This window comes from Nocardia sp. NPDC050697 (genome assembly GCF_040654395.1).
Classification (GTDB): Bacteria; Actinomycetota; Actinomycetes; order Mycobacteriales; family Mycobacteriaceae; genus Nocardia.
The window spans coordinates 724,118-779,536 of the sequence record NZ_JBFAHY010000001.1 but is presented as its reverse complement, the minus strand read 5'-3'; the positions used below and the strand labels follow the sequence as shown (position 1 = coordinate 779,536).

Here is a 55,419-nt window from a genome sequence, read left to right as displayed (position 1 = left end):
GGACTACGCCCGCGCGGTGATCGAGCTGGGCAACTCCGACGAGACCGACCGCCGGGTGGACATGCGCATGCGCAGGCAGCGCATCCTGACCAGGCCGGCCCCGCCGACGCTCTGGTCGGTGCTGGACGAGAACGCGCTGCGCCGCCCGGTCGGCGGCGCCGAGGTGCTGCGCGAGCAGGTGGCGCACCTGGTGGCGATGGCCGAGCACGCGCACGTGCGGATCCAGGTGCTGCCCTACGCCGCGGGCGGGCACTCGGCGGCGGGCGGGCCGTTCAGCATCCTGCGCTTCCCGGAGCCGGAGCTGCCCGACATCGTCTACACCGAGCAGCTCACCAGCTCCATCTACCTGGACAAGCAGCGCGACGTGGAGCTGTACCTCGCGGTCATGAACCGGCTCGCGGTGCAGGCGCTCTCGCCCGCGGAGAGCACCGGCTTCCTGGAGGACCTGCTGCGCGAGATGCGGGTGGGTTAGCGCTCGCGCAGCAGGTCGCCCTCCTCGATGGCGGGCAGCGAGAGGCTGCGGTACCCGGCCTCGGTGAAGAGCACCGTCACCGTCTCCGGTTCGCGCCGCACCACCTCGCCGTCGCCGAACTCCGGGTGCCGCACCGCCGCGCCGGCCGGGAAGGGGCCCTCCACCGGTTCGATCTGCGGTGCGGTGCCGGCCGCGCAGGTGTCGCAGTTGCCGCACGGCTCCTCGCGCACCTCGCCGAAGTAGCCGAGCAGGAACTGCCTGCGGCACAGCGGGGTCTCGGCGTAGGCGCGCATGGTCTCCAGCCGGGAGCGGTCGAACCGCCTGCGGCGCTCGGCGATCTCGGCGGCGCGCTCCGGCGCGGTCTCCGGGTCGGCGCCGGTGCCGCGGAACCGGCCGTCCGCGGTGCCCTCGACGCAGCCGGCGGCCTCGAGCAGGTTCAGGTTGTTGAGCGTGCGCCGGCGCGAGCCACCGGACGCCGCGGTGAGCTCGGTGAGGGTCGCGGTTTTCGTGCCGCGCAGCGCGGTGGCCAGTGCCCGCAACCCCTCCTCGTCCACCCGGCGCCCGGTGAGGAAGCGCTGCAACCCGAGATCCTCGGGGCGGAAGCACAGGATCGCCTCGGCCGGCTCGCCGTCCCGGCCCGCGCGGCCCACCTGCTGGTAGTAGGAGTCCAGCGAGTCCGGGACGGCGGCGTGCACCACCGCCCGGACCCCGGGCTTGTCGATCCCCATGCCGAAGGCCGAGGTCGCGACGACCACCGCCACTTCGTCGGCGCGGAAGCGCTCGTGCACCGCGTTGCGCTCGGCGGCCTTCATGCCCGCGTGGTAGGCGGCGGCGTCGACGCCGCGCTCGCGGAAGGCGGCGGCGAGCCGCTCGGTGTCGCGGCGGGTGGCGGTGTAGACCAGGGCCGGGCCGGTGGTGACCAGGTCGAGCACGGCGGTGTCGCGGTCGTCGGCGGTGCGGGTGGTGCGCACGGTGAGCGCGAGGTTGGGGCGGTCGAAGCCGGCCACGATGGTCGCGGGGTCGCGCAGCTCGAGCACCCGGGCGATGTCCTCGCGCACCGGGCCGTTGGCGGTGGCGGTGAGCGCGAGCACCGGCGGCCTGCCGACCCGCTCGGCGGCGTGCGCGAGGCGCAGGTAGTCCGGGCGGAAGTCGTGGCCCCAGGCGGATACGCAGTGCGCCTCGTCCACCACGAACAGCCCGGGCCGCAGCGCCGCCACTCGGTCGAGCACCTCGGCCTTGGCGAGCTGCTCGGGGGCGAGGAACAGGTACTTCGCGGTGCCGTCTTCCAGTGCGGCCCATGCCTTCTCGGTGGCTCCGGCGGACTGGGTGGCGTTGATCGCGACGGCGCCCGGCGCGTCGGTCGACGCCAGCTGCTGCACCTGGTCGCGGTGCAGCGCGGTGAGCGGGGAGACGATCAGCGCCGGGCCGTCCAGCAGCAGCGTCGGCACCTGGTAGATCGCGGATTTCCCGGCCCCGGTCGGCATGACCGCGAGCACGTCGCGGCCGGCGGTGAGCGGGAGCATGGCGTCGAGCTGGGCGGTGCGCAGCTCCGGCCAGCCGAAGGTGCGCTGCGCGACGCGGCAGAGTTCACGCCGCCGGGCGGCCGGACCGGTCTTGCCGCGCCGAACGGCGGCCTTTCCCGCGCGCCAGAGCGCGGCGACGCCTCTTTCGCGCCGCTGCGCGGCGGTGTCTTTTCGGGGCACCGCCGGGCAGTTCCCGCCTGCGCGGGCGCGAAACTCAGGTGAGCAGGACGGGCAGCGCGGAGAGGTCGTTCTGGGTGAGCACCGGCATGTTCGGCAGCGCCGCGAGGTCGCCCGCCGCGCGCAGGTTCGGGAAGCGGGCGAAGAGCGCGGGCAGCGCGATCGCCGCCTCCAGCCGGGCCAGGGTGGCGCCGGGGCAGATGTGCGGGCCGTAGCCGAAGGAGATATTGCGGTGCGCGGTCGGGCGGGCGCTGTCGTAGACGTCGGCGTCCTCGCCGTGCACGCCGGTGTCGCGGCCGATGGCCCGGTAGGAGATCATCACGCCGTCGCCGGCCGGGATGGTGCCCTCGTCGAGCACGATGTCCTCGGTGGCGAAGCGCATGAGCAGGTGGATGACCGGGCCGTCGAAGCGCAGCGTCTCCTCGACGGCGTCGGCCCAGGAGACCTCCTCGGCGCGGATGCGCTCCAGCTGCTCGGGGTTGCTCAGCAGCGCGCGCACGGTCGCCAGGATGAGGTTGACGGTGGTCTCGTGGCCCGCGGCGACCAGCGCCTCCAGGTTGCCGATCACCTCCTCCTCGGTGAGCGGCTGCTCGCCGTCGCCGTTCTCGTGGATCAGCGCGGAGGTGAGGTCGTCGGCCGGGGTCGCGGTCTTCTTGCGGACCAGCGCGGTGTAGTAGGTGGTGAGCTCGTCGATGGTGGCGAGCCGCTCGTCCTGCGGGGTGAGCAGCGAGAAGAACGCCTTGTACCAGGTGAGCAGCTGCTCGTGGTCGGTGTGCGGGACGCCCATGAGCTCGCTCACCACCCGCATGGGCAGCGGGTAGGCGAAGACCTGCTTGAGGTCGACCGGCTCACCACCGGCGCCCGCCGCCTCCAGGTCGTCCAGCAGCTCGGCGACCTGGCGCTCGACGATCGGGCGCAGCGCGTCCAGCCGGCGCCGGGAGAGCGCCTGGGTGGTCTTGATCCGGAGCCGGCGGTGCTCGGCGCCGTCCACGGTGAACATCGAGCGCTTGACATCGATCATGCCGATCAGCGGCCACTCCCTGGTGACCACGCCGTCGCTGAACAGTTTCCAGGCGCCGATGTCCTTGACCAGCCTGGGGTCGGTCAGCAGCTGCCTGGCCAGGTTGTGCTGGGTGACCGTCCAGGCGGGCACGCCGAGCAGCTCGATCCGGGTCAGCGCGCCCGCCGCGCGCAGCCGATCGGTCTCACCCGCGAGATCGCCGACCATCGGATCGATGGGCATGGCATGCGGGCACGATGAAGTCACAGAATACCTCCGACAGCAGGAACTGGCGTGAAATGTACCGGGAGAGAGGTCATTCCGCGCAGGAACGCCGACTGCCTGCGGACCAGGCTGCCCGTCGGAACGGCGAGATCGAGGTCGGGCAGCCGGTCGAGCAGCACCTCGAGCCCGGTCCGCGCGATGATCTCGGCGATCTGCTGGGCCGGGTACGGGCAGCGGTACTCGCCGTGGCTGAAGGCGAAGTGCGCGTTGTTGCCGGAGTAGGTCGGGTCGGCGCTGCCGCCGGCGCCGTCGGCGTGCTGGCGCACGTGCGGGTCGGCATTGGCGGCGGCCAACCCGAGCAGCAGCATGTCACCGGCTCTGATGGTCTCGTCGCCGAGCCTGGTGTCGCGGGCGGCCCAGCGCCCGGCCAGGATCTGGGTGGGGGTGTCCTCCCAGAGCACCTCGTTCATGGCCTGGCCGATGCTGTGCCGCCCGGCGCCGAGCGCGGCGGCGAAGCGGTCGTCGGTGAGCATGAGCCGCACCGAGTTGCCGATCCAGTCCGCGGTGGGCAGGTGCCCGGCGGCGGTGATCGCCATCAGGTCGAGCACGTACTCCTCGTCGGAGAAGCGCTCGTGGTGCTGGAGCAGCCGGGCCACCAGGTCGTCGCCGCGCCGGGATTTGGCCAGTGCCAGCAGGTTCTGCATCTGCTCGCCGAAGGCGCCGTGGGCGGCCTGCGCGTCGGCGCCGCCGTCGGCGAGGGTCTTCATGGTCCAGGCCAGCTGGGCGCCGTCCTCGTCCGGGAAGCCGAGGATCCAGGCGAGCGCGAGCACCGGAAGCGGCTCGGCGTACTCGGCGACCAGGTCGGCCTCGCCGCGGCCGCAGAAGCCGTCGATGAGCCGGTCGGCGAGCAGCTCGCAGGTGCGGCGCAGCCCGAACGGGTCGACCGCCTCCAGCGCGGGCTCCACCATGGCCAGGTGCCTGCGGTGCTCGGCGCCGGCGCTGAAGTAGATCGAGGGCATGGGCCGCCCGACCATGGGCAGCAGCGGCCAGTCCTCGGGGATGTGCGGCCACTGGTTCCACAGCCCGACATCGCGCGGGAAGAGCTCCGGGTCGCTGGTCACCTGGTGCAGCTCGCGGTAGCCGATCACCAGCCAGGCCGGGACCCCGCCGGGCAGCTCGACCGCGACCACCGGGCCGTGGTCGCGGCGCATCTCGGTGTAGAGGCGGTGCGGGTCGGTGTGGAAGCGGGGACCGCTGAGCGGCACCGCGGCCCGCGGGTTCACCGGGCAGCCCGCGGTGCGCGCGGCGTTGTCGGGGCGCATCACGGGCGCGCTCCGCGCGCCGGTGGGGCCAGGGCTGGGACGAGGTCGGGCACCATGGTTCTCCGGCGGGTCCGGCGGCCGGGCGGCCGCAGCTGACGGGGTGGGGCAGGGCTGTCGCTCACCGGACGCCGCCGAGCGCGGGCACCGGGGTGAAGCGGACGGGGAGCGCGGTGGTGCCGCGCAGGAACGGGGACGGCCGCCGGGTCAGGGCGGCGGCCGGGACGGCGAGGTCGAGGTCGGGCAGCCGGTCGAGCAGTACCTCGATCGAGGTGCGCGCGATGATCTCGGCGAGCTGCTGGGCCGGGTCGGGGCAGCGGTGCGGGCCGTAGCCGAAGGAGAAATGCGCCTGGTTGCCGGAGTACACCGGGTCCTCCCCGACGGTGCCGTCGATGTGCTGGCGGATGTGCGGGTCGGCATTGGCGGCGGCGAGCCCGAGCATGAGCAGGTCACCGCGGCGGATCACCCGGTCGGCGAGCCGGGTGTCCTGCGCGGCCCAGCGCCCGCACACGATCTGGCTCGGGGTGTCGTCCCACAGCACCTCGTTCATGGCCTGCCCGACGCTGTGCCGCCCGGCGCCGAGCGCGGCGGCGAAGCGGTCGTCGGTGAGCATCAGCCGCACCGTGTTGCTCAGCCAGTCCGCGGTGGTCAGGTGCCCGGCGAGCATGACCGCCATGAGCACGAGGACGTACTCCTCGTCGTCGGTGAAGGCCTCCGGGTGGGCGAGCAGCAGCGAGGCGAAGTCGGTGCCGGGGTGCGCGCGGGCCCGGCCGAGCAGGTGGCCGACGTGCTCGGCGAAGCCGACGTGCGCGGACTGCGCGTCGGCGCCGCCGTCGGCCATGGCCTTCATGATCCGGGCCAGTTCGTCGCCGGTGTCCGGCGGGAAGCCGAGCATCCAGGCCAGCACGAGCGCGGGGACGAGCTCGGCGAAGTCGGCGACCAGGTCGGCGCGGCCGTGCGCGCAGAAGCCGTCGATCAGCCGGTCGGTGAGCTCCTCGGCGGAGCCGCGCAGCGCGATGGCGTCCACCGACTCCAGCGCGAGCTGGACGACGGCGCTGTGCCGCAGCGACTGCTCGGGCGAGGTGAAGTGCCTGCCGACCATGGGCAGCAGCGGCCAGTCCTCGGGGATGTTCGGCCACTGGTTCCAGAGCGAGACGTCGCGCGGGAACAGGGTGGTGTCGGTGATCACCCGGTGCAGCTCGCGATAGCCGATCACCAACCACGCCGGGATGTCGCCGGGCAGCTCCACCGGGACCACCGGGCCGTGCGCCCGCCGCAGCTCGGCGTAGTGCCGCTGCGGATCGGTGTGGAAGCGCGGGCCGACCAGCGGCACCGCGCCGGGGCGCGCCCGGTGCTCGGAGTGGGTCAAAACCGCGCCCCCGGAGCGACGATGCCGCGCCCGGGCGGCGCCGCGCCGGTGGCGGTGTTGTACAGGTGCTCGACCAGCGCGATGAGCACGTGTTTGGCCGAATCCCGGGAGCGGGCGTCGCAGTCGAGCAGCGGGACGTGCGGGTCCAGGTCGAGCGCGTCGCGCACCTCCTCGAGCCGGGCGGCGCCGCCGAAGTTGTTGCAGGCCACCACGAATCGGGTGCGCTGCGCCTCCAGCCGGTCGATGGCGTACCAGGAGTCGGCGATCCGGCGGCGGTCGACGAGCACGATGGCGCCGAGCGCGCCGGCGAAGAGCCGGTCCCAGAGGAACCAGAACCGCTCCTGGCCGGGCGCGCCGAACAGGTAGAGCACGTGCTCGGCGTCGATGGTGATGCGGCCGAAGTCGAAGGCGACGGTGGTGGTGGTCTTGCCCGGCGCGCCGGTGGGGTCGTCGATGCCGAGCCCGGCATCGGTCATGGTGGCCTCGGTGTCGAGCGGGCGGATCTCGCTCACCGCGCGCACCAGCGTGGTCTTGCCGACGCCGAATCCGCCGACCACCACGATCTTCAGCCCCTGGTTGGTGCTGGCCGATAGCGGGGCATCGGCGCGGCTGGGCCGATGATCAGAGATTGCGGAGTCCAACGAGCACCTTCTCCAGAGTGGTCGAGTCTGCGGGCGGCATCCGGTAGGCGCCGTCCGCCCCGTGCGGATGGCGCACCGTGATCTTCCCGGCGTGCAACAGATCCGACAGCAGAATCGTGGTGATTCCGACCGGGAGCCGCAACTCGGCCGCGATCTCGACCACCGCGATCGGCGCCCGGCACAGCTCGAGGATGGCGATGTGCTCGGACTGCATGCCCGGCGCCGGTTCGCACTCGCCGACCACCAGGGTCACCAGATCGAAGGCGTCGGAGTCCGGGCGGGTGCGGCCGCCGGTGAGCGTATAGAGCCGATCGGGGTCGTCGTCGCGACCTGGCCTGGTCACGACAGGCTCGCTCCCGTGACCCGCGGTGGCATCGCGAGGTGCTCGCCGAGCTGCTCGACGATCTCGCGCATATTGTGCCCGACCAGCCCGGCGTCGGCCTCCTCGTCGCCGAGCACCGCGATGTGCGAGCCGCGCCCGGCCTCGACGATGAAGAGGATGCCGCCGTAGAACTCGGTCATCGACTGCCTGACCCCGCTGCGGCCGTCGCCGAACTCGGCGGAGGCGCCGTGCGAGAGGCTCTGGATGCCCGCCGCGATGGCGGCGAGCTGGTCGGCCTTGTCGATCGAGAGCTCGGGGGTGTGGCAGATCTTCAGCCCGTCACCGGAGAGCAGTAGCGCGTGCCTGGCGTGCGGCGTGCGGGCGAGCAGCTGTTCGAGCAGCCAGCCCAGTTGCGCGGGGGTGGAGGTAGTCATCGATCGTTCTCCAGGGCGGGGGAGGGGGCGGAGTGCGGCGGCGCGACGGCATCGTCGCGGCCGGTCACCGCACGCTGAAAGGCGCCGAGCGCGGAGGGCTCGACCGTGTGCGTCGCGCTCGCGGCCGGTGCCGGGGCGGCATCGGCGCCGATCCCGGCGGGGTGCACGGCCGCGAGCGTGCTGCCGCGGCGGCGCTTGGGCAGCGGCGCGTCGCCGTCGGGCAGCGGGGCCGGTTCGGCCTCGACGCGCTCGACGGCCAGTGCTGCCTCCGCCGGTCCGGCGGGGGCGAGCTGGGGGCGGCGGGTGCGGTCGACCCGCGCGGTGAGGTCACGCGGCACCACGATCACCACGGCGGTGCCGCCGATGGCCGACGGCCGGTAGGAGACGGTGAGGCCGTGCTTGCGGGCCAGGTGCCCGACCACGGCGAGGCCGAGCCGGGTCCCGGTCAGCGAGGCCAGGTCGGCCGAGGAGATGCCGCGGCCGTCGGCGCCGGCGCCGGAGACCGCGAATTCGGCCCGGCGCAGCGCGGATTCGCTCATCACCAGGCCGCTGTCCTCGATGGTGACGACCACGCCCGCGGGCACCTCGGCGGCGTAGACGTGCACCTCGGTGGTGGGCGGGGAGAAGTTGCAGGCATTGTCGAGCAGCTCGGCGAGCGCGTGCATGACGCCCTCGGCGGCGTGCCCGGCGATCCCGACGTCGGCGACGGCGCGCAGCCGCACCCGCTGGTACCCGGCGACCCGTCCCATCGCGCCGCGCAGGATGGATTCCATCGCGATCGGCTTGGCCCAGCGCCGCCCGGAGCGCGCGCCGGAGAGCACCGCGATGCTGTCGGCGAGCCGCCCGGCCTGCGCGGTGCGGTGGTCCAGGTGCAGCAGGTCGGCCAGCACCTTGGGGTCGGCGTGCCGGTGCTCCATCTCGCGCAGCTCGGCCAGCATGCTGGTGGTCATGGCCTGCATGCGCCCGGCGGCGCCGGCGAAGGCGGCCATGGCGGCGGCCCTGCGGTGCTCGCTCTGCCTGGCCCGGCCGAGCGCGTCGTCGGTGGTGGCGCCGTCCTGCGCGCGCTCGGCCTCGGCACCGGCCGCCCGGTGCTCGGCCTCGGCGATCCGCTCCTGCGCGACCGCGGCCCCGGCCTCGGCGGCGGCCTGGGTGGCCGCGGCCGCGGCGGCGGACTCGGCGGCCTTGCGGTGGAACCGCAGCCCGATGAGCACCGCGACGGTGAACAGCAGCCCGCCCGCCGCACCGACCACGGAGAGGATGACCCGGGTGTCCCCGGAGGTCAGCACCCCGGGCGGGACCACGAGCCCCACGATGACCACCACGATCGACAGCAGCGCCACCACGAGGGGGCGCGACCCGGGACTCGCGGGCTCGCTCGCCCGCGGTTTCGAAGAATCCGACACGTCCTGCACTTTCGCGCTCGCCGGAGGGCGTCGTGTCGGCGCCTCCGACCCTTGCTGCGGCGATCTGGATAACCGAAGTCGCAGCCCGGCAAGCAGATCCGAAAATTTCGCGGTTGAGAATAGCGGCCAGTGGGTAAAGCCGCCACTCCAGATTCACCGACCGGCGCGGAGGCCGCCCACAGGGCGGGAAAGGTGAATCAACCTTGTCGGACGCCCAGGTTCGGGACGGTCAGCAGCGCGCGCACGGCGGCCGCGAGATCCGCGGCCAGCCACTCCGGAGCATCCGGGGCGTGCCTGCGCAGCGCGGCGTAGGGGAGGTCGACGACGGCGCGGGTGACCGCCTCCACCCCGCGCGCGTCGGCGGCGCCGGTCAGGGCGGTGGCGAGGTGGTCCAGGCGGGCGCGCAGCGGGACGTTCAGCTCGGCGCGCCGGGCCCGGAAGCCGTCGTCGGGGCCGGCGTCGAGGAGGTCGGCCGGGCGCACGCCGAGCAGCAGCCGGGCATCGTCGGGCAGGTCGCGGCCGAATTCGAGGGTGGCGAGCGCCATGGCGACACCGGCCTCGACGGGGTCGCCGCTCGTGGCGGCGGCCAGCGCCCGCCGCTGGAAGCGCTCGAGGGCGCGCAGCCAGAGCGCGCCGAGCACGCCGTCCCGGTTCCCGAAGCGGTGGTAGAGCGTGCCGACCGGGGCGCCGCTGGCCGCGGCGATGGCGGCCACGCTCGCGGCGCGCGGGCCGTCGCCGAGGACGAGCGCGCGGGCGGCGTCGAGGATCACATCGGTGTCGTGCTTGCGGGGAGGAGCCACTACTAGTACGTTCCTTCTATATGGAGCGATTGCCCTATATCGATGAGCATGCCAGATCCTTCGACGCCGAGCCCGAGCGGGTGTGGCGCGCGCTGCTGACCGTGGTCTGCCGCGACCCCGGCGACCCCGCGACCGTCCCGCGCGGCTTCCGGCTCGGCGCGGCCGATGCGCCGCGCCGGCTCGCACTGCGCGGCAGGCACTGGTTCTCCCGCTACGAGCTGATCTTCGAGCTCGACGACCTGGGCCCGGACGGCACCCGGGTGCGCGCGCAGAGCTGGGCGGAGTTCCCCGGCGTGCGCGGGAGCATCTACCGGGCGCTGGTCATCGGCTCCGGCGGGCACCGGATCGTCGTGCGCGAGATGCTGCGCCGGGTCGGCGCCGCGCTGCCCGGCGTCCCGGCGGGCCGGGGCTGACGATTCAGCGCGAGTTCGTGACCTCGAGCGCGGCGGCGCCGACCCCGGCGAAGACGTCCTCGGTGTGCTCGCCGGTGTCGCCGATGGTGTTGGCGACCACGACGTAGCCCGCGCCGTACGAGGCCGAGGCCACCTCCGAGATGCCGGTGTCGGACCAGGCCCACTTGGTGCCCTGGACGCCGGGCACCTGGGCGGTGCCCCAGTTCTGCTCGGTGCCGTCGGCGGCGACCGGCGCGGCGTCGGCCATCCAGTCCAGGATCGGCGAGTCCCGGTCGGTGCCGAGTTTGGCGAGCAGGAAGGTGGCCACGTCGGCGGTGCTGGTGGTGGAGGTGCCCCAGTACCCGCCCCCGGTGTGGGTCAGCCCGTACTCGGCGGCGATGGCGGCCACCGCGTCCGGGTAGGCGGCGTCGAGGGTGTCGGCCGCGGCGTCGTCGGAGAAGCGGATGGCGCGCTCGCCCGCCGCCCGGTCCATCTCCCCGTGCGTGCCGTACCGCACGGCGTAGTCGACGAGGTAGAGCTTGGCCAGCGAAAGCGCGGCGCGCGGCTCGTTCTCGTTGGCCGAGCCCCAGTTGTCCCCGCGCAGGGTGCGGGCCGAGAACGCGGTCCGGGCGGGCACCTCGTCGGTGGCGATGGTCACCGGGGCGGGGTCGGCACCGGCGGCCGGCGCGGAAAGGGCACAGCTGAGCCCGACGGCGAGCGCGGTACAGAGCAACCGAGCGGACACGGCAAACCTCCGGCGGGATCGGTGACGCGTGCCGGTGGGTCACCGGGGGTGAGTACAGACCGCATGCCCGGGTTCGCGGCGGCGAAACCTCGGCGCGGCCCCGCGTCGGAGCCGCTGCGCGGAAGTCCGGCCGCGATGGCGAACTCGGAGCAAAGTAGCACGATCCGGCTCGGACGGCGGGCTACCCGCGGTCGCCTCGGCGCACCGGAGTTCAGCCGGGCAGCACCGTGTCCGCCATGGCCGCCGCGATCCCGGCGAAGACGTCGGCGGTGTGCTCGCCGGTGCCGCCGGTGGTGTGCGCGACCACCACGAAGCCGGGGCCGAAGGAGGCGGAGGCGACCTCGGCGGTGCCGGTGTCGGACCAGGCCCACTTGGTGCCGATGACGCCGGGGACATCGGCGGTGCCCCAGTTCTGCGCGGTGCCGTCGGCGGCGGTGGGGGCGGCGGTGGCCATCCAGAGCAGGAGCGGGGAGCCCGGGTCGGTGGTCTCCTTGGCGAGCAGGAAGGTGGCGACGTCGGCGGTGCTCGTGCTCGCGGTTCCCCAGTATCCGCCCGCGGTCCGGGCGAGCCCGTATTCGGCGGCGATCGCCCCGATGGCCTGCGGGTAGCGGGCGCCGAGGGTATCGGCGGCGGCGTCGTCGGAGTAGCGGATCGCGCGTTCGGCGGCGGCGAGGTCGGCGCCGTCGCCGTGCCGCACCGCGTAGTCGGCGAGGTAGAGCTTGGCGAGCGAGAGCGCGGTGCGCGGCTGGTCCTCGTTCCCGGTGCCCCAGCCGCCGAGCGGGGTCCGCAGGGAGAAGGCGGTGCGCGCGGGGACGCTGTCGGCGGCCGGGCCGGCGCCCGCCACCGGCGCCCCGGTGAAGCACACGCCGATGACGAGACCGGTGAGGACGAGACGGCGAGCGAACACGGGAGCCTCCGGATATGCGATTGTTCGCCGGTCGATAACCGGCGTCGATGCACCCCGCTTGCCCCCGCGATGGCCGCGGAAACCTCGTTTGCCGCCGCGGCGCAGGGGTAGCCGCCCCGCGAACGGCGACGGGAGGAGACCGGATGAGCATCGTCGACAAGACCGTCGGCACCGCCGTGCAGAAGGTGAGCGGCCTGGCCGGAACCGTGTTCGGCGGCAAAGGCGAACGCACACAAGCGATCACGATCGAACGGCCGCGCGCCGAGGTGGAGCGGTTCTGGCACGACCCGGAGCAGCTCTCGCGGGTGCTCGGCACGGTCGGCGAGGTCCGCCCGCGCGGCAGCGACGGCTACACCTGGGTGCTGCACGGCGAGCGCGACGTCGAGTGGGAGACCACCCTCGGCACCGATGCCGAGGGGTTGCGCTTCAGCACCGCCGACGACCCCGACGGCCCGCACATCCGGCTGACCTTCGCCGAGGCACCGGGCGGCCGGGGCACCGAGGTGCTGGCGCGGGTGGCCGCCCCCGCCCCCGGAATCCTCACCGACGCCGCCGTTTTCAAGGTGCTGTACCGGGCGCGGGCGCTGCTGCAGACCGGGGAGATCCCGACTTTGCAGCCCCAGCCCGCCGCCCGCGATTCGGCCCGCTGACCTCGAAGGAGAGTTCCCGTATGCGCGCACTCGTCTGGAACGGCGTGAACGACCTCGCGGTCGAGACCGTGGACGACCCCGCCCCGCTGAATCCGCACGACGCGATCGTGAAGGTCACGCTCACCACCACCTGCGGCTCCGACCTGCACTTCATCGACGGCTACCTGCCCGGCATGCGCGAGGGCGATGTCTTCGGCCACGAGTTCACCGGTGAGATCGTCGAGGTGGGCTCGGCGGTGCGGGAGCGCCGGATCGGCGAGCGGGTGACGGTGCCGTCCTTCATCTCCTGCGGCTCGTGCTGGTACTGCCGCCACGACCTGCCCTCGGCCTGCGACACCACCAACCCCAATGCGGAGCTGCAGCAGCCGCTGCTCGGCCACCCGACCGGCGGCATCTACGGCTACACCCACCCGTTCGGCGGCTACCAGGGCTCGCACGCGGAGTACGTGCGGGTGCCCTTCGCCGACGTGAACGCCTTCGTCGTCCCGGACGGCGTCACCGACGAGCAGGCGCTGTTCCTCTCCGACGCGGTGCCGACCGGGCTGATGGGCGCCGATTTCTGCGACATCAGCCCCGGCGATGTGATCGCGGTGTGGGGCGGCGGCGGGGTCGGGCTGATGGCGGCGCGCTCGGCGCTGCTGCTCGGCGCCGAGCGGGTGATCGTGATCGACCGGATCCCGGAGCGGCTGGCGCTGGCCGAGCAGAAGGTGGGCGCCGAGGTGATCGACTACAGCGCCGTGGACAGCGTGCAGGACGCGCTGCGCGAGGCGACCGGCGGGCGCGGCCCGGACGCGGTGATCGAGGCGGTCGGCATGGAGGCGCACGGCACCGGCGTGCAGCAGCTCTACGACCGGGCCAAGCAGGCGCTGCGGCTGGAGACCGACCGGGCGACCCCGCTGCGCGAGGCGATCCTGGCCTGCCGCAAGGGCGGGGTGGTCTCGGTGCTCGGCGTCTACGGCGTCACCGACAAGTTCCCGATGGGCGCGCTCACCAACAAGAGCCTGACCCTGCGCACCGCCCAGCAGCACGGCCAGCGCTACGTCCCGCGCATGTTCGACTACGTCCAGCAGGGCGACCTGGACCCGTCCTGGCTGATCACCCACGACCTGCCGCTGGCCGAGGCGGTGCGCGGCTACGACCTGTTCAAGAACAAGAAGGACGGCTGCGTGCGCGCGGTGTTCCGCCCGTGACCCCCGGCAGGCTGTAGCACCCGCCCCGTCTCGGTCGGGGAGCTCACACCCCGGTCGTCGAGCCGGGGCGCACGATCATCAGCACCGTGACGATCGCCCAGAGCAGGTTGAAGACGCCGGTGAGCATGGCCAGCTGCGCGGTATCGGCGCGCACGAGCACCGGGCCGGTGCCGCGCAGGCGGGCGAGCAGCTCGGCCTGGCCGGGCAGGATCATCAGCCCGAGGACGCCCGCGGCGGCTGCGGTGAGCGCGATCGAGAACACCACCCAGGTGTCGGCGAGCACGCCGAGCGCGACCGCGGTGGCCAGCCCGAACAGCGGCACCGCGATCCCGGCGGCGGCGTAGACGCGGCAGATTCGGTGCAGCAGCGCCACCTGCGCGATCCCGGTTTCGCCGTCGGCGCGCCGCGCGGCGGGCGGATACATGCTCGCGGCGACCGTCACCGGCCCGATCGCCACGATGGCGGCCACGACGTGCAGCGCGAGCAAAACCTTGGTCATCGGCGGATCTTCCCTTCGCAACCTTCAGACAGACTGAAGGTTAGCGTACCGCCGAAACGAGCCCGGGCCGGCCCCGAAGGACCGGCCCGGTGTTCGTGCGCGGGATCAGCGCAGGTCGAAGCGATCGTTGTCGGCGACCTTGGCCCACGCGGCGGCGAAGTCGTTGACGAACTTCGCGGCCCCGTCGTTCTGGGCGTAGACCTCGGCGAGCGCGCGCAGCTGCGAGTGCGAGCCGAAGACCAGGTCGTTGGCGGTGGCGGTGTAGACCGGGGTGCCGCCGCGGGTGCCCTCGTAGACGTTCTCCTCGGACTTCGAGGCCTTCCACTCGATGTCCTGATCGAGCAGGTTGACGAAGAAGTCGGTGGAGAGCACGCCCGGACGGTCGGTGAAGACGCCGTGCTCCTTGCCCGCGTAGTTGGCGCCGAGCACGCGCAGCCCGCCGATCAGCACGGTGAGCTCCGGCGCGGTGACGTCGAGCAGGTAGGCGCGGTCCAGCAGCAGCCGCTCCAGCGGCGCCTTCTCACCCGGGCGGACGTAGTTGCGGAAGCCGTCGGCGCGCGGCTCGAGCACCGCGAACGACTCCACGTCGGTCTGCTCCTGGGAGGCGTCGGTGCGCCCGGGGGAGAACGGAACGGTGACCTCGTGGCCCGCGTCCTTCGCGGCCTTCTCCACGGCCGCGTTGCCCGCGAGCACGATGGTGTCGGCCAGCGAGATCTTCCGGCCGCCCGCGGCGTTGAAGTCCTGCTGGATCTGCTCCAGCACCGGGAGCACCTTCGCCAGCTCGGCCGGCTCGTTGACCTCCCAGTTCTTCTGCGGGTCGAGCCGCAGCCTGGCGCCGTTCGCGCCGCCGCGGTAGTCGGTGCTGCGGAAGCTCGCCGCCGCCGCCCACGCCGTCTTGACCAGCTGCGCGACCGAGAGCCCGGACTCCAGCACCTTGGCCTTGAGCGCGGCCACGTCCTGCTCGTCGACGAGCTCGTGGTCGACGGCGGGCACCGGGTCCTGCCACAGCTGCGGCTCCGGAACCCAGGGGCCGAGGTAGCGGCTGATCGGGCCCATGTCGCGGTGCAGCAGCTTGTACCAGGCCTTGGCGAAGGCCTCGGCGAGCTGCTCGGGGTGGTCCAGCCAGCGGCGGGTGATCTCGCCGTAGATCGGGTCCTCGCGCAGCGCCAGGTCGGTGGTGAGCATGCCGGGGGCGCGGCGCGGGCCGTCGAACGGGTCGGGGACGGTGCCCTCGCCCGCGCCGTCCTTCGGCTTCCACTGCCAGGCGCCGGCCGGGCTCTTGTGCAGCTCCCACTCGTAGCCGTACAGGTTCTGCAGGAAGCCGTTGCTCCACTGGGTCGGGGTGGAGGTCCAGATGACCTCGAGCCCGGAGGTGATGGCGTCGCCGGCCTTGCCGCTGCCGTGCGTGCTCTTCCAGCCCAGGCCCTGCTGCTCGATGGGCGCGCCCTCGGGCTCGGCGCCGACCAGGTCGGGGTTGCCCGCGCCGTGGGTCTTGCCGAAGGAGTGGCCGCCGATGATCAGCGCGGCGGTCTCCTCGTCGTTCATCGCCATCCGGCCGAAGGTCTCGCGGATGTCCTTCGCGGCGGCCAGCGGGTCCGGGCGGCCGTTCGGGCCCTCCGGGTTCACGTAGATGAGCCCCATCTGGACCGCGCCGAGCGGGCCGGAGAGCTCGCGCTCGCCGCTGTAGCGCTCGTCCCCGAGCCAGGTGTCCTCCGGGCCCCAGAAGATCTCCTCCGGCTCCCACACGTCGGCCCGGCCGAAGGCGAAGCCGAAGGTCTGGAAGCCCATGTCCTCCAGCGCCACATTGCCCGCCAGAACGAGCAGGTCGGCCCAGGAGATGCTGTTGCCGTACTTCTGCTTGACCGGCCACAGCAGCCGGCGCGCCTTGTCCAGGTTGCCGTTGTCCGGCCAGCTGTTCAGCGGGGCGAAGCGCTGCGCGCCCTGCCCGCCGCCGCCGCGGCCGTCGGCGATCCGGTAGGTGCCCGCGGCGTGCCAGCTCAGGCGGATGAAGAGCCCGCCGTAGTGGCCGAAGTCGGCGGGCCACCAGTCCTTGGAGTCGGTCAGCACCGCGGTGACGTCGGCCTTGAGCGCCTCGACGTCGAGCTTGGCGAATTCCTTGGCGTAGTCGAAATCCGCGCCGAGCGGATTGGACTTCGTGGAGTGGGCGTGCAGCACCGACAGGTCGATCTGCTCCGGCCACCAGTCCTGATTGGTGTGCGGGCGGCGCTCGGGGTGCGCGGTCGGCGACTTGAGCGCCGGGTTCTCGCTCTCGCTGTTGCTGGCGGTAGCGGTGTCGGGAGCGGGCGGACGGCTGTCGGAGGTCACGACGTTCCTTCCTGAGGGGGGTTGTGGGCTGCGATCAGGACTTGCAAGCGGGGCAGCGGCCCCAGTAGATGACCTCGGCCTCGTCGATGGAGAAGCCGTGGTCGTCGGTCGCGGTCAGGCACGGGGCCGGGCCGGTGGCGCAGTCGACGTCGGCGATGGCGCCGCAGTTGCGGCACACCACGTGGTGGTGGTTGTCGCCGACCCTGGTCTCGTAGCGGGCGACCGATCCGAGGGGCTGGATGCACCGGATCAGCCCCACCGCGGTGAGCGTGTGCAGCGAGTCGTAGACCGCCTGGTGCGAGACGGCTGCGAGCCGGTCGCGCACCGCGCGGATAATGGAATCCGTGTCGGCGTGCGGGTTTTCGTGCACCGCGCTGAGCACCGCCATGCGCGGAGCCGTCACGCGCAGTGACCTTCCCCGCAGCATCTGCTGGAACTCCGTCGCTGTCGGCACAACGGAGAGTCTCGTTCTTTCTTTGGAACGAGTCAAGTGTTTGCGGTGGAATTGATCATGCCGCGCGGAACCCTCGTGCCGCGTCTCAGAACACGATCACCGCGAGCCACCCGGCAGCGACCGCCGCAGCCAGCAGAGTGACGTTCAGCCCGAGCTCCCGGAACTCCCCGCGCGCGACGTGCACCGCGATCCCGCCCACCTGGATCGCCGCCAGCCCGGCGGCGGCGAGCACCGCGAGGGTCGGGGCGATCCCGATGAGCGGCGGCAGCACCAGCCCCGCCGCGCCGAGCACCTCCGCGACCCCGATCAGCTTCACGACCGTGACCGGCGTCCGCTCGACCCAGCCCATCATGGGCCGCAGCCCCTCGCGGTCGCGCACGATCTTCACCCCGCCCGCGTAGAGGTAGAAGAGCGCGAGCAGCGCGGCGACGATCCAGTAGGCGATCTCCATGGGTGACTCCTTGCCCGGGGGTGGCGTAGCTTGCCCATGATGGGCGCCCGGAAAGGGCCGTACAAAAGGCACACGCGTGTGCCCGAGGGGCAGGGAACATGGCCGAGCAGGAGGGCGCGTGCCTGATCCGCGGGGACGGGGGAGCGGCGCTGCGCGCGGTGCTCGACCGGATCGCCGACAAGTGGGCGCTGCTGATCGTGGCCACGCTGGACCGGCGGCGGCTGCGCTTCACCGACCTGCGGCGCGAGCTGCCCGCGGTCTCGCAGCGCATGCTGACCCGCACGCTGCGCAATCTCGAGCGCGACGGCCTGGTCTCGCGGACCGCGCACCGCGAGGTGCCGCCGCGGGTGGAGTACGCGCTCACCGCGACCGGCCGCAGCCTGCTCGCCCCGGCGCTGGTCCTGGCCCGCTGGGCGCGGGAGCACGGTGCCGAGCTGGAACGGTAGGGGGCGAGGCCGCCCCCTACCGGATCACACGGCGACCGGCTGATTCCAGTCGATGCGGTAGCGCTGTTCGGTGCCGAGCATCTTCTCCGGGTCCATCATGCGCATGGCGATCGGCATGAGCAGGTTCATGACGACCCGGGCGACCGGGCCCGGCGCCTTGCTGTGGTTGATCTTCGCGGCGCGCGCCGCGATGCCCTCGACGCGCGGGCGGCGCAGCGCCTCGTAGGCGGCGAAGGCGGCGGCCGGGGTAGGCAGGTCGCGCAGGCAGCGGGCCAGTTCGACGGCGCTCTCGATGGCCAGCGAGGCGCCCTGGCCGGAGCTGTTGGACGGCGCGTGCACGGCGTCGCCGACCAGGACCAGGCGGTCCCGGTGCCAGTGCGGCACCGGCGGCATGATGTGCAGCGCGCCGACCACCTCCAGCGTCTCCGGTGTGGTGGCGCGGGTGAGCGCGGCGCCGGGGGAGTCCTCGGCGTAGGTCTCGCGCAGGGTCCGCAACCACCGCTCGGCGGGGATCGCCCTGGCCGCGGTGGAGCTCAGGTACTCGGCGTGCGGCAGGTTGGCGCCCCACATGACCCGGCCGTCGCCGAGCGGGCAGTACAGGTAGTAGGCCCGTTTGCCGTAGGCGAACTGCATGGTGCCCGCCGGGATGCCGACCTCGCACGGGACGACGGCGCCGAAGCCGAGCATGCCGGTGTAGTCCGGGCCGGGCGCATCCGGGTCGATCAGCCCGCGGACCGCGGAGCGGATGCCGTCGGCGCCGATCAGGATGTCGGCGGTGGCGGTGCGGCCGTCGGCGAACCGTGCGGTCACACCGGCGGCGTGCTCGTCGGCGCCGGTGAGCCGGGCGCCGAACTCGAACGGCACCCCGGCCGCGGCCGCGTGCTCGCGCAGCACCCGGACCAGCCCGGCCCGGTCGACCAGCGAGAGCGGCGGCAGGTCGTCGAGCCCGGGCAGCTCGTGGGTGTGCCGCCCGACCGACATGCGGGTGCGCTGGACCGGGACGTCGATGGCGCGCACGGCGTCACCGGCGCCGATGATGTCGAGCGCGGCCAGCCCATTGGGGGCGAGCGCGAGCCCGGAGCCGGGCCAGGCGCTGTCGGCCGGGTACGCCTCGTACACCCGGGCCTCGATGCCGGCCATGCGCAGGGCGGTCGCGGCGACGGTTCCGGCGATGCCGCCACCGGCGACGATCGCGGTGCGGATTGCGGAAGTGGACATGGGGATTCTCCTGATTCGGGCAGCCCGAACCGTCCCGCGTGCCCACCCGGATATCCTCGTGGTGCCAGCCTCGTGGCCGGGTGCGCTCTGCGGGCGCGGTTCGAGACGGTTGATCCGGGCTCGGCTTCGGTGTTGCCGCACCGTTGCCGGGCCCGGTGTGCGTAGTTCGCGGGCGGCGGCCCGCGCGGTGACTTCCGCTCAGCCTCGCTCCGTCGACCACCCCTCGGCCGCGGGGTCGAACAGGGCGCGGTTGAGCTGCCGCCAGGTGTCGACCTCGGGAAAGGTGCCGTCGGCGAGCTCGGCGCACAGCCCGCGCACCCAGCTCAGCTCGGCCTCCAGCATGGCGGTGCCGAACTCGGTCTCGATGAGGAACAGCCGCGGCAGCCCCTCGACCGCGCCGACCTGCGCGCGGATCCCGGCCAGGGTCTCCTCGAGCGCGGCGGCGCGCTGCTCGAGCAGGGTCACCACCTCGTCGGGGGAGAGCACGGCGAGCACCGAGAGCCCGGCGACGAAGCGGCTCTGCTCGCGCTGCGGGCGGGCCACCAGGTCGCGGGTCCAGTCCACGAGTTCGGTGCGCCCCGCCTCGGTGATCCGGTAGATCACCCGCTCCGGGCGGGCGCCCGCGCGCTCGCTGCCCACGACCTCCAGGAAACCGGCCTTCTCCATATTGCGGACCACCGTGTAGAGCGAGCCCCACTTGATGTCCATGTCCTGGTCTTTGCCGTGCGAGCGCAGGGTGGCGGCGATCTCGTAGCGGTGCATGGGGCGCTCCACCATGACCGAGAGCACGGCCAGCGCCAGCAGGTTGTCGACCTTGCGCGCTCCCACGATCCCGCCTCCTTTACTCGCAGACGAATATACGCCCGCGAGTAAGGAAGTGGAATCCGGGAGAACCCTTAGCCGGGCGTGGCCGCCAGCGTCCCGAGCAGGGTGAGCGCCTCACTGCTCGCCGACCCCGGCTCGGCGTGGTAGACGACCATCTCCTGCCCGGGGCTCGAGCGCACGTCGAAGGTCTGCATGGTCAGGGTCAAATGCCCGACATCGTGGTGCTGGAACCGCTTGCTCTCCAACGCTTTCCCGCGCGCATCGTGGCTGCCCCACAGCTCGGCGAAGTCCGGGCTCGCGGCGAGCAGCTCGGCGAGCACCTGCCGCATCCGCGGATCGTCCGGCGCCTTGCCGTGGTTCAGCCGGAACCCGGCGACGGTATTGCGGGCGACCTCGTGCCAGTCGCGGTAGAAGGTGCGCGCGGCCGGGTCGGTGAAGACCACGTGCACGAGGTTCGTCGAGTGCGCCCAGCCGTGGAAGAGGATGTCGGCGATCGGGTTCGACGCGAGCACGTCGTAGGCGCGGTTGTAGACGACGGCCGGGTTGTCCGGCCAGGCCGTCAGCAGCGCAGCCAGGCTCGGGTCCACCCGGTTCAGCCCGGCCGCCGCCCGCGCCCGCGGGCCCAGCCCGGCCAGCCGGAACAGATGCTCACGGGCATCGTCCCCCAGCCGCAGCGCCGCCGCCAGCGCCTCGACGACCTGCGCCGATGGCGTCCGCTCCCGGCCTTGCTCCAGCCGGACGTAGTAGTCGACGGAGATTCCGGCCAGCAGCGCGACCTCTTCGCGCCGCAACCCAGGCACCCGCCGGTACCCGGTGCTCGGCAGGTTGACCGCCGCCGGGTCGAGCTGTGCGCGCCGCGCTTTCAGATAGGCGCCGAACTGCGTGGAGGCCATGCTCTCGAGGGTAGGCGGCGGCGCGGGGGAGAGCCTGGGTGCGCTGCTCCCGGGAACTTCCCTTCCTGCCTGTGCAGAGTCGACATACCACCTGGTGGTGACGTTTCCAGTGCCTCGGGGGCCACTTCACGGTGGTAGGTTCGCCGACATGCTCAGCTCGGATGACAAGACCGTCGCCTTGGCCTTGGTGACCTACCAGAGCGCCGAGGATCTGCCCGGATTCCTGGAGACGCTGGCGGCTGCCGTGGAGCCGTACGGGGTCGAGGTGATCGGTGTCGACAATGTCTCCACCGACCGCAGCGCCGATATCGTCGAGGAATTCGGTGGCCGCGTCATACGCAACCCGCGCAATGTCGGGCTCGCGGCAGCGATCAATCAGGGGGCTGCCGCGACGAGCGCGGAATGGATTCTCGTCGCCAACCCAGACACCCAGCTCATGCCGGGCTCGATCGCCGCACTGGTCGACACAGCGGCCTCCGACCCGCGTATCGGCATGATCGGTCCGCGGATCGCCCGCCTGGACGGCACCCCGTATCCGAGTGGGCGGCGGTTCCCGTCGCTTGCGGTCGGCATCGCCCATGCCCTGCTGGGCGGCGTGTGGCCAAGCAATCCCGCCACGCGTCGTTACTTCGGCACCCCGGTCACCGGGGTGGCCGACGTCGACTGGATTTCAGGGTGCTGCATGCTGTTCCGGCGCGAAGCGTTCGACGCCGTCGGTGGCTTCGATGACCGCTACTTCCTCTACTTCGAGGAAACCAAAATGGCCCTGGACATGCACCGCGCCGGCTACAGGGTGTTGCTCGACTCGAGCGCGGAGATCCGCCACCGTGAGGGCGGCAGTATGCGATCCGCGCCGTACCGCAAGGTCCGCACCCACCACCGCAGCGCCCTGCGGTTCTACTGCGACTACCACAGGGGCACCGGGTGGCTGGTCTTCGCGCCGCTGGTCGCGGCCGGGCTGATCGTGCGCGGCGCGGTCGCGGTGGCACTGACCGCGCTGCGCCAGCGCACGGCCATTCGCTAGCCGGCCGAGCGTGATGACGCCTCGGGCGCGGTCCTCGCCCGGGGGAAAATCGCGGATGCCGCTCAGAACTGTTGGTTGCCGTACGCGTGGAACCAGGCCGCGATCTGGTCGTGGTCGGCGGTCCTGGCCAGGATCAGCAGGAGCAGTACGCGCGCCTTCTTGGGGGCGAGGTCGCCACCGCTGACGACGCCGATATTCGGGGGGACGGTGACCGCGCCGGAGCCGTAGGCGTTGGTGGCGACCAAGGCGACACCCTCGGTCGCCAGCGCAGCGGCCGCCTGGTCGGGTGCGGGCGTGCCCGCGAAGACGATGCCCCTGGCGCCCGCCGCGACGGCCGCGGTGATGGGCTCAGCGGGAGCACCGAGATAGGTGTGGGCGATATCGACACGGGGGAGGGCGTCGCCGTCCATCGTGGTCAGGTCGAATGGCGTGGCCCAGTGGGCGGGGTCGGCACAGTGCCGGACGCGGGCCGGGGCGCGTTGCAGGCGGATACCCGCTTGGTCGATGGTGCCGAGGTCGCCGTACTCGCGGGTGGTGAAGGCGTTCACCCGCGCCGAGTCGGTTTTCGTGGCGTCGCGGGCCGGGAAGATCTGATCGTTGAGGGTGACGACCGTGCCGAAACAGGTGGTCCGGTTGCTCGCGGCCAAGCGAATCGCGTTGTACAGGTTGGCCGGGCCGTCGCTTCCGAGCGCGGACCAGGGTCGCATCGCGCCGGTCACCACGACCGGTTTCGTGCTGCGGACGGTCAGGTCGAGGAAGTAGCTCAGCTCCTCCATGGTGGCCGATCCTGTGCTGATGACAGCGGAGTCGTGATCTTCGAGACGGCGTTCGACCAGCCGTGCCAGGTCGTAGAGGTCGTCCACGGTGTAGTCGCCGGACCCCTGCTGCCCGAAATCCTCGGTCGACAGCATCGCGAGATCGCCGATCTCGGGACGGAGGGAGTCGACGAGCTCGGCGATCGGGCGGGTGCCGGGCCGATAGGTTTCGAAATCCGTGCGCCGGTCGGACGTACCGGCGATGGTGCCGCCGAGACCGATCACCGCTACCCGCTGCATTGTCTGTGCGGGCGCGTAACCTGCTGAACCGAGCACGATTCCGGCGCCGACGACGGTTCCGACCAGAGCGATCACCGCGGCGATCCTCGAGACTGTGGACATGCGGGTCAGGCTACGAATGCCGCGTCCACGAGCGCGTCACTCCCCGGTGGTACCTCGATCCGATACCGGGGTACCGCTCGGCGCCGTGCCCGAGGGTAGGCGGCGGTGCGGAGGCGAGCCTGGGTGCGCTGCTCCCAGGAACTTCTCGCCCTGCCGCGGATCCCGCGCGCCGAGCACGGTGGGAGCCATGACCACTACCGAAATTAGCAAGATCGTCCTCGTCACCGGCGCGAGCAGCGGCATCGGGGAAGCCGTCGCGCTGCGGGCGGCGGCCCGCGGGCACCGGGTGTTCGCCGGGGCGCGGCGCACCGACCGGTTGCAGGCCCTGACCGAGCGCAGCGACCGGATCCATCCGGTGCGGGTCGATGTCACCGACCTCGCCGATGTGCGGGCCTTCGTCGACGGGGCCGCCGAACGGTACGGCCGGGTCGACGCCTTCGTCGCCAATGCGGGCGTCATGCCGCTGTCCCGGCTGGACCGGCTGCTCGTGGACGAGTGGCAGCACATGCTCGACGTCAATATCGGCGGGCTGCTGCACAGCATCGCCGCCGTGCTGCCCCGGTTCACAGCGCAGGACAGCGGGCACTTCGTCACGGTGGCGAGCGTCGGTGCGCACGAGGTGGTGCCGACCAGCGCGGTGTACTCGGGCACCAAGCACGCGGCCTGGGCGATCACCGAGGGGTTGCGGCAGGAGAGCGCGCCGAGCATCCGGGTCACCACCGTCTCGCCGGGTGTGGTTACCTCCGAACTCGCCGACTCGATCACCGACCAGGGCGCCGCCGAGGCCATGCGCGGGTACCGGGCGCACGCCATGGCCGCGGAGGCGATCGCGGCCGCAGTGGACTACGCGCTGCACCAGCCGCCAGAGGTGGATGTCAACGAGATCGTGGTGCGGCCCGCGCGGCAACGCTGACGGCTCAGCCCATCTCGATGATCGCCCGCCCGACGATCTCCCCGCGGGCCAGCGCCTGATACGCCTCGTCGGCCTGTTCCAGCGGGTAGCGCCGGGTGATGAGCTCCTGCGGGGCGACCGACCCTGCGGCGACCATGCGCAGCAGCGCGGGCATGTCGGTGCGCGCCTTGGCACCGTAGGAGCCGCGGATCTCCAGTTTGCGGCGCACCAGCCGGGCCAGGTCGACGGCGCCGGTGGAGCCGGCGGGGGCGATACCGACCACGACCGCCCGCCCACCGTCGTCCAGGATGTCCAAAGCGGTGCCGAAGGTGGCGGCATTGCCGAGCGCCTCGAAGGCGATATCGACTCCGTGCCCGTCGGTCAGTTCCCTGACCCGCGCGACCACGTCCTCGGTGGCGGCGTCCACGGTGTGCGTCGCCCCGAGCTTCGCCACCGCGGAGAGCTTCTCCGCCCCGAGGTCGACCGCGATGATCTGCGCGGCCCCGGCCGCCGCGGCGAGCTGCACGATGGAGGACCCGACCCCGCCCGCGGCGACCACCGCGATCCGGTCGCCGACTCCGAGTTCGGCGGTGCGCAGCGCGCCGAGCGCGGTGAAGGTCGAGCACCCCAGAATGGAGACCTGGTTCAGCGCGACCCCGTCCGGCACCCGGAAGACGTCGGTGGCCGGGACCACGCAGTACTCGGCGAGCCCGCCCATGGAGTACATGGCCAGCGGCGACCCGTCGGCGGCGGTGAGCCGCGACTCCCCGTCGTACAGAGCGCCCTTGAGCCGGTTGTAGGCGAAGAACTTCTCGCAGAGGTCCTCCATGCCGCGCACGCAGTGTCTGCAATCCCCGCACGGCATGATGAAGCTGCACACCACCTCGTCACCGACCGCGACGCCGGAGACGTCCGGCCCGAGTTCGGCGACCACCCCGGAGACCTCGTGCCCGAGCACCGCGGGCGTGGGGAAGGCGACCTCCGAGCGCAGCACGTGCAGGTCGGTGTGGCACACGCCGCAGGCGCTGACCCGAAGCAGCACTTCCCCGCGCCGCGGCACAGGGCGCGGGATGTCCTCGATCACCAGCCGGGGTTCCGAACCGTAGTAGACGGCTGCCTGCACCGCACCCTCCTCACCTCGCCGCTCCCACCGTTCACTCGCCGGTGGCTCTCCCGGCCATCGTTCCAGCCGAGCGGCCGGTGCGGCAGCGGAATCCGGGCGGATCAGCCCTCGCCGGCCGCCGCTCCGGCCTCGAAGGCGCGGGCGATGAGCGCCGAGCGCAGGTACCACAGCCCGTGTGCCTGGCCGGGGTCGAAGCCGGTGAGCTGGCCGATCCGGCGGAAGCGGTGGTCGACGGTATTGGCGTGCACGTGCAGGGCGCGCGCGGTGCGCTGGCGGTTCAGGTCCTTGGCGATGTAGGTGCGCAGGGTCTGCAGCAGGTCGGGCTGCTCGTCGAGGGGTTCGAGCGCGGCGGCGAGGACGGTGCGGGCGGGGCCGGGGCGGGCCAGCTGGTATTCGAGCACCAGGTCGTCGAAGCGGTGCAGCCGGTGCGGCCAGCCGAGGCGCTGCACGACGTCGAGCAGTTCGTGCGCTTGGTCGGTGGCGAGCGGGATGGCCTCGCGCCCGGCGCGCACGGTGGTGGCGACCAGCGGCACCTGGGCGGCGGCGGAGAGCTGGTCGATCAGGGTGTCGAGGGTCTGCTCGGTGTAGCGGTCGGTGGGCAGCAGCACGGTGCCGCCGTCCACGCTGAGCAGGGCGAGGGCGTCGCCGCCGCAGCGGTCGGCGAGGGCGGCCTGTAGCCTGCGCAGCTTGCGCCGCGCCACCACCTGGGCATCGAGCGCGATGTTGTGCTCGTCGCGGTGCGGGGGGACGGCCAGCGCGAGCACGTGGTAGGAGTCGGCGATGGCGACCGCGCTCTCCCTGGCCATGGTGGAGGTGCTGCGCCCGCCGAGCAGCGCGGAGGTGAGCGTGTGCACGGCGGTGTGGTGCTCGGAGACCACCGATTTCAGCTCCCGCACATAGGCGGCGGAGACGGCGCGGGTGATCCGGTCCTGGATCTCCATGAACTTGCGGGCCAGGTCGACCATGGCGGGGGAGTCCTGCGCGCCGGCCTTGGCCACGATCAGGTCGAAGCCGATCCGCAGCCCCTCGTGCACGGCATTGTGGATGGCGTCGATGGGGATGCCCTCGCGCGCCCAGTCGGCGGCGGCCTCCTGCACCCGCTCGGTCTTGTCCGCGGTCTCCCTGCCGTCGAGCAGGTCGAGCGCGAGCTCCAGGCAGATCCGGGTGACCACGGTGATCTCGCCGCTCAGCGCGTCACCGGGCAGGGTGCCGCAGGGCACCACATTGTCGGCGAAGTGCCCGACCAGGCGGCGCGCCAGGGTCCGGACATCGCGCAGGTGGGCGGATGCCGGCCGCCCCGATACGAGCAGATCCGCCGTGGCGGGCGCGTTCTCGATCACCGTAGCCCTCCTGCCGGGGTCGCCGATCGCTTTGATCAGCCAGTGGCAACTGTCACGATTGCAGGGTACGGGATCGTTCACTGAGGCGGAACCTGTTTCGATTCCGGGTTTTCCGTAGTGAACGCTATGGTAAGTGGGAGTTTGCTGCCACTTCGGGGTGGGATGGTTGCCGGTCGGTGGCCGTCCCCGGCGCCCGGTGGCAGGATCGGGCGGCACCGCGGGCGGCGCGGCGCGGCAGCAAGGGTTCGAGTGACGCGAGGGTGGCCGGTGGACGAGCAGCGTGAGTACCGGGTCGCGGAACTGGCCGAGCTGGCCGGGATCCCGGTGCGCACGCTGCGCTACTACCAGGAGCGCGGGCTGCTCCCGCCGCCCCGACGCGAAGGCCGCACGGCCTGGTACAGCGGCGCCCACCTGGAGCGATTGCGGCTGATCGGCGACCTGGTGGCCCGCGGGTACCGGCTGGACGGCATCGAGGAGCTGCTCACCGCGGCGGAGAAGGGGCGGGGGCTCGGCGAGATCCTCGGCTTCGGCTCGGCCGCCACCGTGGACTGGGCGCGCAGCGACCCGGTCGAGCTCACCGCCGCCGAGCTGCGCGCGCGGTTCGGCGGGCAGCTCACACCCGACGTGCTCGCCGAGGCGATCGAGCTGGGGTATCTGCGCCGCCGCGGCGAGCACTACAGCCACCCCAGCGCCCGGTTGCTGGAGGCGACGCTGACCCTGGTGGCGGCCGGGATTCCGCTGCGCACGGTGCTGGCCATGAGCTGGGAGATCGAGGCGGCCTTCGATCGGATGGCCTTCTCCTTCGTGCACGCCTTCCGCAACCACGTGCTCGACCGCATGCTCGACGACCCCACCCCGGAGAATCTGGAGCGGCTGATCGGCGCCGTCGCCGAGCTGCGGCCGGTGGCCCGCACCGTGGCCGACGAGCAGTTCGGGCGGGCCATGCGCAGGCGGATCCGGCGCGAGATCACCGAGATGACGCAGCTGATCGCCGAGGCGGCGGGCAAGGAGGGCCGCTAGCCGGCCGCTCGGGTGTGGTGGATGGCGGCGGGATTCATCCGGATCGGGTGAGGTCGTGGACCGCTCGCGGCGGTGATCGTGGGTGCGGGCGGTTACGTCCGGGATGGGGTGGCGGCGAGGAGGTCGTGGTGGGCGGGTTGCTGGTGAGCCTGATCCCCGAGTTGATCGGGCTGGTCGTCACTCCGGGTGCGATCGCGGGCTGTGTGTTGTTGTTGCTGTCGCGGCGCGGGGTTCGGGCGGCGCTGGCGTTCGGGGCCGCGTTCGTTCTGGTTTACGCCCAGGTCGCGGTGACCGCGCTGCTCGCGGGCGCGGGCGGGCCCGCAGCGACCACCCAGACCGTCGCCCATATCGCCGGGCTGGTGGTCGGGGTGGGTTTCCTGGCCGCGGCCGGATTGCTGGCGGCGCGGCGGCGCCGGCCGCGGGAGGGCGAGCCGCGGTGGATCGAGGAGCTGGAATCGGCCACCGTGCGGCGGGCGTTCGTGGCCGGGCTCGCGCTGGCGATACTGAACCCGAACCTGGCGATCATGATGGCCGGGATGACGATCATTGCCAGCTCCGACGCCGGCGCCGGTGCCGCGGCCCTCGGCGCGGTGGCTCTGCTGGTCGCTGCCGCGCTGGATTTCGCGGTACCGATCGCGGTGTTCCTGGCCGCGGGGCCGGCCGCGCGGAATGCGCTGGAGCGGGCGAAGGATTGGATGCTGGCCCACGACCGAGCGCTGAGCATCGCCGTACTGACCGGGTTCGGGGTGTTGTTCACCGTGCGCGGGCTCACCGCCCTGCTCTGACCCGCCGCGGCACTCTTCGAGGCGTTGGCTCCGACTCCGCTCGGAGGACGGTTCCCGCCCGACCCGCTGCTGGTGCCGCGCCCGGGCCGTGGTCAGGTGCCGGTGCGGGGGGTGACGATCGGGAAGGCCGGGTCGGGCCGGTCGAGAACGCCGAGCAGTCGGGTCAGCGCGTCGGGGTCGCCGGTGCGAGTCAGGGTTTCGGCGGGGTGGCCTGCGAGCAGGGCGAGCAGCTGGGGTTTGGTCAGGGTGTAGGCGGCGTCGGCTTCGGCAGCGGGGGATCGGGGCAGGTCCCAGTGGATGAGGGCGCCGTGGGAGAGCTGGGTGCGGTGGGTGATGTTCAGGTCGGTGAAGGCCCAGTCGATGACCGCGGTGGTCGCGGCGGCGCGGGTGCCGTCGACGCGGACGGCGAGGGAGTCGAAGAGCTGATCGATGCTCAGCGCGGTGGCCATGCTGGAGCCGACGTCCATGAGCATCGGGGGGATGCCGCCGCGCAGTTCCTGGGCACCGGCGAGGTAGCAGTTGCGCCAGGTGCCGTTCTCGGCGCCGAAGCCGAGCTGTTCGTAGACCGCGGCCAGGGCTTCGCGGGCGTCGAGGTGGTCGGGGTCGGCGAAGACCGCGTGCTGGAGCAGCTGCGCGGCGAAGCGCAGGTCTCCGGCGTCGGCGAACTCACGCCCGCGCGCGATCACGGTGTCGATGCCACCGAGCAGTTGCACGTACCGCTGCCCGGTCGCTCGGGGCGGGTGCGGCCACAGGCTCGAGGGGTTGCCGTCGTACCAGCCGAGGTAGCGCTGGGAGATGGCTTTGACGTTGTGGGAGAGCGATCCGTAGTAGCCGCGCACCGACCAGGTGCTTTCGAGTTCGGGGGGCAGGGTGAGCTGTTCGGCGATCTCGGGGCCGGTGTATCCCTGGTTGAGCAGGCGCAGGGTCTGGTCGTGCAGGTAGGCGTACAGGTCGCGCTGGGCGGTGAGGAACGCGGTGATGCGCTCGCTGCCCCAGGTGGGCCAGTGGTGGGAGGCGAAGACGACCTCGGCGCGCGGGGCGAACTCCTGCAGGGCTTCGTTGAGGTAGCGCGACCAGACGCGGGCGTCGCGGACCTCGGCGCCGCGCAGGGTCAGCAGGTTGTGCATGGTGTGGGTGGCGTTCTCGGCCATGCACAGGGCGCGCCGGTCCGGGAGCAGGAAGTTCATCTCCGAGGGCGCTTCGGTGCCCGGGGTCAGCTGGAACACCAGCCGCAACCCGTCGACGACTTCTTCCTGCCCGGTGGCGGTGATGTGGCGGGTGGGGGCGAGCAGGCCGGGTGTTCCGGTGGAGGCGGTCAGGCCGAGCCCCATCCCGACCAGCCCGCGCGGGCCCCTGTCGAGGTTGACCCCGCCGTAGTAGGCGCTGCGGCGCAGCATCGCCGTGCCGGCGTAGACGTTCTCCGAGACCGCGTGCTCCATGAAACCCTCCGGCGCCAGGATCGGCACCTCCAAACCGGGGTCGAGCACGCCGAGCACGCCGCCGAAGTGGTCGAAGTGCGAATGGGTGTAGAGGACCCCGGTCACCGGGCGGTCGCCGCGGTGAGCGCGGTAGAGCGCCAGCCCGGCGGCCGCGGTCTCGGCCGAGACCAGCGGGTCGACCACCAGCACTCCGGAATCGGTCTCCAGCAGCGACATGTTCGACAGGTCGATCCCGCGGATCTGGTAGACCCCCTCGACGACCTCGAAGAGCCCCTCCTTCGCGCACAACCGGGTCTGGCGCCACAGGCTCGGGTTCACCGTGGGCGGGCAGTCCCCGTCGAGGTAGTCGAAGGCGGCGGTATCCCACACCGGGCGCCCATCGGCCGTCGTGACCGCCCGCGGCTCCAAGCCGGCGATTAAGCCCCGTTCGGCGTCGGCGAAATCCAGCGAATCCTGCTCGGGAACCACACTCACGACCCACTCCTGTCCACGACGAGACACCCACCCCGACCCTCACGCCCCCACCACCGCGACGGATCACCCGAAACGGGTGAATCCCCCCTGGCGGGATCGGGGTGTGGAGGAGTCGAACGGATCCGTGCCGCTGCCGCGGAGTTGGTCGCCGGGCGGGAGACGGTGCGGGTGCTCGTCGAGGCGGTGCTGTCGAAGGCCGGATTTCACGTGGAGACGGTGTAACTGCTCATGGAAGTGCCGGGCGGGGAGAAGCCGGGCCGGTGGGGTGTCCGGTTGCCGCGTCGAGTGCCGGTGCCAGCGGCGCGAGTGCGGCGCGGAGCAGCTCGGGCAGCGATACGGAGACGACGACGAGGCCGGCGGTGCCGGTCGGCGGCTGTAGCCAGTGTTCGAGTGCGACCCGGATCGCAGCCGCCACGCCGGCCGCGAGCACGGGGGCGGTGAAATCGTCGTCGGCACCGGAACGCTCGGCGATCACGGCGGCGAGGGGTTTCGAGATCGTGCCGGTGGTGCCGAGGAACGCCTCCCGCAGCGCGGGGTGCGCGGTGATCAGCAGCAGGGCGTCGCGCCGGTGTTCACCCGGGTCGGCGTAGTGCGCGACGATCGCCTCGACGACGGCGTCGGCGAGGCGAACCTCCGGGGGGCGGGCCGCTACCGCCGCGGCGACCCGCGCCTCCCGGTCGGCGGTGACGGCGGCGACGATCGCCTGCTCGCGGCTGGGGAAGTAGTTGTTGTAGGTCCGTGGTGAGACACCGGCCGCCTCGGCGATGTCCTCGACCCGCACATTGTCCGGTCCGCGTTCCAGGGCCAGCCGCAGCGCTGCGTCCCGCAGTGCCTCGTGTGTCGCCTGCTTCTTGCGCTCGCGCAGTCCCGGCGGTCTCGTGGTCACGCCTCGATAGTGTCACAAAAATATGCGTACACGAAATATTGCGTGCACGCATGTTCTGCCGCTAGCGTGGCGTCGGCCCACCCCGGTCGACAGAAAGGACCACGCAGATGCGCGGCAAGGGGATGACGTACGACACCGGTTTCTTCTCGAAGGGCCGGGCGTCACGCCGGGAATTCGACCCGGAGATCGTCCGGCGGGAGCTGGCCATCATCCGAGATGATTTGCACTGCAACGCCGTTCAGATCGTCGGCGGCGATGCCGACCGGCTGGAGCTGGCGGCCCGGTGCGCCGCCGAGCTCGGGCTGGAGGTGTGGTTCTCGCCGTACCCCCTGGAACTGACGAACGCAGAGATCCTGACCCTGTTCGCGGACTGCGCGCGGCGGGCCGAGCGGCTCCGGCTGACGGGCGCCGAAGTCGTGTTCGTCACCGGCGTCGAGTTGAGCCTGATGAACCCGGAGTTCCTGCCCGGTGGCACCGTCTGGGAGCGGATCGAGTCCTTGCTCGGTGACCCGTACGCCCGCCCCGAGCGCGTCGGCGAGCTCATCGCTCGCCTCGACGGCTTCCTCGCCCGGGCCGTTTCCGTCGTCCGCGAGCACTTCGGCGGCAAACTCACCTACTGCGCCGTGCCGTTCGAGCGGATCGACTGGACACCGTTCGACATCGTGTCGATGGAGCTCATCCGCTCCGCCGAGGTGGCCGATCAATTCCGCGATGGCGTGAAAACGCTCGTCGCTCAGGGGAAACCGGTGGCGGTCACCGGTTTCGGCACGGCCACCTGGCGGGGCGCGGCCGACGTGGCACCGCGCAGCAACGAGATCGTCGAATACGACGCCACCGGCGCCGCGGTCCGGTTGAACGGCGACTACGCCAGGGACGAGGCCGGGCAGGCCGCGTACCTGAGCGAGCTCCTGGAGATCTTCGACAGCGAAGGCGTCGACAGCGCCTTCGTGTTCCTGTTCGCGCTGCACAGCCACCCGCACCGCACCGACGGTGATCCTCGCGACGACCTCGATCGAGCCAGCCTCGGCATCGTCAAGGTCCTGGAGGGCCGCCGCGGCGTCACCTACCCCGACATGAGCTGGGAGCCGAAAGCGGCGTTCGCGGCCGTCGCGGAGCGGTACGCCGGCCGCGACGTCGCGTAGATCCGTGGCGACACCGGCTCGCGGAGTGAAAAGCGCGTGCCCGACACGAGCCGGGGCGGCAGCGAAGCCGGCATTCGCCGCTGATCACGCTGGGGACGGTGGACGCTTCGGCCGGCGGCTTCCCGGACGCGCGAAGCCGCCTCGCTACGGCCCGGCTACCTCCCGGACGAGTTCGGCGAGGGCCGCCGGGTGGTCGAGGTGCAGGGCGTGCGCGCCGGGCACGACCCGGCTGCGCACCCCGAGTAAGCCGGTGAGGGCGGCGTTCGCCCGGTGGCGCGGCTCCGGCGAGCCGGCGCCGACGGTCAGCAGAACCCGTGCGGCGACCCCGCCGGGCAGCGGGCGGGGTTCGAAGGCGCGGAACATGCGCAGCTCGGCGGCGATGGTGGCGGGGTCGGCGGTGGTGCGCCCCTCGTGCCAGGACTCCCCGTAGAGCGCCCGGGCGAAGGCGCCGGTCCCGCCCTCGGCGAAGGCGGCCGCGACCGACCCGAGCAGCCCGGGCACGAGCGACCCGGCGGCCGGTTCGTGCAGCACCGCGGCGGAGAACGGAACGCCGCGCGCGGCCAGCTCGAGCCCGAGCGTGGCACCCCCGCTCACCCCCACCACGACCGCCCCGGCGCAGCGCGGCGCCAGGAATCCGATCTCGGTGTCGAGATCGCCGGACTGCGGCCGGGTCGGGCACTCGACCTCGTATCGATCACCGAGCGCGGCAGAAACCCCGGCCCACACCCGCCCGTCGGTGGCGGTGCCGTGCACCAGCACGACCCTCACGCGCCGGGCACCTCGAACACCACGGTGATACTGCCGCCGCCGGGCGGCCCCTGATGCTCGGCCCCACCCGAGACGTACACGGCCCCGTCGCCTTTGAGCGCGGCCAGCAGCCCGCCGACGGCGGCGCGGGCGTGCCGGGTGGCGGGCAGGTCGGAGTCGGTGAGCATGGTGTGCCGCAGCCCGCGCACGGCCCCCGAGGGATCGGCGTCGGCCTTGGCGAAGATCTGGCGCACGGTGCCGCCGCGCGCGGCGACCTCGTCGAGCAGCCCGCGCACGGTGGCGATGTCGATGGCGTCGCGCATCCGCCCGTGCAGCGCGCGCAGCGGGTTGGCCGCGCGGGCGCTCTCGGCGAGGACCAGCACGTGGCAGTCCTCGAGTTCGGCGCCCGCGCTGGTGGAGGCGCGTGCGGAGTCGACCTCGGCGTGCCCGGCGAGCGCGGCTTCGGCGGTGCCGGTGTCGCAGTCGCCGAGCGCGACGGCGACGCCGAGTGCGGCGGCCGCGCGCGAGTGTCCCATGGAGGCGTAGGTGTCGGCGGCGACCGGTTCGGCGCCTGCCGCGCGCACCAGGGCGATCCGCTCGGAGGTGAGCAGCGGGCACTTCACCAGGACCAGGTGCACGTCGGCGGGGTCGGCGCCGAGTTCGGCGACGAGCTTGCCGACCGTCTCGGCGACGGCGCCGAGCTGGGCGGGGCGCCCGATCTCGGCGGGGTCGAGGCGCCGGGTGCGTCCGGCGGCGGCGACCAGCCCGCGGTCGTGCCCGGGGTGTGCGCGCCGGTCCCGGACGATCAGGTTGACGTGCGGGCTGAGCACCCCCTCGGTGCCGCCGGAGAAGACGGTGATCGCGCCGGGCAGCCGCGGCTCCCAGACGGCGGCGGCGAGGGTGCGGCTGAAGTCGTTGACGCAGCCGTTGCCCTCGGTCTTGCCGATCACGGCGAGCACGTCGGCGACGGCCAGCCCGGCGGGGTCGAGCGCGGTGAGCGGGGTGAGGTCGTCCGGGCCCGCGGTGGGGATGGTGAGCAGGGCGATGCCGGTCATGCGGGCAGCTCCTTCGGGGCGCGGGTGAGGTGGTGGAAGATCAGGTTCAGGGTGAAGGCGACGAGGACGGTGCTGGTGATGGCGCCGCCCACGATCACCTTCAGCGCGGCGGGGACGCCGTCGTAGAGCTCGGGCGCGACGATCGGGATCATGCCCGCGCCCATGGCCAGCGAGACGATGAGCAGGTTGTCGGTGCGCGCGTAGTCGACCCTGGCGAGGGTGGCGATGCCGACCCCGGCGACGGTGGCGAACATGACCAGGCTGACCGCGCCGATCACCGGCCCGGGCAGGCTCGCCACCACCTCGCCCATCTTGGGCACCAGCCCGAGCACGACCAGCAATCCACCGGCCACCACCACGGCGCTGCGGGCGGCGACCCCGGTCATCCGGACCAGGCTGACGTTCTGCGCGAAGATGGTGTCCGGGAACGAGGTGAGCACGCCCGCCAGCACGGCGGAGAGGCCGTCGGCGGCGAGGCCGCGCCCGATCACCGCCGGGGTGGCGGGCTGCCCGGTGTGCTCGGCGGTGGCCAGCAGGTAGGCGGTGGATTCGGTGAAGATCACCACCATCACCAGGCACATCGAGACGATGCCCGCGATGGGGAAGGTCGGCGCGCCGAAGGGGAACAGGTCGGGCAGCCCGAGCCAGCCCGCGGCCCCGACCGCGGAGAAGTCGGTGAGCGAGAGCGCCGCGGCGGCGATGGTGCCGAGCACCAGCGCGACCAGCACCGCAGACTGGGCGAGCAGCCCGCGGCCGTAGCGCATGAGCGCCAGGATCAGCAGGATCACCCCGGCGGCGACGAGCAGCCTGGCGCCGCCCGCCGGTTCGGTGCCGAAGGTCATGGTGACGGCCTTGCCGATGAGCGAGAGGCCGATCATGGCGATGGCGGCGCCGCGCACCGCGGGCGGGAAGAAGCGCTGCAACCGGGAGAACGGCACCGCGACCAGCACGCCGAAGACGCCGGCGGCGATCATCGAGCCGTAGACGGCGGAGAGCCCGTACTCCTGGCCGATCAGGATCATCGGGGTGACGGCGGTGAACGAGGCGCCCGCGACCACCGGCATCCTGGCGCCGAGGACCTTGCCGATGCCCGCCGCCTGCACCACGGTGATGATCCCCGCGACCAGCAGGTCGGCATTGACCAGCGCCGCGATGACCGAGCGGTCGAGCCCGAGCGCGGCGCCGAAGACCAGCGGCACCGCCACGCAGCCGGTGTACATGACGAGCACGTGCTGCATGCCGAAGAGCACGGTGCGCCACCAGGGCAGGGTGGTGGCGGGCGGGGATTCCGCCGGGGCGAGTACGGACACGGGGACCTCCGGGTTCTGCTGAGCTACCCCGCTTTTGTATACAAGTTCTGTTTCCGCCCGATTGCCCCTCGTGTGAATCGCGTTAACTCACCGTGGGCGGTGCGATGTTTTCGGCGTGTTTGTATACAAAATTTAGTCGTCGAGTTCGTCGAGCAGTGCTTCGTCCTTGGCGATGTGCTCGTCCATGAGGAAGCCGGCCTGCACCGGCGAGCCGGAGAGGATGGCGCGCGCGATGGCGGCGTGGTCGCTCCAGGACTCCTCGCTGCGGGTGTCGAGGCGGGTGCCGAACAGCCACGACACCCGGCCCAGCAGTTGCTCGAGCAGCTGGCGCAGCTGGCTGTTGCCGGAGGCCTCGGCCACCAGTTCGTGGAAGCGGAGGACCAGCGGCGGCAGGTCGGCGCGCGCGGCCGCGGAGTGGCTGAGGTCGCGGCCCAGCTCCACCACCCGGGCGAGCTCGGCCGCGACCTCGCCGCCGCGCCTGCGCGCCGCCAGCTGCGCGGCCAGCACCTCGAGCCCGCGCCGCACCTGCACCAGCTCCCTGGCCGCGGTGCCCGACGGCACCGAGACGGTGGCGCCGCGGTACCGCACCAGGGTCACGAACCCCTCGTTCTGCAGCTGGGAGAGCGCCTCGCGGATCGGGATCCGGGAGACCCCGAAGCGCTCGGCGAGGTCGGTTTCGCGCAGCCGGTCGCCGGGGGCGAGCCGCCCGGCGAGGATGTCGGCGCGCACCGCGTGCGCCACGGCGTCCCGCGGGGCGGGCAGGGCGGGGTCGGGTGCGGCGGTCACCGGGTGAGCGTAGCGAGGCGGGGCTGCGTCGGGGCGGTGCGACGGGGTAGCCCCCCGGGGAAAGCCCGCCGTCGAGAGGATCCGCCATGCCCCGTCACGTGCTCGTCGTCGTCTCCGCCGCCGACCGGTTGCCGCTGCAGGGCGGTGGTGACGCCCCGACCGGCGTCTACCTGGGCGAACTGGTGGAACCGGCGACGGCGCTGCGGGCGGCCGGGGTGCGGCTGTCCTTCGCGACGCCGGGCGGGCGGGTGCCGACACTGGACGGCACCTCGGCCAGCCTGGCCTACTTCGGCTTCTCCCGGGCCAAGCGCGATGCCGCCTTCGCGACCTTCGCGCGGCTGCTCGACGCCGGGCTCGGCACCCCGATCCCGCTGGAGAAGCTGCACACCGTCGACCAGTACGACGGCCTCTTCGTGCCCGGCGGGCACGCCCCGCTGGTGGACCTGCTCTACCGCGACGCGCACACCGGGGCCGCGCACAACGAGGACTTCGGCGCGCTGCTCGCGCACTTCCACGGTGCGGGCAAGCCGACCGGGCTCATCTGCCACGCCCCCGCCGCGCTGGCGGCGGCACCCGAGGAGGACGGCCGCTGGCTCTACTCCGGCTACCGCATGACCTGCTTCAAGACCGTGGTGGACACCATGCTGCAGACGGTCCCGGTGGCGCGGCGCTTCCCCGGCAGGCTGTTCGAGCCGGACCCGGCGCGGCTGCTGCGCGAGCTCGGCGCCGAGGTGGAGCAGACCCGGCTGCCGATGGGCAGCAAGGTGGTGGTCGACCGGGAGCTGATCACCGGCCAGGACCCCTACTCGGCGCGCGAGTTCGGCGCGGTCTTCACCCGGCAGGTGCGGGCCGCGGATCGGGCCGCCGCCGGGGCCGACGGGGTCAGGACGGGAGACCGCGCGATCGCGCCGCGTCGCTGAGGAACTGGCGCAGCTGGTCGGGTGCGGGTCTGCCGAACCGCTGTCCCGGCTGGTCCGGGGCGGCGCCCGCGGCGGCCGCGCAGGGGTCGCCGATGGGGATGGTGCCGGGGGCGAACCAGTCGCCGGGCACGTCGGCGCTCGACACGGTGCGCCCGGTCCGGGCCTCGTAGACGGTGAGCCGGTAGCGGCCCGCGATCAGGGCCAGTTCGGAGCCGTCCGGGTAGCGGCAGTTCGCGACCGGCGCGCCGACGCCGGTGCGGGTCGCGCAGGCCACCCACTGGACGTCCTCGGGGCGGGCGGCGCGGGGCAGGGCGGGGTCGCCGGGCGGGCTCACGGCGTTCAGGTCGCCCGCCGCGTACACCCCGACCGGGCCCGGTTTCGGCTCGGCCGCGCCGGTGAAGGGCTGCGGCTTGTCGCACATCGCCGCGTAGTCGGCGAGGGCGGGCCGGTTCTCTCTCGCCACGTGGACGACGACGAAGAACACGGCGACCAGTGCGGCGAGGGTGAGCAGCACGGCGGTGCCGCCGACCTGGAAGCGGGGCCAGGATTCCGTGTCGAAGGCGGCGCGCAGTTTCTCGCCGCGCGAGGGGGGTGGGGAGTAGTGGGCGCGGGGGCGCAGGGGTTGCGGGTCGGCGCTGTATTCGAGGCGGCGGGGTGGGCGTTGTTCGGCTGGGGGAGGGGTGGGGCGGGGGTTTTGAGTGGGGTGCGGGGGTTGGGGGGACGGGGTTCGGGTGAGGCGGACGCCGCGGGATCTCGGTTGAGCCGAGGGGGGCGCCCAGGGGGATGCGGGTGGTTGGCGCAGGGCGTTCTCGCTGGCCGCTCGGGGTGCGGACGCGGAGTCCGCTCGCAGTGCGTTGTCGCTGCTTGCTCGCGGCGGGTATCCGGCGTCCGCCCGCGGCGGGGCAGCTGTGCCCATGCGTGGCGGTGACGCGACGTCGTCCCGAGCTGCGGCGGGCGAGCGGAGTGCTGATGCAGCGCCGGCGATCGGGGACCGAGGCGTTGATGCGGCTTGGTCGCTTTCCGCCTGCGCGGATCCAGCCGCGGGCTCCGGCCGCAAGGTCTGCGCCGGAGCGGCGTTTCGAGTTCCGGCCCACACGGGTTGTTCGACCGGCGCGTTCTCGGCCCGCTCGGCGGCGAGCACCCCGGAGTCGGCGCGGCCGGGCACGGACTGCGCGGCGCGCGCGCCGGGGCGCGGCGTATCCACCTCGGTGATGGCGCTCGGCTCCGCCTTCCGTGCGGCGACGCGACGTGGCCGCTCCGGAAGCGGCGGGATCGGCGCGAGCCACGGCGGTCGGCTGCGCGCGGCAGCGGCCATGGCCGGGACCCGCTCCGGTGCCGGGCTTCCCGTGCGCCGCGGGTCGTCCGGCTCGAGCTCCTCGTCGGCGGGTGCCGGCTCGCGGGCGTCATCCGCGAGCGTCCGGTCCGATGCATCGGCTCCCGCCCGCGCGACCGGGTCGACGGGCACGCCCGCGGGATCCGGTCCGTCGGGCGACGTACCCGTTGCGGCGGGTCCACCCCGGTGCGGTTCCGACGACCGAGTACCGGCTGCGGCGGGTATGACCCGGCCCGGTTCCGATGGCCGATCACCGGTATCGATGTCGACGGGCAGCGCAGCCCCATGCTCCCCAGCAGGCGCGACCATACCCTCGCTCGGCGCCGCCGCGAGCCCGCTTCGAGTGGCCGCGCCTCCGCTCGAGGTGGCCGCGCTTCCGCTCGGGGCGGTGAAGCCCTCACCCGGGGCGTCTGCGACCGCGCTCGGAACGGCCTCGACCTCACCCGTGCCCGTGCCGGGAGGGGCGACCCCGCCCCCTCCCGACGCCGGCCCGGCGGCCGGCGTGACAGCCCCCTGCGCCGCCACCTCCGCCGCCGAAATCTCCCCTGCCGCGGCGAACCCCTCTCGCACGAGCGCCTCGACGGGCGGCAGCAACTCGGCGAGTTCGAGTTCGGTGAAGGCGGCGGTGAGCGTGGCGACGTCCCAGCGCGCCCCGTCCTGCCGCCGGAAGTAGCGCTCGACGGCGTCGTGGTCCGCGCTTCCGGCGACGACGACGCCGGTCGGCTCGAGCGGCTCGGGGTGGCTCACGGCCGAGCCGGGCGCGGTCACCAGAACGGCGAGTTCGCCGACGAGGTCGGGCAATCCGGCCCGCTTCAGTCGCGCTCGCAACCCGGTGGCGGTCTGCGCCGCGCGCACGTCGGGGGTGAGGCTGGCGACGGGGAGGTCGAGGTCGGCGGGTGCGGAGCCGATCCGCCACCGATCCGCGGTGTCGAGCACCCCGGACTGGCTGCGCCGCAGCCCGGCGATCTCGACGACGGTGCAGTGCCCGGGTGTCCACACCAGGACATCGGCCCGGCGGCCGGGCCCTCCGGCCACGCCGGGAAGCTTGCAGCCGAAGACGGCGAGGCCGCCGAGCCCCCGATCGGGGCCGTGCCAGCTCTCGAACCATCGCCGGACAAGCTTCTCGGGACCGGAGAACGTGCTGTCCTGCGCGATTACGATCATCTCGCGCCCCCTGGACGGGAAAAAGTCGAACGGCTCAGTGCCTCAATAGAATACGATGCCCTACCGGCGACCTTTCCAGTGCCTCCGCCCGGCGTGGCGGCAATTCGGCGGCGCAAGGGCGGCACCGTGGCGGGACCGTGGTGTTCCGCACCGGCGGGGTCAGCACTCCGAACCGGTACTCCCGCCACATATTCCGGGACCACGCCTCCGGATAGGGGCGGTCACCGTAGCGGCGCCGTAGATCCGGGTGGCAGTGGATACGGGGTCGCCGGTGCGCGCGGCGCACCGATCCCCGCAGGCGAGGCGCTTCCCGCCCGCGGATGCCGCCGCACGGGCCGCTGACCTTGATCAACCGGGCATCTACGCACTCGGCGATCGCTCGCAGTTTGCTGCATTCGATCTCCGGGTACGCGACGCACAGGACGACCGGAAGGAGCGAGGTGGCCACGATCGCGCACGAGAAGAAGCAGCCGAGCCGGTGGCCGGCGACCGACGCGCTGGCCAGGACCACGCTGGGGGTGGCGACCGCGGCGGTGGTCGGCTCGGCGGCGACCACGCCGGGCAGCGCCTGGTACCGGCAGCTGTGCAAACCGCGGTTCCAGCCGCCGCCCGCCGCCTTCCCGGTGGCGTGGACGCTGCTGTACGCCGATCTGGCGGTCACCTCGGCGCTGGCGCTGGAGAACGCCCCCGACGAGCGCTATGCCGAGCGGGTGCAGCGCGCGCTGGCCGCGAACCTGGTGCTGAACGCGGGCTGGAGCTGGGTCTTCTTCCGCGGGCACCGCCTCGGCGCCGCCACCCTGACCGCGGCCGCGCTCACCGCGAGCAGCGCGGACCTGACCCGCCGGGTGGCGGCGGCGGACCGGCGCGGCCGCGCCCTGGTCGCCTACCCGGCCTGGTGCGCCTTCGCCACCGTGCTCTCGGCCGCGCTCTGGCGCCGCAACCGCCGCTGACACCGCCCCGGCATGCGCTGCCGTCGCCGCTGACACCGCCCCGGTTTGCGCTGCCGTTGCCGAAGCCACCGCCCCGTCAGCGCTGCCGTCGCCGACACCTGCTTCGGCGCGCGCAGCCGCGTCGAGCCGGACGCCGGCTCGGCAAAAGCCGCGACGGCGCGCGGGCCTCAGCCTGCCGCGCCCGGCCCCTCCCCGAGGTAGAACGCCTTGGTCCGCTCGGCGGCCTCGAGCGCGGCCTGCTCCGGCGACCCGCCGGCGACGGCGGCCCGCCCCCAGGCCGCGGCGGCTTCGCGGATGAACCGCTTGGCCTCGTCGCTCTGCTCCCACTGCGTGGCCTCGGGCGGCAGGTCGTGCCCGGCCAGGTGCGAGGCCATGCCGAGCAGCGCGAGGTCCCAGCCGAGCCCGACCGCGCCGGGGCCGAACTGGTCCCACATCTCGGCCGGGGTGTCGCCGGAGTGCCGCAGGGTGAGCCGGGCGGCGTCGGCGCCCGCGGCCTCGAGCGCGACGTCGACCCAGGTGACGGCGCCGCCGAACTCCCAGGTGATGCGGAACGAGTGCGGCGGCTCGCACTGCTCGACCACCCCGCCCGCGTTGCCCTCGACCTGGAAGCGCCCGCCGAGCCGCAGCTCGCCGGTGACCGGCGCGAACCAGCGGGGCAGCCGCTCGGGGGTGGTGCAGGCGTCCCACAGGTCATCGACGGTGGTCGCGTACACCTCGCTGAGCTCGACGATGGTGGGCACGGCGGCCGCACCGGTTTCGTGCGCGCCGATGGTGACGCCGCGCCGCACCTCGTGCAGCTGGCGGTCGACGTCGACGGGTGCGGTGACCTGGTCATCGGTCATGGGGTGGTTCCTCCTCGGTTCGCCGGATTCGTTTGCCGCGGGCGATCTCGGTGTCGAGGGCCAGGAGCCGGCCGGCCCAGAAGTGCCGGAAGTGGCCGATCCAGCGGTCCACCTCGCGCAGCGGCTCCGGCTCGACGGCGTAGAGCCGCCGGGTGCCGTCGGCGCGGACGGAGGCGAAGCCGTTGTCCCGCAGCACCTTGAGGTGCTGGGAGACGGCGGGCTGGCTGATCCCGAACTCCGCCCGCACCCGCTCGGCCAGCTCGCCGGCCGAGCGTTCCCCGCCGGCCAGCAGCTCGAGCAGCCGCCGGCGCACCGGGTCACCGAGAACATCGAACGCGTGCACGACCCGATATTTCAGGAAGAACTTATATAAGTCAAGCCTGAACTACTAAACCCCCTTGGGCGCCTGCTGCTTCATGAAGCCGAAGAGGTACCCGGCGACCCGGCGCATCTGGATCTCCTCGGCGCCCTCGGTGATGCGGTAGCGGCGGTGGTGGCGGTAGATGTGCTCGAAGGGCTTGTGCCGGGAGTAGCCGAGCCCGCCGTGCACCTGCATGGCGCGGTCGGCGGCTTCGCAGCAGAGCCGGTTGGCCCAGTAGTTGCACATGGAGACCTGGGCGGAGACGGTGAAGGCGCCGTCACGGTCCATGGTCCAGGCGGTCTTGTGGATGAGCGCGCGCAGCATCTCGCACTGGGTGTGCAGCTCGACCAGCGGGAACTGGACGGCCTGGTTGGCGGAGAGCCGCTTGCCGAAGGTGCGGCGCTCGTTGGCGTAGGCCACGGCCTCGTCGATGCAGTACTGGGCGGCGCCGAGGCTGGAGGCGGCCTGGCGGATCCGGTTCTCGTTGAAGAAGTGCTGCACGACGGCGAGCCCGCGGCCCTCGCGGCCGAAGATCGCCGAGTCCGGCACGCGCACGGCGTCGAGGGAGATGCGGGCGTGGTCGGTGGGCATGTTGAAGGTCCAGAGGAATTCCTCGACGGTGAAGCCGGGGCTGCTCACCGGGACCAGGAAGGCGGTGATGCCGGTGCCGTCGCCGGGTTCGCCGGAGGTGCGGGCGAAGATCAGGTCGGTGTCGGCGCGGTGGATGCCGGTGTTCCAGGTCTTGGCGCCGGTGATGACCCAGTCGTCGCCGTCGCGGACGGCGGTGGTCTCCATGTGGGTGGCGTCGGAGCCGTGGTCGGGCTCGGTGATGCCGAAGGCGAAGCCGCGGGCGCCGGTGGCGAGGTCCTCGAGCCACTCGGCCTGCTGGGCCTCGGTGCCGTATTCGAGCATGAGCAGCAGCCCGACGTTGTTGCCGACGACGGCGTGCTCGTTCTGCAGGTCGCAGTGCAGCCCGAGCCCCTTGCGGGCGAGGTGCTCGCGGATGACGGCCATGTCGAGGTTGCCGCCGCCGCGGCCGCCGTGCTCGACGGGGAAGGGGTAGCGCAGGTGCCCGGCGGCGTCGGCGCGGCGGCGGGCCTCGTCGAGCAGCGCCTCCCACTCGGCGTTGGGCAGCCCGCCGCGCTCCCAGTCGGTGCGGGCGTCCTCGCGGCGGTGGTCGAAGAAGCGGTTGTTGTCGCCCTCGTGTTGCAGCGGGACGATCTCGCGCTCGATGAACTCGTCGAGTTCGGCGAGGTAGGCGGTGAGCGCGGCGGGCAGCTCGAAATCCATGGTGCTCCTCGGTCAGGACGGGCGGGTCTGCATGAGCAGATCCCATTCGATCTCCGGGATGCGCCGCCCGCTGGCGGCCATCACGATGTCGCGGACGCTGCCGTCGGAGTGCGCGGCGGCCTGCCCGGCCAGCCCGATGCCCCAGGCCAGCGTGGCGAGCGTCTTCCACCAGCGGAAGCGGTCGGGGTCGAAGTCGCCGCCTGCCTCGGTGTAGCCGCGGACGAAGGGTTCGCGGCCGGCGAAGCCGCCGAATTCGCGGTCGTCGGCGCCGAAGCGCCACATGCGCAGCGCGGCCCAGGCGGCGTCGCGCATGGGGTCGCCGAAGCGCTGCGCGCCCTCCCAATCGAGGACGGCGCGGATGCCGTCGGGGCCGATGATCAGGTTGCCGTTGCGCAGGTCGGTGTGGATCAGCGCGGGGCGCGGGGGCGGGGCGGGGACGGTACGGGCGAGGCGGCGCAGCGCGAAGGCGAAGGCGGGGCGGTCGGCGAGCAGCGCGGCGACGCCCTTCTCGGCCTCGGCGAGCGCGGCCGCGGCGGGGTTCTCGCCCGCGGTGCCGGGGAGCTCGGCGGGGGCGAGCGCGGGGTCGACGGCGTGCAGCCGGGCCATGGCGGTGCCGAGCTGTTCGGCGACGCGGTCGCCGTTGCGCTCGGCCTCGACCAGCCGCAGCACCCGGCGCGGCACGGTCTCGCCCTCGATCCGGGCCGAGAGCAGGAAGGGCTCACCGGCGACGGCGGGGTCGGGGCAGACGCTCACCAGCTCCGGCACGGCGACCCCGGCGGCGCGGGCCAGCTCGCGCACGGCGGCCTCGGCGGTGACCGGCAGCAGCTGGATTCCGGCGGGGACCAGGGTGGCGACCAGGGCGAGGCGCCGCCCGCCGACGGTGGCGTCGACGGCGATATTGCGGCGCCTGGCTCCCGCCGAGAGCGGTTGCAGGGCATCGACGGTGGCGGGTTCGCCGAGCGCGGTGCCCAGGTGCGCGGCGAGCCCGGCGGCGAGGTCGCTCATGCGCGGGTCCAGGCGTCGTAGCCGGGTTTGGCGATGGCGAGGTCGGCGCGGGCGATCTCGACCAGGGCGGCCCACTCGGCGTGCTCGTCGCCCGCGGGCAAGGCGGCCAGCGCCTGCCGCTCGCGGTCGGCGGCGACCGGGCCGAGCTCGGCCTCGCGGGCGAGGATGCGGGCCAGGTTGGCGCCGACCCTGGCGCGGTGGCGCAGCTCGGGCGGGAGCGCGGGCAGCAGCACCTCGCCGAGGAGTTCGGCCAGGTCGTCGAGGAGTTCCCGGGCCGAGGGACGGTACTGCATGCGCGCCGCCTTCCGTCACGTCGTCGTGGCCGTTCGTACCGTAGCGCATCCTACGGTCGTTGTGCGGGCAGCTGCTGTCAGTTGTCGCGCGGCCCCGCGAAAAGGATTGCGTGCGAGGGATTTCGGTGCGGGCCGGTCAGTGCGCGAATTCCGGTTCCGCTGTTTCGCGGTCACCCACCCGGGTAGTTGCCGAACCGTAACCAGAGTGCGTGCCGACACTCGCGGGCCGACGGCGCAATACCGGCCGGGCGGGCACCGCAGCGGTTACCGTGTCGCCCGATATCTCCTTCTCGCTCCACCGATCACGTCCGATCGCTCCCTTGCCGCGCGCGCAGGCGGCAACCCCGCACGAGGAGGCCCGATGAGCACGATGTCCGGAACACGCCAGGCTGCCGGGGGTTCGCCGATCCCGCTGACCCCGCCCGGCCCGCCGGAGGCCGCGGGCGGTTCCCGGCTGCACATCGCGCTCGTCGCCCCGCCCTACTACGAGGTGCCGCCCAGCGGCTACGGCGGGGTGGAGGCGGTGCTCGCCGACCTGGCCGACGCGCTGGTGGTGCGCGGGCACCGGGTGACGCTGCTCGGGGTCGGGCGCCCCGGCACCAGCGCCCGCTTCGTCGCGGTCTCCGACACCCCGGCCGCGGCCCGGCTCGGCGAGCCGTTCCCGGAGGTGGTGCACGCGCTGGCGGTGCGCCGCGCCATCGAGGCGCTGCACGCCGCCGATCCGATCGACGTCATCCACGACCACACCTTCGCCGGCGCGCTGAACGCCCCCGCCTTCGCCCGGCTCGGCATCCCGCCGGTGATCACCGTGCACGGCGCGGTCGATTCCGAGCTGGCCGACTACTACCGCGAGATCGGCGACAGCGCCGGGCTGGTCGCCATCAGCGACCGGCAGCGCGCGCTCGCCCCCGACCTGAACTGGGTGGCCCGGGTGCACAACGCGCTGCGCCCAGCGGACTGGCCGTTCGAGCCGGTCAAGGGCGGCTACGCGCTGTTCCTTGGCCGGTTCTCCCCGGACAAGGGCCCGGATCTGGCGATCCACGCCGCGCACGCGGCCGGGGTGCCGCTGGTGCTGGCGGCCAAGTGCAGCGAGCCGGGGGAGCGCCGCTACCTCGAGCAGACCGTGCGCCCGCTACTCGGCCCGGACGACACCCTGGTCGGTGAGGCCGACGCCACCGCCAAGCGCAAGCTGCTGGCCGGGGCGCGCTGCCTGCTGTTCCCGGTGCGCTGGGAGGAGCCGTTCGGCATGGTGCTGATCGAGGCGCTGGCCTGCGGCACCCCGGTGGTGGCGCTGCGCGCGGGCGCGGTGCCCGAGATCGTCACGCACGGGGTGACCGGCATGATCGCCGACGACCCGGCCGAGCTGCCCGCCGCGCTGCACCGGGTGACCGCGCTCGACCCGCGCGACTGCCGCCGCGCCGCCGAGACCCGCTTCGGGGTGGAGCGGCTCGCCGCCGGCTACGAGCACGCCTACCGCGCGGTGCTCGCCCGACGCGCGCTGGTCCCGGCGGGTGGCGGCGCATGACCGGGCCGCAGACCCTGCCGCACCGCAGCGAGCTGCCCTTCGACACCAGCCCGCAGACGGTGACGCTGGTGGAGGCCACCACCTTCTGCGCCTCGGATCCGCGCGGCGACATCGCGGGCGCGGCGGCGGGGCTCTACTACCGCGACACCCGGCTGCTCTCGCGCTGGGAGCTGCTGGTCGACGGCCACCCCGCCGAGCAGCTCGCGCTGGACATGCCGGAGCCGGACGAGGCCAGGTTCGTGCTGCGGGTGCCGCCGCGCGCCGGGCTGGCCGACAGCACGCTGCTGGTCGAGCGGCGCCGGCTGGTCGGGGAGGGGCTGGCCGAGACCATCACGGTGCGCAACCTGGGCCACGAGGACACCGCGGTCGCGCTGGTGCTGTACGCCGACGCCGACTTCGCCGGGCTGCTCGAGGTGAAACAGGGGCGCGCGCATCAGCTTCCGGTGGAGGCGACCCCGGCCGAGCACGAGCTGCTGCTGCACGACCAGAGCGGCACCGGGCACGGGGTCGCGGTGCGCGCCGCGGGCGCGGCGCCGATGATCGTGCCCGGCCAGCTGCGCTGGCAGGCGGTGGTGCCCGCGCACGGCGAGTGGGAGACCCGGCTGCTGGTGCAGCCGATCAGCGGGCATCGCCGGGTGGAGGTGACCTGCGTGGACCGCTGTGCCGAGCACGCCGCCCGGCACTGGCGCGCCACCCCGACCGCGCTCACCGCGAGCGCGCCCGCGCTGGATCTGGTGCTGCGCCGCGCCGACACCGATCTGGGCGCGCTGCGCATCGACGACTCGGCGGCGGGCGCGGGGTACGTGGCGGCGGGCGCGCCCTGGTTCATGACGCTGTTCGGCCGCGACAGCCTGCTCACCTCGTGGATGACGCTGCCGCTGGATCACGGGCTGGCGCTGTCCACGCTGCGCGAGCTGGCCGCCACCCAGGGCGCGCGGGTGGATGCCTTCACCGAGGAGCAGCCGGGCCGGATCATGCACGAGCTGCGCCACGGCGGCCGGGACTGGCGCGATGCCCTCACCTACGGCTCGGTGGACTCCACCCCGCTGTTCGTGGTGCTGCTGGCCGAGGCGCGGCGCTGGGGCGCCCCGGACGAGGAGGTGGCGGCGCTGCTGCCCGCGGCGGACGCGGCGCTGCGCTGGATCGCCGAGTACGGCGACCGGGACGGCGACGGCTTCGTGGAGTACCGGCGGCTCTCGGATCAGGGGCCGGTGAACCAGGGCTGGAAGGGCAGCTTCGACGCGGTCACCGACGCCAGGGGCCGCACGGCGGGGCCGTCGATCGCGCTGGCCGAGGTGCAGGGGTACGTGTACGCGGCGTACCTGGCGCGCGCGGAGCTGGCGGCGGCGTTCGGCGATCCCCGCACCGGGACGGCGATGCTGGCCGCGGCCGAGGAGCTGCGGGCCCGCTTCGACGAGGCGTTCTGGATTCCCAAGCACGGCTGGTACGCCCTCGGCCTGGACGGCGACAAGCAGCAGATCGACGCGCTGACCAGCAATGCCGCCCAGTGCCTGTGGACCGGGATCGTGGCCGACGAGCGCGCCGAGGAGCTGATCGACCGGCTGGCGGGCCCGGGCATGAACAGCGGGTTCGGGCTGCGCACGCTGGCCGACGGGATGGGCGCCTACAACCCGATGAGCTACCACAACGGCTCGATCTGGCCGCACGACACCGCGCTGGCGGTGGCCGGGCTGGCCCGCTACCGGCACGTGAGCGGGGCGGCGGAGCTGGCGGAGTCGCTGGCGGCGGGGCTGCTCGACGCCGCGGAGCGCTTCGGCGGGCGGCTGCCGGAGCTGTTCTGCGGGTTCCCGCGCGAGCGGTTCGACCCGCCGATCCCGTATCCGGCGGCGTGCGCGCCGCAGGCGCTGGCCAGCGCGGCGCCGCTGCTGCTGATCCGCGCCCTGCTCGGCCTGGAGCCCGACCTGCCGCGCCGCACCCTGCTGCTCACCCCGCGGCTGCCCGCCGCCTGGGGCGAGGTGCGGCTGACCGATCTGCGCCTGGGCGGGGCGAGCGTGCACGTCATCGCCCGCGGCGACACCGCCCGGGTCGAGGGGCTGCCCGCGGGCTGGCACCTCGACATCCGCTGAGGGGTCAGCCGCCCTTCTTCTCCCCGGCCGGGGCATCGGAGTCTTCCGCGTCGTCCGGTTTCCCGGCCCGGGAGGGGTTGTTGTCGGTGGCTTCGGGGGCCGGTTCGGTGACGACGTCGATCTGCTCGCCGATGTAGCGCACCACCACGGCGACGATCGCCGCGACCGGCACCGCGAGGAACGCCCCGACGATCCCGTACAGCGACCCGCCCGCGGTGACCGCGAGCAGCACCACGACCGCGTGCAGCTTCATGCTGCGGCTCTGCAGCACGGGCTGGAGCACGTTCCCCTCGAGCTGCTGCACGGCGATGATGATGCCGAGCACGATGAGCGCGGTGGTGAAGCCGTTGCCGACCAGCGCGACGAGTACCGCCAGCGCCCCGGCGACGAAGGCGCCGACCACCGGCACGAACCCGCCGATGAAGGTGATCACCGCGAGCACCATGGCCAGCGGGACGCCGAGGATCACCAGCCCGGCGCCGATGAAGATGGCGTCGATCAGGCTGACCAGCGCCTGGGTGCGGATGAAGCCGCCGAGCGTGACCCACATCCGGTTGAGCACCTCTTCGACGTGGCGCCCGCTGCGGCTGCCGAGCAGCAGGTGCAGCCAGGGCAGGAACCGCGGCCCGTCCTTGATGAAGAAGAACACCAGCACCAGCACCAGGAAGATGCCGATGAGCGCCGAGGTGGCGGTGGTGACGCCGGTGAAGACCCCGCCCGCGATCTGCTCGGCGCTGGATTGCAGCCGCTGCACGATGGCATCGACCGCCGAGTCGAGCTGTTCGTCGCGGACCCGCAGCGGCGGGCCGCGCAGCCAGTCGCGCACCTGGTTGACGCCCTCGGTGGATTTGTCGGCCAGGTCGGGGGATTGGTCGACGACCGAGGGGACGATCAGCGCGATCACCCCGGCCAGCGCGCCGATGAAGCCGAGCAGCGAGAGGGTGGCGGCCAGCGCGGGGCGCAGCCCGTGGTTGACCATCCAGCGGGTGGGCGGCCACAGCACGGTGGCCACCACGATCGCCATCGCCACCGGCAGCAGGATGACCCACAGCTTGGCGATGATGTTGCCGAGCACCCAGGCCCCGGCGGCGACCGCGACCAGGCACAGCGACCACTTGGCCAGCCAGAGGAACCCCTCGCCGATCACCTCGCCCCGGTCACGGGCCTTTCCTGGCTTTCGCTTGGTGCCGTGCTCGACGGCGTCGTCCGCGCTCACGCGGTCAGTTTCGCACGGCGGGGCGCGCGGCGGCGCCGGGCCGGGTGGGGATGTCCGATCACGGCTGCCGCGATGCCCGCTGCGGGTCCGGGCAAACGTGATCGCTCCGACGGAATGGACACGCGCGCACGATCTTCCGCCCGCTGTGGGCGACGCCACGCCGGGCCCGCGTTTGGCGATTCCGACGGGGTTGACGGAAAAATTGCAGGGCAATCTCGAACCAAGGACCGGGCGATGTCCCGGCACCGGGCCCCGCGGGGTCCGGTGGAGCTGGAAGGGAGTGGGAGGGATGGCGCGCCGGGAGACGGAATTGGTGGCGGCATTCGTGGGTCTGGCGGACACGCTCGTGGACGATTACGACCCGATGGACCTGGTGCAGTCGCTGCTCGACCGTGCCGTCGAGCTGCTGCCGCCCGCCGACAACGGGGCGGTGCTGCTGGTGGACGAGCACGGCGACCTGCGGGTCTTCGCCTCGACCGACGAGACGGCGCGCTGGCTGGAGCTGCTGCAGCTGCAGTCCCGCAACGGCCCCTGCCTGCAGTCCTACCGGACCGCCGAGCGGGTCGTGACCGAGGATCTGCGCCGCGACGAGCGGCGCTGGCCGGAGTTCGCGGCCAGCGCCTACGAGCAGGGGCTGCGCTCGGTGTACGCGCTGCCGATGCGGCTGCGCGACGAGCGGCTCGGGGCGATGAACCTGTTCAGCTCCGAGGCCGGGGCGCACCTGTCCGACGACGATCTCGCGGTCGGTCAGGCGCTGGCCGATATCGCCACCATCGCGCTGCTGCGCGCCAGGCAGCTGGCCGACACCCGGACGGTGAACAACCAGCTGCAGCACGCGCTGCAGTCCCGGATCGTGATCGAGCAGGCCAAGGGGGTGCTCTCGGCGCAGGGCGAGCTGCACCCGGAGACGGCGTTCGCCGCGCTGCGCGGCTACGCCCGCCACCATCGGCGCCGATTACCCGAGCTGTCCCGCGAGGTGGTGGAGCGCTCGGTGGACGCCGCCGAGGTGCTGGCCTTCGCCGCGGCCCGTGCGGGCGAGCGGTAGGGGATCGCTAGCCGGGCTCGCCCTCGACGGCGCGTTCGTGCACGGTGAGCAGCAGGTGGTCGAACCTGGTGCGCAGCTGCACGTCGGCGTCGGCGCTCGCGGCGAGCTCGGCGATGAGCCGGGCGGCCAGGGTGCGGAGTTTGACGTTGGTCTCCTGGGAGCGCCAGGCGAGCACCCGGAAGGCCTGGTCGGCGCTTATGCCGTAGACCAGCATCATGGCGCCCTTGACCTGTTCGATGGCGGCGCGCGATTCGTAGAGCTCGGGCAGTACCCCGTCCAGGGTGGCCCTGCGGCTCTCGGCGAAGGTGTCGGTGACGTCGATGTAGTAGCCGGTGGTGCCGAGCACGGTGCCGTCGTCGCCGGTCAGGTAGTCGCCGACGACGAGCACGTGGCGCACGGCGCCGGCCCGGTCGATGATGCGGTGGCTGCTGCAGAACGGCTCGCCGGTGTCGACGGTGCGGGCGATGGTGGCGGCCACCTGGTCGCGGTCGTCGGGGTGTTTGTGCGAGAGCAGCAGCTCGGTGGTGGCACGCACGGTGCCCTCGGCGTAGCCGTGCATGGCGGCGACCTCGTCGGACCATTCCCAGCGCTGGTCGGCGAGCCAGAACCGGAATCCGCCCGCGACCTGCTTGCGGCCGCCCGCGAGCAGGTCGGCGCCGCCGGGCAGCCCGTCCTCGGTGCCGGGTGCCCGCAGCGCGGCGCCGAGCACGACGGCATCACTGTTCGCCTGGTCCATACCCCTACCTCTTCCGACGAAATATTCTTCGCCGCAGGCCACCGGGGTCTGGGGTAGCGCGTGACTGCGACCAGAATATCGAATGCCGGTGGCGGGCGGGTTGCGGGGGCCGCCGTGTTGATCTTGAAACCGGCCGGTACTTCCGATCGGGGTGATCGCACCGGCGGCAGCGCGCCCGCACCGGATGGTAGGAAAGGGAACGTGTCCGCAACTGGCGAAGCATCCGGTACCCGTCCCGACTCCAGCGCCGTCGCCGAGGTCGTCGATCTGGTCAGCGCGCTGATCCGATTCGACACCTCCAACACCGGCGAGCTGGCCACCACCAAGGGCGAGGCGGAGTGTGCGCGGTGGGTGATCGAGCAGCTCGAGGAGGTCGGGTACACCACCGAGTACGTGGAGTCCGGTGCACCGGGGCGCGGCAATGTCTTCGCGCGGCTGCCCGGCGCCGACCCGTCGCGCGGCGCGCTGCTGATCCACGGCCACCTGGACGTGGTGCCCGCCGAGGCGGCGGACTGGAGCGTGCACCCGTTCTCCGGCGCCGTCCAGGACGGGTACGTGTGGGGTCGCGGCGCGATCGACATGAAGGACATGGTCGGCATGTCGCTGGCGCTGGCCCGGCAGTTCCGCCGGGAGGGGACGGTGCCGCCGCGCGATATCGTCTTCGCCTTCCTGGCCGATGAGGAGAACGGCGGCAAGTGGGGGTCGCAGTGGCTGGTGGAGCACCGCCCCGACCTGTTCGAGGGCATCACCGAGGCGGTCGGGGAGGTCGGCGGCTTCTCGCTGACCGTGCCGCGACAAGACGGCACCGAGCGCCGGCTCTACCTGGTGGAGACCGCGGAGAAGGGGCTGGGCTGGATGCGGCTGCGCGCGAAGGCGCGCGCCGGGCACGGCTCGTTCCTGCACGAGGACAACGCGGTGACCATCCTGGCCAGGGCGGTGGCGCGGCTCGGCACGCACACCTTCCCGCTGGTGGTCTCGGATTCGGTGGCGGAGTTCCTGGCGGCGGTGTCGGAGGAGAGCGGCCTGGAGTTCGATCCGGCGGGCCCGGATATCGAGGGCAGGCTGGCCAAGCTGGGCACGATCTCCCGGATCATCGGCGCCACGCTGCGCGACACCGCCAACCCGACCATGCTCTCGGCCGGGTACAAGGCGAACGTGATTCCGCAGACCGCGGAGGCGGTGGTGGACTGCCGGGTGGTGCCGGGGCGCCAGGCCGAGTTCGAGCGCGAGGTGGACGAGCTGATCGGCCCGGACGTGGAGCGCGAGTGGATCACCAAGCTCGACTCCTACGAGACCACCTTCGACGGGCACCTGGTGGACGCCATGAACGCGGCGGTGCTGGCGCACGACCCGAACGGGCGCACGGTGCCCTACATGCTCTCCGGCGGCACCGACGCCAAGGCCTTCGCCAAGCTCGGGATCCGCTGCTTCGGTTTCGCGCCGCTGCGGCTGCCGCCGGAGCTGGATTTCACGGCGCTGTTCCACGGCGTGGACGAGCGGGTGCCGGTGGAGTCGCTCGAATTCGGCACCCGGGTGCTGGAACACTTCCTGCTGCACAGCTGAACCGAACCGAGAGAGGACCCATGAGCCACAACCCGTACGACGCGCTGCCCGACGTCCCGTCCTTCACCGTCACCTCCGATGACATCGCCGATGGCGAGAAGTTCGGCAACGACCAGGTGAGCGGGGTGTTCGGTGCGGGCGGCCGGGATATCTCGCCGCAGCTGTCGTGGTCCGGTTTCCCGGAGGGCACCAAGAGTTTCGCGGTCACCGTCTACGACCCGGACGCCCCGACCGCGTCCGGGTTCTGGCACTGGGCGGTGGCCGACATCCCGGCGGGCACCACCTCGATACCGTCGGGGGCGGGCAGCGGCGAGGAGGGCGGGGCGATCCCGTCCGGGGCGATCACGCTGCGCAACGACGGTGGCTTCGCCGGGTACGTGGGCGCGGCCCCGCCGGCGGGTCACGGCCCGCACCGGTACTTCATCGTGGTGCACGCGGTGGATGTGGAGAGCCTGGGCATCCCGCCGGAGGCGAGCCCGGCGTTCCTCGGCTTCAACCTGTTCAGCCACACCCTGGCCCGCGCCACCCTGGTCGCCACCTACGAGCAGTAGGGTCTTGTCACGGCGAACGGCCCCGGACACGCTGTCCGGGGCCGTTTCGCGTGGGGTCAGACGGCGATGACGCGCCCGCCCGGTTCGGGCCCGTAGAGCGCGGTGATCTCGGCGGCGTAGCCCTCGGCGATCGGCACCCGCTTGAGCGACATCTTCGGGGTGAGCTCCGCCCCGCCGGGCTCCCAGACCCGGTCGACGACGGTGAAGCGCTTGATCTGCTCGACCCGGGACAGTTTCCGGTTCCCCTCGGCGACGGCGGCGCGGAGTTCGTCGACGATCTCGGTGCGGGCGACGAGCGCGGGCAGCTCCTCGCCGGTGGCCTCGAGGTCCTTGGCGCGCAGCGCGAGCACGTCGGGGTCGACCATGATGAGCGCGGTGATGTAGGGCCTGGCGTCGCCGATGGCGACGATCTGCCCGACCAGCGAGCTGGCGGCCTTGACGGCGTTCTCGATGTTGGAGGGGGCGATGTTCTTGCCCGCCTCGGTGATGATGAGTTCCTTCTTGCGGTCGATGATGCGCAGGTAGCCGTCGTCGTCGAGGCTGCCGACGTCGCCGGTGTGCAGCCAGCCGTCGGGGTCGATGGCCTCGGCGGTCTTGTCCGGCATGTTGCGGTAGCCGCGGGTGACGATCGGGCCGCGGATCAGCACCTCGCCGTCCTCGGCGAGTTTCAGCTCGACGCCGTCGACGGGCCGCCCGACCGAGCCGGGGCGCGGGTTGTCCAGGTCGGTGAAGGTGCCGACGCCGGTGGTCTCCGACATACCCCACACCTCGGAGACCACGAATCCGAGGCCCAGGTAGTACTCCAGGGTCTCCGGCGGGATGGGTGCGGCGCCGGAGGAGGCGACGCGCAGCCGGTCGAGTCCGAGCGCGGCGCGCAGTTTGGCCAGCACCAGCTTGTCGGCGAGCGCGTGCTGCGCCCTGAGCACCGGCGAGGGGCCCTTGCCGGTGAGATCGGCGCGGGCGGCGGCGATTCCGGTCTTGATGGCCCAGTCCGCGAGCGACCGCTTGATCGGGCTCGGCTCGGCCGCGAGCTTGCCCTCCACCCCGGCCTTGATCTTCTGCCAGACCCGCGGCACGCCGAAGAAGGTGGTGGGGCGGGCGTCGGGGAGCGCGGCGGCGATCTCGCGCGGGTCCGGCACGGTGGTGATCTGCACGCCGGTGAGCAGGCTGATGGCGTGCCCGGAGATGCGGTCGGCGACGTGCGCGGCGGGCAGGTAGGAGACGGCGCGGTCGTCGAAGCCGACCTTCAGCGGCCCGCTGAGCAGCGCGATGATCTGGGCCAGCACATTGCGGTGGCTGATCTCCACGCCCTTGGAGGGCCCGGTGGTGCCGGAGGTGTAGATGAGGGTGGCCAGGTCGTCGGCGCGCACCGCCTGCCAGCCGGCGTCGAAGTCGAAGTCCGGCTTGGGGTTCGCCTCCAGGTCGGCGAGGGTGAGCGCGCCGGTGGCCGGGCCGTCGACCACGATCAGGTGCTCGACCGGGGTCTCCAGCTGCGCGATCACCGGCAGGAACGCCTGCTCGGTGATGACCACCCGGTTTCCGGCATTGCCGAACTGGTGCGCGATCTGCTCCGCCGAGCTGGTGTTGTACACCGAGAACGGCGTCGCGCCCAGGTGCAGCGCCGCGGTGTCGACCAGGTTGAACTCGGGCCGGTTGGTGAGCATGATCCCGACGGTGTCGCCGTGCCCGACGCCGAGGCCGGCGAGCCCGGCCGCGAGCACCCGCACCCGCTCCGCGTACTGCCCCCAGGTGATCTCCTGGGTCCCGCCGACCGTGCGCAGCGCCACCTGGCCGGGGCGCAGCTTCACGGTCTCCTGGAACGCGGCGGGGACGGTGTAGACGGTGGCGCCCGACTCGTGGGCGAATCCGATCTCCGGTGTAGTCATGTCGTTGTTCCCGATCGTCGAGCGTGGCCACACGCAGCCCCTGACAGAGTGGGGATGATCTTCTGTCACCGTGTCAGGGTTGAGGGTGCGCGGGAGTGGCGTGGGTCACGTCGATCGTAGCGGGTGTGCTGCCCGGATCGTCCTTATTCGGGGAGGAGGTGGTGGCGCTTGATCCGCTTGGCCGCCAGGTAGTGGCGGGCGGCCTCCGAGCGCGGTTCGGTGTGCAGCGGAACGATATCGACCTCGACGCGGGCTTCCTCGAGGGCGGCGACCTTGTCCGGGTTGTTGGTCATCAGCCGGACCCGGCGCAGGCCGAGCGCGGCCAGCGCGTGCGCGGCCACCTTGTAGTCCCGCAGGTCTTCGTTCAGCCCGAGGCGGTGGTAGCTCTCGAAGGTGTCGAGCCCGTCGCGCTGCCCCAGCCCGAGACCGCGGGCCTTCATCGACAACCCGGCCCCGCGCCCCTCCTGCTCCAGGTAGACGAGCACCCCGGCCCGCTCGCCCTGGATGAGGTCCATGGCGGCCTCCAGCTCGGGGCCGCAGTCGCAGTCCTCGAAGCCGAGGACCTCCCCGTAGAGGCAGCGCGAGTGCAGCCGGACGAGACAGCCGTCGGTGACGGTGCCGAAGATCAGCAGGTGCCCCCCGTTGATGGCGTCCGATAGTTCGATGACCCGGACGTCCAGCTCGCTCCCCTTGCGCGGGCTCCGATGTGCGGCCTCGGGCCGGTCACACGCGGTCGTTGTCAATGCTTCCTCCGAAGCGGTCGGGGGTCGTGCGTGGGCGGGGCAAGTAGAT

Annotated in this window: 55 protein-coding genes (2 of these 55 only partly in view); 17 read left to right on the top strand and 38 right to left on the bottom strand. The window is 72.9% G+C overall.

What is annotated here, in order from left to right:
- A protein-coding gene (locus AB0H71_RS03900) for a helix-turn-helix transcriptional regulator (protein WP_357014561.1) crosses the window boundary here: on the top strand, positions 1-472 show its 3' portion. 419 nt of this gene lie to the left of the window's left edge; the window shows 472 of its 891 coding nt (coding positions 420-891); its start codon lies off the left edge, out of view; the stop codon is at positions 470-472.
- Here the strand turns inward: AB0H71_RS03900 and AB0H71_RS03895 are convergent.
- The 9 genes from AB0H71_RS03895 to AB0H71_RS03855 all read right to left on the bottom strand — a co-directional run bounded on the left by AB0H71_RS03895 (position 469) and on the right by AB0H71_RS03855 (position 9,685).
- Positions 469-2,175 (bottom strand): RecQ family ATP-dependent DNA helicase, encoded by a 1,707-nt coding sequence (locus AB0H71_RS03895; protein WP_357014560.1) that lies wholly within the window; start codon positions 2,173-2,175, stop codon positions 469-471. The genes AB0H71_RS03900 and AB0H71_RS03895 overlap by 4 nt on opposite strands.
- 34 nt (positions 2,176-2,209) lie before the next feature.
- Positions 2,210-3,415 carry a cytochrome P450 gene (locus AB0H71_RS03890; RefSeq protein WP_357014558.1) on the bottom strand — a complete coding sequence of 402 codons (1,206 nt, stop codon included), beginning with the start codon at positions 3,413-3,415 and terminating at the stop codon, positions 2,210-2,212.
- Between the two features lie 20 nt (positions 3,416-3,435).
- Positions 3,436-4,719, bottom strand: a complete 1,284-nt coding sequence (locus AB0H71_RS03885; protein ID WP_357016150.1) for a cytochrome P450 — start codon at positions 4,717-4,719, stop codon at positions 3,436-3,438.
- 118 nt (positions 4,720-4,837) lie between these two features.
- Positions 4,838-6,085: a cytochrome P450 gene (locus AB0H71_RS03880; RefSeq protein WP_357014556.1), complete on the bottom strand. Its 1,248-nt coding sequence runs from the start codon at positions 6,083-6,085 to the stop codon at positions 4,838-4,840.
- Entirely contained in the window at positions 6,082-6,654 is a 573-nt protein-coding gene (locus AB0H71_RS03875; RefSeq protein ID WP_357016148.1) for an ATP/GTP-binding protein, read from the bottom strand. Before AB0H71_RS03875 ends, AB0H71_RS03880 begins: the two co-directional genes overlap by 4 nt.
- A 52-nt stretch (positions 6,655-6,706) precedes the next feature.
- Positions 6,707-7,069, bottom strand: coding sequence for a DUF742 domain-containing protein (locus AB0H71_RS03870; RefSeq protein WP_357014555.1), 363 nt, complete (start codon positions 7,067-7,069; stop codon positions 6,707-6,709).
- Complete coding sequence (locus tag AB0H71_RS03865) at positions 7,066-7,482, bottom strand: roadblock/LC7 domain-containing protein (protein ID WP_357014553.1); 417 nt, start codon at positions 7,480-7,482, stop codon at positions 7,066-7,068. Before AB0H71_RS03865 ends, AB0H71_RS03870 begins: the two co-directional genes overlap by 4 nt.
- A complete protein-coding gene (locus AB0H71_RS03860) occupies positions 7,479-8,885 on the bottom strand; it encodes an ATP-binding protein (protein WP_357014551.1) in 1,407 nt (468 codons plus the stop codon). Before AB0H71_RS03860 ends, AB0H71_RS03865 begins: the two co-directional genes overlap by 4 nt.
- 197 nt (positions 8,886-9,082) lie before the next feature.
- Positions 9,083-9,685, bottom strand: coding sequence for a TetR/AcrR family transcriptional regulator (locus tag AB0H71_RS03855; RefSeq protein WP_357014549.1), 603 nt, complete (start codon positions 9,683-9,685; stop codon positions 9,083-9,085).
- Positions 9,686-9,705: 20 nt separating this feature from the next.
- On the opposite strand from AB0H71_RS03855, the gene AB0H71_RS03850 reads away from it, so the two are divergent.
- Complete coding sequence (locus AB0H71_RS03850; RefSeq protein WP_357014548.1) at positions 9,706-10,098, top strand: hypothetical protein; 393 nt, start codon at positions 9,706-9,708, stop codon at positions 10,096-10,098.
- Positions 10,099-10,102: 4 nt separating this feature from the next.
- Here the strand turns inward: AB0H71_RS03850 and AB0H71_RS03845 are convergent, their stop codons facing one another.
- Together AB0H71_RS03845 and AB0H71_RS03840 are read right to left on the bottom strand one after the other, a co-directional pair.
- Positions 10,103-10,822, bottom strand: a complete 720-nt coding sequence (locus AB0H71_RS03845) for a hypothetical protein (protein ID WP_357014546.1) — start codon at positions 10,820-10,822, stop codon at positions 10,103-10,105.
- Between the two features lie 211 nt (positions 10,823-11,033).
- Positions 11,034-11,693 (bottom strand): hypothetical protein, encoded by a 660-nt coding sequence (locus tag AB0H71_RS03840; protein WP_357016145.1) that lies wholly within the window; start codon positions 11,691-11,693, stop codon positions 11,034-11,036.
- A gap of 179 nt (positions 11,694-11,872) precedes the next feature.
- On the opposite strand from AB0H71_RS03840, the gene AB0H71_RS03835 reads away from it, so the two are divergent.
- Both AB0H71_RS03835 and AB0H71_RS03830 read left to right on the top strand, forming a co-directional pair.
- Positions 11,873-12,379, top strand: a complete 507-nt coding sequence (locus AB0H71_RS03835) for a hypothetical protein (protein ID WP_357014544.1) — start codon at positions 11,873-11,875, stop codon at positions 12,377-12,379.
- 20 nt (positions 12,380-12,399) lie between these two features.
- Positions 12,400-13,569 (top strand): zinc-dependent alcohol dehydrogenase, encoded by a 1,170-nt coding sequence (locus AB0H71_RS03830; protein WP_357014543.1) that lies wholly within the window; start codon positions 12,400-12,402, stop codon positions 13,567-13,569.
- A gap of 43 nt (positions 13,570-13,612) precedes the next feature.
- Here the strand turns inward: AB0H71_RS03830 and AB0H71_RS03825 are convergent, their stop codons facing one another.
- The 4 genes from AB0H71_RS03825 to AB0H71_RS03810 form a co-directional block, all read right to left on the bottom strand.
- Complete coding sequence (locus AB0H71_RS03825; RefSeq protein ID WP_357014542.1) at positions 13,613-14,068, bottom strand: hypothetical protein; 456 nt, start codon at positions 14,066-14,068, stop codon at positions 13,613-13,615.
- 105 nt (positions 14,069-14,173) lie between these two features.
- On the bottom strand, positions 14,174-16,393 hold the full coding sequence (gene katG / locus AB0H71_RS03820) for a catalase/peroxidase HPI (RefSeq protein ID WP_357014541.1): 2,220 nt from the start codon (positions 16,391-16,393) through the stop codon (positions 14,174-14,176).
- Between the two features lie 34 nt (positions 16,394-16,427).
- Positions 16,428-16,820: a Fur family transcriptional regulator gene (locus tag AB0H71_RS03815; RefSeq protein WP_357016143.1), complete on the bottom strand. Its 393-nt coding sequence runs from the start codon at positions 16,818-16,820 to the stop codon at positions 16,428-16,430.
- Between the two features lie 112 nt (positions 16,821-16,932).
- Positions 16,933-17,298: a DoxX family protein gene (locus AB0H71_RS03810; protein ID WP_357014539.1), complete on the bottom strand. Its 366-nt coding sequence runs from the start codon at positions 17,296-17,298 to the stop codon at positions 16,933-16,935.
- A gap of 98 nt (positions 17,299-17,396) precedes the next feature.
- Here AB0H71_RS03810 and AB0H71_RS03805 point away from each other — a divergent pair, with 98 nt between their 5' ends.
- Entirely contained in the window at positions 17,397-17,744 is a 348-nt protein-coding gene (locus AB0H71_RS03805) for a helix-turn-helix domain-containing protein (protein WP_357014537.1), read from the top strand.
- Between the two features lie 24 nt (positions 17,745-17,768).
- Here AB0H71_RS03805 and AB0H71_RS03800 read toward each other — a convergent pair whose 3' ends face one another.
- The 3 genes from AB0H71_RS03800 to AB0H71_RS03790 all read right to left on the bottom strand — a co-directional run bounded on the left by AB0H71_RS03800 (position 17,769) and on the right by AB0H71_RS03790 (position 20,680).
- Entirely contained in the window at positions 17,769-18,962 is a 1,194-nt protein-coding gene (locus AB0H71_RS03800) for an FAD-dependent monooxygenase (RefSeq protein WP_357014535.1), read from the bottom strand.
- A 198-nt stretch (positions 18,963-19,160) separates the two neighbouring features.
- Positions 19,161-19,790 (bottom strand): PadR family transcriptional regulator, encoded by a 630-nt coding sequence (locus AB0H71_RS03795; protein WP_357014534.1) that lies wholly within the window; start codon positions 19,788-19,790, stop codon positions 19,161-19,163.
- Positions 19,791-19,858: 68 nt separating this feature from the next.
- A complete protein-coding gene (locus AB0H71_RS03790) occupies positions 19,859-20,680 on the bottom strand; it encodes a helix-turn-helix transcriptional regulator (RefSeq protein ID WP_357014532.1) in 822 nt (273 codons plus the stop codon).
- Positions 20,681-20,828: 148 nt separating this feature from the next.
- Between AB0H71_RS03790 and AB0H71_RS03785 the strand changes: the two genes are divergently transcribed.
- Positions 20,829-21,704: a glycosyltransferase family 2 protein gene (locus AB0H71_RS03785; protein WP_357014530.1), complete on the top strand. Its 876-nt coding sequence runs from the start codon at positions 20,829-20,831 to the stop codon at positions 21,702-21,704.
- Positions 21,705-21,766: 62 nt separating this feature from the next.
- Here the strand turns inward: AB0H71_RS03785 and AB0H71_RS03780 are convergent, their stop codons facing one another.
- On the bottom strand, positions 21,767-22,861 hold the full coding sequence (locus AB0H71_RS03780; protein ID WP_357014528.1) for an asparaginase: 1,095 nt from the start codon (positions 22,859-22,861) through the stop codon (positions 21,767-21,769).
- A gap of 187 nt (positions 22,862-23,048) precedes the next feature.
- On the opposite strand from AB0H71_RS03780, the gene AB0H71_RS03775 reads away from it, so the two are divergent.
- Positions 23,049-23,774: an SDR family oxidoreductase gene (locus AB0H71_RS03775; protein ID WP_357014527.1), complete on the top strand. Its 726-nt coding sequence runs from the start codon at positions 23,049-23,051 to the stop codon at positions 23,772-23,774.
- Between the two features lie 4 nt (positions 23,775-23,778).
- Here AB0H71_RS03775 and AB0H71_RS03770 read toward each other — a convergent pair whose 3' ends face one another.
- Positions 23,779-24,876, bottom strand: coding sequence for a zinc-binding dehydrogenase (locus AB0H71_RS03770; protein ID WP_357014525.1), 1,098 nt, complete (start codon positions 24,874-24,876; stop codon positions 23,779-23,781).
- Between the two features lie 101 nt (positions 24,877-24,977).
- Positions 24,978-26,216, bottom strand: coding sequence for a helix-turn-helix domain-containing protein (locus AB0H71_RS03765; protein WP_357014523.1), 1,239 nt, complete (start codon positions 26,214-26,216; stop codon positions 24,978-24,980).
- 267 nt (positions 26,217-26,483) lie between these two features.
- Here AB0H71_RS03765 and AB0H71_RS03760 point away from each other — a divergent pair, with 267 nt between their 5' ends.
- A complete protein-coding gene (locus tag AB0H71_RS03760) occupies positions 26,484-27,236 on the top strand; it encodes a MerR family transcriptional regulator (protein ID WP_357014521.1) in 753 nt (250 codons plus the stop codon).
- 128 nt (positions 27,237-27,364) lie between these two features.
- Complete coding sequence (locus AB0H71_RS03755; RefSeq protein WP_357014519.1) at positions 27,365-28,021, top strand: GAP family protein; 657 nt, start codon at positions 27,365-27,367, stop codon at positions 28,019-28,021.
- 92 nt (positions 28,022-28,113) lie between these two features.
- On the opposite strand, the gene AB0H71_RS03750 is transcribed toward AB0H71_RS03755, so the two are convergent.
- Positions 28,114-29,928 (bottom strand): alkyl sulfatase dimerization domain-containing protein, encoded by a 1,815-nt coding sequence (locus tag AB0H71_RS03750; protein ID WP_357016141.1) that lies wholly within the window; start codon positions 29,926-29,928, stop codon positions 28,114-28,116.
- A 232-nt stretch (positions 29,929-30,160) separates the two neighbouring features.
- Positions 30,161-30,820, bottom strand: a complete 660-nt coding sequence (locus AB0H71_RS03745) for a TetR/AcrR family transcriptional regulator (RefSeq protein ID WP_357014518.1) — start codon at positions 30,818-30,820, stop codon at positions 30,161-30,163.
- A 107-nt stretch (positions 30,821-30,927) separates the two neighbouring features.
- On the opposite strand from AB0H71_RS03745, the gene AB0H71_RS03740 reads away from it, so the two are divergent.
- Positions 30,928-31,962, top strand: coding sequence for a hypothetical protein (locus tag AB0H71_RS03740; RefSeq protein WP_357014517.1), 1,035 nt, complete (start codon positions 30,928-30,930; stop codon positions 31,960-31,962).
- Positions 31,963-32,106: 144 nt separating this feature from the next.
- Here the strand turns inward: AB0H71_RS03740 and AB0H71_RS03735 are convergent, their stop codons facing one another.
- The 4 genes from AB0H71_RS03735 to AB0H71_RS03720 form a co-directional block, all read right to left on the bottom strand.
- Positions 32,107-32,730, bottom strand: a complete 624-nt coding sequence (locus AB0H71_RS03735; protein WP_357014515.1) for an alpha/beta fold hydrolase — start codon at positions 32,728-32,730, stop codon at positions 32,107-32,109.
- Positions 32,727-33,764 carry a ring-opening amidohydrolase gene (locus tag AB0H71_RS03730; protein ID WP_357014513.1) on the bottom strand — a complete coding sequence of 346 codons (1,038 nt, stop codon included), beginning with the start codon at positions 33,762-33,764 and terminating at the stop codon, positions 32,727-32,729. The genes AB0H71_RS03735 and AB0H71_RS03730 overlap by 4 nt, the downstream gene beginning before the upstream one ends.
- Positions 33,761-35,074, bottom strand: a complete 1,314-nt coding sequence (locus AB0H71_RS03725) for a nucleobase:cation symporter-2 family protein (RefSeq protein ID WP_357014511.1) — start codon at positions 35,072-35,074, stop codon at positions 33,761-33,763. The genes AB0H71_RS03730 and AB0H71_RS03725 overlap by 4 nt, the downstream gene beginning before the upstream one ends.
- A gap of 132 nt (positions 35,075-35,206) precedes the next feature.
- Positions 35,207-35,860, bottom strand: a complete 654-nt coding sequence (locus tag AB0H71_RS03720) for a GntR family transcriptional regulator (RefSeq protein WP_357014509.1) — start codon at positions 35,858-35,860, stop codon at positions 35,207-35,209.
- Between the two features lie 86 nt (positions 35,861-35,946).
- Here AB0H71_RS03720 and AB0H71_RS03715 point away from each other — a divergent pair, with 86 nt between their 5' ends.
- Positions 35,947-36,780, top strand: coding sequence for a type 1 glutamine amidotransferase domain-containing protein (locus AB0H71_RS03715; protein ID WP_357014508.1), 834 nt, complete (start codon positions 35,947-35,949; stop codon positions 36,778-36,780).
- Here AB0H71_RS03715 and AB0H71_RS03710 read toward each other — a convergent pair.
- On the bottom strand, positions 36,743-39,277 hold the full coding sequence (locus AB0H71_RS03710; RefSeq protein ID WP_357014507.1) for a hypothetical protein: 2,535 nt from the start codon (positions 39,275-39,277) through the stop codon (positions 36,743-36,745). The two genes, AB0H71_RS03715 and AB0H71_RS03710, sit on opposite strands and share 38 nt — an antisense overlap.
- Before the next feature lie 497 nt (positions 39,278-39,774).
- Between AB0H71_RS03710 and AB0H71_RS03705 the strand changes: the two genes are divergently transcribed.
- Positions 39,775-40,227 carry a TspO/MBR family protein gene (locus AB0H71_RS03705; protein WP_357016138.1) on the top strand — a complete coding sequence of 151 codons (453 nt, stop codon included), beginning with the start codon at positions 39,775-39,777 and terminating at the stop codon, positions 40,225-40,227.
- A gap of 167 nt (positions 40,228-40,394) precedes the next feature.
- Here the strand turns inward: AB0H71_RS03705 and AB0H71_RS03700 are convergent, their stop codons facing one another.
- From AB0H71_RS03700 to AB0H71_RS03680, 5 genes are read right to left on the bottom strand one after another with little or no spacing between them, the layout of a single operon-like run.
- Complete coding sequence (locus AB0H71_RS03700; RefSeq protein WP_357014505.1) at positions 40,395-41,069, bottom strand: SRPBCC domain-containing protein; 675 nt, start codon at positions 41,067-41,069, stop codon at positions 40,395-40,397.
- Entirely contained in the window at positions 41,059-41,412 is a 354-nt protein-coding gene (locus AB0H71_RS03695; protein ID WP_357014504.1) for a metalloregulator ArsR/SmtB family transcription factor, read from the bottom strand. The genes AB0H71_RS03700 and AB0H71_RS03695 overlap by 11 nt, the downstream gene beginning before the upstream one ends.
- Before the next feature lie 45 nt (positions 41,413-41,457).
- On the bottom strand, positions 41,458-42,720 hold the full coding sequence (locus AB0H71_RS03690; RefSeq protein ID WP_357014502.1) for an acyl-CoA dehydrogenase family protein: 1,263 nt from the start codon (positions 42,718-42,720) through the stop codon (positions 41,458-41,460).
- A 12-nt stretch (positions 42,721-42,732) separates the two neighbouring features.
- A complete protein-coding gene (locus AB0H71_RS03685; protein WP_357014500.1) occupies positions 42,733-43,725 on the bottom strand; it encodes a phosphotransferase family protein in 993 nt (330 codons plus the stop codon).
- The gene (locus AB0H71_RS03680; protein WP_357014498.1) at positions 43,722-44,018 is read right to left on the bottom strand and encodes a DUF6285 domain-containing protein; all 297 of its coding nucleotides are present in this window, start codon (positions 44,016-44,018) and stop codon (positions 43,722-43,724) included. The genes AB0H71_RS03685 and AB0H71_RS03680 overlap by 4 nt, the downstream gene beginning before the upstream one ends.
- A 370-nt stretch (positions 44,019-44,388) precedes the next feature.
- Here AB0H71_RS03680 and AB0H71_RS03675 point away from each other — a divergent pair, with 370 nt between their 5' ends.
- Entirely contained in the window at positions 44,389-45,543 is a 1,155-nt protein-coding gene (locus tag AB0H71_RS03675) for a glycosyltransferase family 4 protein (RefSeq protein WP_357016136.1), read from the top strand.
- Positions 45,540-47,630: a glycogen debranching N-terminal domain-containing protein gene (locus AB0H71_RS03670; RefSeq protein WP_357014497.1), complete on the top strand. Its 2,091-nt coding sequence runs from the start codon at positions 45,540-45,542 to the stop codon at positions 47,628-47,630. Before AB0H71_RS03675 ends, AB0H71_RS03670 begins: the two co-directional genes overlap by 4 nt.
- Positions 47,631-47,634: 4 nt before the next feature.
- On the opposite strand, the gene AB0H71_RS03665 is transcribed toward AB0H71_RS03670, so the two are convergent.
- The gene (locus tag AB0H71_RS03665; RefSeq protein WP_357014495.1) at positions 47,635-48,846 is read right to left on the bottom strand and encodes an AI-2E family transporter; all 1,212 of its coding nucleotides are present in this window, start codon (positions 48,844-48,846) and stop codon (positions 47,635-47,637) included.
- A 325-nt stretch (positions 48,847-49,171) separates the two neighbouring features.
- Between AB0H71_RS03665 and AB0H71_RS03660 the strand changes: the two genes are divergently transcribed.
- Positions 49,172-49,891: a GAF and ANTAR domain-containing protein gene (locus AB0H71_RS03660; RefSeq protein ID WP_357014493.1), complete on the top strand. Its 720-nt coding sequence runs from the start codon at positions 49,172-49,174 to the stop codon at positions 49,889-49,891.
- Between the two features lie 7 nt (positions 49,892-49,898).
- Here AB0H71_RS03660 and AB0H71_RS03655 read toward each other — a convergent pair whose 3' ends face one another.
- The gene (locus tag AB0H71_RS03655) at positions 49,899-50,627 is read right to left on the bottom strand and encodes a PAS and ANTAR domain-containing protein (protein WP_357014492.1); all 729 of its coding nucleotides are present in this window, start codon (positions 50,625-50,627) and stop codon (positions 49,899-49,901) included.
- 201 nt (positions 50,628-50,828) lie between these two features.
- On the opposite strand from AB0H71_RS03655, the gene AB0H71_RS03650 reads away from it, so the two are divergent.
- Both AB0H71_RS03650 and AB0H71_RS03645 read left to right on the top strand, forming a co-directional pair.
- On the top strand, positions 50,829-52,190 hold the full coding sequence (locus AB0H71_RS03650) for a M20/M25/M40 family metallo-hydrolase (protein ID WP_357014490.1): 1,362 nt from the start codon (positions 50,829-50,831) through the stop codon (positions 52,188-52,190).
- A gap of 20 nt (positions 52,191-52,210) precedes the next feature.
- Entirely contained in the window at positions 52,211-52,741 is a 531-nt protein-coding gene (locus AB0H71_RS03645; RefSeq protein ID WP_357014488.1) for a YbhB/YbcL family Raf kinase inhibitor-like protein, read from the top strand.
- A gap of 56 nt (positions 52,742-52,797) precedes the next feature.
- Here AB0H71_RS03645 and AB0H71_RS03640 read toward each other — a convergent pair whose 3' ends face one another.
- From AB0H71_RS03640 to AB0H71_RS03630, 3 genes are all read right to left on the bottom strand, one after another.
- Positions 52,798-54,627, bottom strand: coding sequence for a long-chain fatty acid--CoA ligase (locus AB0H71_RS03640; RefSeq protein ID WP_357014487.1), 1,830 nt, complete (start codon positions 54,625-54,627; stop codon positions 52,798-52,800).
- Between the two features lie 143 nt (positions 54,628-54,770).
- On the bottom strand, positions 54,771-55,370 hold the full coding sequence (gene ribA / locus AB0H71_RS03635) for a GTP cyclohydrolase II RibA (RefSeq protein WP_357014485.1): 600 nt from the start codon (positions 55,368-55,370) through the stop codon (positions 54,771-54,773).
- Positions 55,371-55,418: 48 nt separating this feature from the next.
- Position 55,419, bottom strand: a 1-nt sliver of a protein-coding gene (locus AB0H71_RS03630) for a PfkB family carbohydrate kinase (protein ID WP_357014484.1). The gene runs 1,499 nt beyond the window's last position; just 1 of its 1,500 coding nucleotides falls inside the window; its start codon lies off the right edge, out of view; the stop codon is cut by the window's right edge — 1 of its three bases falls inside, at position 55,419.

Coding starts and splice junctions, on each gene's coding strand:
- AB0H71_RS03865 (WP_357014553.1), bottom strand. CDS start 7,482: ATGACTACCTCCACCCCCGCGCAACTGGGCTGGCTGCTCGAACAGCTG.
- AB0H71_RS03810 (WP_357014539.1), bottom strand. CDS start 17,298: ATGGAGATCGCCTACTGGATCGTCGCCGCGCTGCTCGCGCTCTTCTAC.
- AB0H71_RS03715 (WP_357014508.1), top strand. CDS start 35,947: ATGCCCCGTCACGTGCTCGTCGTCGTCTCCGCCGCCGACCGGTTGCCG.
- AB0H71_RS03730 (WP_357014513.1), bottom strand. CDS start 33,764: ATGACCGGCATCGCCCTGCTCACCATCCCCACCGCGGGCCCGGACGAC.
- AB0H71_RS03780 (WP_357014528.1), bottom strand. CDS start 22,861: ATGTCCACAGTCTCGAGGATCGCCGCGGTGATCGCTCTGGTCGGAACC.
- AB0H71_RS03790 (WP_357014532.1), bottom strand. CDS start 20,680: ATGGCCTCCACGCAGTTCGGCGCCTATCTGAAAGCGCGGCGCGCACAG.
- AB0H71_RS03710 (WP_357014507.1), bottom strand. CDS start 39,277: ATGATCGTAATCGCGCAGGACAGCACGTTCTCCGGTCCCGAGAAGCTT.
- AB0H71_RS03890 (WP_357014558.1), bottom strand. CDS start 3,415: ATGCCCATCGATCCGATGGTCGGCGATCTCGCGGGTGAGACCGATCGG.
- AB0H71_RS03835 (WP_357014544.1), top strand. CDS start 11,873: ATGAGCATCGTCGACAAGACCGTCGGCACCGCCGTGCAGAAGGTGAGC.
- AB0H71_RS03800 (WP_357014535.1), bottom strand. CDS start 18,962: ATGTCCACTTCCGCAATCCGCACCGCGATCGTCGCCGGTGGCGGCATC.
- AB0H71_RS03850 (WP_357014548.1), top strand. CDS start 9,706: ATGGAGCGATTGCCCTATATCGATGAGCATGCCAGATCCTTCGACGCC.
- AB0H71_RS03775 (WP_357014527.1), top strand. CDS start 23,049: ATGACCACTACCGAAATTAGCAAGATCGTCCTCGTCACCGGCGCGAGC.
- AB0H71_RS03655 (WP_357014492.1), bottom strand. CDS start 50,627: ATGGACCAGGCGAACAGTGATGCCGTCGTGCTCGGCGCCGCGCTGCGG.
- AB0H71_RS03680 (WP_357014498.1), bottom strand. CDS start 44,018: ATGCAGTACCGTCCCTCGGCCCGGGAACTCCTCGACGACCTGGCCGAA.
- AB0H71_RS03740 (WP_357014517.1), top strand. CDS start 30,928: ATGCGCGGCAAGGGGATGACGTACGACACCGGTTTCTTCTCGAAGGGC.
- AB0H71_RS03830 (WP_357014543.1), top strand. CDS start 12,400: ATGCGCGCACTCGTCTGGAACGGCGTGAACGACCTCGCGGTCGAGACC.
- AB0H71_RS03640 (WP_357014487.1), bottom strand. CDS start 54,627: ATGACTACACCGGAGATCGGATTCGCCCACGAGTCGGGCGCCACCGTC.
- AB0H71_RS03785 (WP_357014530.1), top strand. CDS start 20,829: ATGCTCAGCTCGGATGACAAGACCGTCGCCTTGGCCTTGGTGACCTAC.
- AB0H71_RS03670 (WP_357014497.1), top strand. CDS start 45,540: ATGACCGGGCCGCAGACCCTGCCGCACCGCAGCGAGCTGCCCTTCGAC.
- AB0H71_RS03645 (WP_357014488.1), top strand. CDS start 52,211: ATGAGCCACAACCCGTACGACGCGCTGCCCGACGTCCCGTCCTTCACC.
- AB0H71_RS03825 (WP_357014542.1), bottom strand. CDS start 14,068: ATGACCAAGGTTTTGCTCGCGCTGCACGTCGTGGCCGCCATCGTGGCG.
- AB0H71_RS03815 (WP_357016143.1), bottom strand. CDS start 16,820: ATGCTGCGGGGAAGGTCACTGCGCGTGACGGCTCCGCGCATGGCGGTG.
- AB0H71_RS03805 (WP_357014537.1), top strand. CDS start 17,397: ATGGCCGAGCAGGAGGGCGCGTGCCTGATCCGCGGGGACGGGGGAGCG.
- AB0H71_RS03700 (WP_357014505.1), bottom strand. CDS start 41,069: ATGACCGATGACCAGGTCACCGCACCCGTCGACGTCGACCGCCAGCTG.
- AB0H71_RS03675 (WP_357016136.1), top strand. CDS start 44,389: ATGTCCGGAACACGCCAGGCTGCCGGGGGTTCGCCGATCCCGCTGACC.
- AB0H71_RS03690 (WP_357014502.1), bottom strand. CDS start 42,720: ATGGATTTCGAGCTGCCCGCCGCGCTCACCGCCTACCTCGCCGAACTC.
- AB0H71_RS03885 (WP_357016150.1), bottom strand. CDS start 4,719: ATGCGCCCCGACAACGCCGCGCGCACCGCGGGCTGCCCGGTGAACCCG.
- AB0H71_RS03685 (WP_357014500.1), bottom strand. CDS start 43,725: ATGAGCGACCTCGCCGCCGGGCTCGCCGCGCACCTGGGCACCGCGCTC.